Below are 57,671 nucleotides of genomic sequence, written 5' to 3'. Positions count from 1 at the left end.
GTGTCAAAAGCTGTATTGATCAGTGCGGTTACCCCCACAATGGCTAAGAGTGCAACAAACCCCGATGGCGTACCTATGGAGGTCTTTGACGAAATAAGATTGAATACTGCAACACGTAGACAACAGTATTTTCAGGATTTTACCCTCGCTTTTTATGGTTATAACCGCGATGGAGCAAATGTACAACAAGGCGTGATGGATAATTGGTGGCGGCAAGGAATGATGGGCGGTATTAAGGCTCACTATGATTGTATCAAAGCTTTCTCTGAAACTGATTTTACGGAAGAACTTAAAAAAGTCGAGATTCCTGTCTTAGTATTGCATGGTGAAGATGATCAGATCGTACCGATTGATATAACGGGTAGAAGAGCTGCTGAGTTGGTCCAAAATGGCACTTTAATTACCTATCCTGGCTTTCCGCATGGAATGCCTACTACAGAAGCGGATACCATCAATAAGGATATTTTGGATTTTATCGAGAAATAAGATTTCTGTTGATCTAAAAATAGTTTTTAAATAGTTGTATAAGCCATTTCCATAAACGGGAATGGCTTTTTTCATTTTATTCCTTGGAGTAAGAAAACTTTTTGCCAATGCCCAGCTTTTTCATTTTGGATTGAAGCGTTGTGGCTGGAATACCGAGTATGGTCGCCGCCCCATTTGGGCCAGAAATACGCGCTTTACAGTTGTGCAATACCCAAAGAATATATTCTTTTTCAAAGTTTGCCAGGGTTTGTAGACGGAAATCCGGAACCTTGCTTTCTCCTACAAAATCAGCGTCAGGCAATAGCGCAATTTTTTTTATAGTTGAATCTTCAGTCAATAGAATCGAACGTGCAATAACATGTTCAAGTTCACGAATATTGCCAGGCCAAGAATGTAGATGGAGGCGTTGCAATACCTTTTTACTCATTTGCTTAGGTGGTTTTTCTCCGGCATGTTTTAAGAGGAAGTGTTGGATTAAATGAGGGATATCTTCCCGTCGTTCACGAAGGGATGGAAGGGTAATTGGAAATGCACTGATCCGGTAATATAGATCGGATCGAAAGTTGCCGGCCTTCACTTCAGCTTGTAAGTCCTTGTGTGTGGCACAGATTATACGGACATCGATAGGAATATTTTTATTTCCTCCCACGCGCTCAATTTCTTTTTCCTGCAACACACGGAGAAGTTTTGTCTGGAGTGTTAAAGGGAGATCCCCAATCTCGTCCAAAAAAAGTGTTCCGCCGTGGGCTTGTTCGAACTTGCCGATTTTACGCTTTACAGCACCGCTGAAACTACCTTTTTCATGTCCAAAAAGCTCACTTTCGATCAACGTGGGCGCAATAGCCGCGCAGTTGACTTTTATTAGGGGACGAGCCGATCTGAGTGAAAAATGATGTATAATTTGGGTTGCTACTTCTTTGCCAGTTCCGCTTTCACCTTGAATAAGCAGGTTCATTTCTGATAGTGCTACCATTTTGAGCTGCGATTTTATGGCCTGTATCAGGTCACTCTCGCCGATCATCTGCGGCTCTAAGGCCTCTGATTTCTTACCGTAACCCTCGTTCTGCAGGAAACCCTGAGGCTGCGCTGGGCTGCTGGGCATGTTTGTTAAGGCTGCATGTGCCGAACGTTCGTGCATCAGAATATTGCCGATGCTGATACCAAGCTGTGGGATAAAGTTTTTTATCCGATACTCAAGCCGAGGATCGATATGTTCCAGCCTTTTGTAGCCTAGACTTAAGATCGCCCAGTAGTGGTCATGTACACGAAAAGCTTTGGATACAATTGCTTTATTTCCCTCTTGAATGGCGTGGACAAAGCTTGCCGGAAAGGATTTATCTGCTTTTAAAATCTCGCTGGCTCGGAACAGGATGGGTTCAGCGGAAAGGATACATTCTTTAAAGAATGTGTCTTTACAGCTACGTGATTCGTTCTTGCTTGTTTTTGCCTTACTGTTGGATTGAAAAAGAAGGCTATAATTAACTTCGCGATTATCCGCAATAAATAGCGAAAGCCAATTTTGTCCCAAAAAGATTTGGATTTCGTTTTGAAGCAAATCCAATGCGGCTAGGGTATGAATAGGAGCCATTTTCTGCTGAATAGCAATTTGAGCAAGCTGCTCTATTTCGCGTTGCTGAATGCGATTATAAATCGCTTGCGGATCTGATCCTACGGCTGTATGCTGCATGATGGTCATTTGCTATCTTGTTATCAATAAAAGTCGGATTTAATTCCGAATTTTTTCATTTTGCTATATAGACTGGATGAACTGATCTGTAAGATTTCTGTTGCTCCACCTGGGCCTGAAATTTTGCCCTTACATGATTCAAGTACACGCAAAATATGCTCTCGTTCAATTTCTTCAAGGGATGCTAATTTTTGAGATGAAAAATCTGAGATTTTACTTTCCAGGTGTTCAGTAAATACCATGTCGTTGATGATAGGGTCTTTTGCGAGCAGAACCGTCCTTTCAATAAGATGCTGCATCTCCCGAATATTGCCCGGCCATGGATAAGCTTGCATATTGGCAAGTACTTGAGCAGAAAAGGCTGTGACGTTTTTCTTGAGTTTCGTGGCGTAAAAGGCTAGAAAATAATTGGCCAGCACCTCAATATCTCCAGTTCGCTCTCGAAGTGGCGGAATAGCAATTGGGAAGATGTTGAGCCGATAATAGAGGTCCAGTCTAAAGTTGCCTAAGGCGACCTCCTGTTCCAGGTTGCGGTTAGTCGCCGCGATAATACGGACATTGATCTTGACGGGCAGCTCTCCACCTACACGGTCAATTTCTTGTTCCTGAAGCACACGGAGTAATTTGGTCTGCGCTTCTAACGGTAGTTCACCTATTTCGTCCAAAAAGATGGTTCCCCCGTCGGCAAGTTCAAATTTACCAATTCTTCTATTTTGTGCCCCTGTAAAGGCTCCTTTTTCATGACCAAATAATTCAGACTCCATAAGGGATAATGGTATGGCCGCACAATTGACTACAACCAAAGGCTGCTGCTTGCGCAACGATAGCTGATGTAATGACTGCGCAATCTTTTCTTTACCTGTGCCACTTTCGCCGAGGAGCAAGACGGAGGTGTCTGTAGGAGCAACCAATTCGACCTGTGAAAGTACCTCATTAAGGGCTGGGCTTGTACCGATGAGCTGATTTTTTAAGCTTCTGTTTTCAATGGACTTAATTTTCGGTTCCTCGGCCTTGTTTTCCGAATTGAGCCTTTCATTGGCAATATCGAGCATAATGAAAAGATCCTTTTCGCGAAATGGTTTTGTCAAAAAACCATAGGGCCTTGTCTCTTTCACCGCTTCTAAAATACCTTGGTTTGTATTGGCCGAGATAAATAGGAATGGTAGCTCCAGCTTGTTCAGTTCAATAGCGAGGTCGATACCTGTTTCACTTCCCTTTAATAGGATATCGAGTAGGACCCAATTCGGTTTTGTTGTCGCGATAATTGTCTTGGCCTGCGACACAGAAGACGCTATACCAACGACCTCATAACCGTTTTTTTTGAGGATCATCCTGAGATCATTAGCGACGATAAATTCGTCTTCTACAATTAAGATCTTGTTTCCTTTTTGCATAAAATTCGTCTTAAATTTCACCTTCTTTCTGTGAAAATTGAATGGTAATGAAAACACCTTGGTCAGATGTGAGTTTAAATTCTCCGTCAAGCTGGGAAGTTAGCCCTTGCATGAGATTCATGCCAAAAGAGTCACTATCACTACTGCTAAGATCTTTCTGTATCCCGATACCATTGTCGGCAATGCTAAGCAAGAGATCGTAAGGAGTAGCTTTGATTCGCCTGAAGCTGATAAAAACAGTTCCCTCCCTTTGAGCAAAAGCATGTTTGATTGCATTATTGATTGCTTCATTGAGAATAAGCCCAACTGGGACCGCCTGTGCAACATCCAGTGTAATCGGATCTACCTGAATCTCAAATTTAACTGATTTTTCGGATTGAAAGCTATCTTTGAGATATTCGGTCAGTTCCTGGATATACCATTTCATGTCAATGCGAGAAAGGTTGTCTGTTTGATATAGTTTTTGATGGATCAGAGACATCGCATGCATGCGATTTTGACTATTTTGAATTGCGCTGATGGCGTCTTCGTTTTCAAGATAAGCCGATTGTGTATTGAGCAGACTGATAATAATCTGCATGTTGTTTTTGACGCGATGGTGAATTTCTTTTAGTAGCCATTCTTTTTCAGCGATTAGCTGTTTTAGCTTTTCATTCTGGGCATTGATTTCTTCCTGTTTGAGCGTTAGTTTTGCATTACTTCTTTTTTTTATGGCATTTTGGATATACAAAAAGCCTGCGAAGATCAACAGGACGACGAAGCTGCCTATGAATACGTTTCGTATAATAGCCTCCCGTTCAAGCAGTGATTTTTGCAGCTGACCTTTTTGTTTGAGGAGGACGATATCATGGTCTTTTTTTTCGGTATCATAATCTAATTGTAAGGCGGTAAGCTCCTTGGCCCGCTCTACACTGTTAATGGAATCGCTGATAGTTTTGAAAGCCGCCAAGTTTTTGAATGCGGATTTAAAATCACCGCGGGCGGAGTCGGCCAGATAATAGAGTTTCCGCAATTCGGAAGCACGGAGCAGACTGCTTTCTCTGGTCATTGATCGCTCTATTTCTTCGAGGTAAGGATACATCTGTTTGATCTGTCCATCTGCAAAAAGATAGCTAGCGATTCCAATCATCATGATATGCCTTTCCTGCCCAGTGATATTCCCGGTCTTGTAATAGGTTAAGAGTTCCTGATAATAGGGATAAGCTTTTTTTGTGTTTTTATTTCTTGTGTATAGCATGGTATACAGATAGGCATAGCGTATGGAATAGATGTCAGACGCGTAATCTTTGGTGACATTATCAAGTAGATTCAGTGCATCTGAAACGCGATTGAGACGCGATAGAATGGTCGCTAAATTGAGTGTGATCGTATGGATGCCATATCTGTCACCTTGACTTTTGGCGATTTCAAATGCCTTTTGATAATTTTCTAGGGCTTCTTTATTGGATTTGAGATCGTAATAGATCAATCCCACAATATTGTACACGGCAGCTAAATCATCTTTGGTTGTCGTTGTGTTTTCGTTTTCGACTACCCGACGGGCTTCGAGTGCATATTTTAAAGCTTCTTTGAGGCGCAGGAGCATCCGGAGATTGCCGGCAACGGACACAAGCTCCTGGCTGATATTTTTATCGCCGGTCTGTTTTTTTAATACAGCGGCTCGATGAGCAGTTGCTATGGCACCTTTATAATCCCCATAATTGGAAAGGAAGCTGGATTGTTCCATCAGGATTTTGGGCTCAAGTGATTTGTCACTTGTTTTTTTGGCTTGTTCTAACGCTTGCTGGAATAAGCTGGTCTTTTGATGAAAGTCCACATCTTTGATGTCGTTAGTCATAGACAGGTAAATCATGGCCGAGGCTTTAGCAAGCTGATGGGCGTTTGCAAAAAGTAAACTAGCCTTTTTCTGGCTTTTTGCAAGGTCAGGTTTACCCATTTCCTCTTGTATTCGGGCATCCAGAAGCATATTTAGCGCGGCTTCGGTTTTAAGGTTGACTGAGAGGTGCAGTTTTTGGGATGTTCCATTAAGCCATAAGGCACTGTCTAGGTCTTTTTTTGATTCACCTGGTTTTTCCAGATAACATTTAGCGGCTTCATAAAGCATACGAGCTTTTTGTCCGGGATCCTTTTCATGCGATATGCTGTCTAGCAGACGATGAATAGTCGTGTTGTCCTGACCGAATGTGTTAAAGATCGAAAGGATAAAAATGCTAAGTATTAGATAAATTCTCATTAAGGTGACATACGTTATAAGATAGAGCAAGCTATCTTTCTACTGGTAGCTTGCTCTATTTGCTTGATGCTTTTATCCTAATTATTGATCCTTGTCTTTCGAGAGGAAATAACAGACGAGCATCGCTATACCTGCAAATATAATAGAAGTTAATCCAAGTTGTTTACCAAAATAGGCTCCCGCCAAACATCCGATGAAAAAACCTGATAAGGTGATCAGCTGCTTCCCAAAGCTGACGTTGGTGTCTGGATTTTTGAATTTATTAGCGATAAGTACACAGAGGTCTAGAGACGCTTGGGTCACATTTCCGGTCATCATGGTTGTTGGCCCGTGAGTTGCTTTGGCAAATAGTTTTCCGAATGCATTTTGCATGCCCAAAGCGAATACGACGAGCATAACCAGGCTATACATCACGGTTTTGGAAGCCTCTACTGGAAGAACAATTGCCAGCAAACCTGCAATAACAAGTAATAGGGCTTCGACAAAGAGGACGGTATTTTTCTTATGGGAGCGTGAGGTAAGCCATCCGCCTGCCATCACTGCGGTGACGAATACAGGGAAGGTTGCTAATTTGATCCAGGCCGTGATATCTCCGCCATTGATAAGCTGATAGGCGAAGACGATAAAGTTCCCTGTCACATGGGCCGAGAATATTTTGTCAGCTGCGACAAAGGTAACAGTGTCACAATACCCCCCAACAAGTGTGAGAACAAGTGTCGTTATATGTGCTTTGTTTTGATTTTCCATGGTTTTATGATAAATGCGCACGTAGCATCCAAGCCATTTTTTCGTGAGTTTCCAGAAGTCCTGTTGCGTAGTCGCTTGTTCCAATGTCCTTTAGTGCTACGGCAAAATGGTCGATGTTTTCGCGCAATGAAACAATAATGCTTTCGTGGTCCATTAATAATTCTTTGATATAAGCAGTACTGTCATTGCCTGACCTTTTCTGTTCGGTTAACTGTGTCAGCGCCAGAAACTGATTTAGGCTGGCAGGTGCATAATGCCCTAGGCTGCGGATGCGCTCAGCAAGACTGTCAATCAGCTCATCGAGTTCGTTGTACTGCGCTTCAAAAAAGAGATGTTTGTTGTAAAAATCGGCTCCCTCAATGTTCCAATGTGCATTTCTCGTTTTCGTATAGAGCAGGTATTCATCGGCTAACAGTTTAGAAAGAATGTGTGCCGATTCAGCTAGATGATTTTCGTGTATTCCGATATGGGGTTTCATATGTTTATTTTGTGAGCAGTTGATAAATGTAATGATCGATTGAATAAGTTCCTGGGCCGGTGAGCAAGAGGAGCAAAAGGCATAGTGTGTACATAAATGGAATATCGCGCACTTCGCGTGAATCGTGGCGGTGTACGACGAAATAGCCAACTGCGGTGACCCCTATTGTCGGTAATAGCGCTAACCTTCCAAGTAAGCCAAGTGCAATAAAAAAAGGAACAATGGTGTCTGCAAACTGGGCTACCGCGGCGTTTAGTTTTTCGGGCAGCTGCAAAGGATTTGGGATATGTTCAGGTTCAGCCTGTGGGCCTTTCTGAATTTTTTTGAGACCATGCACGGTCAATAATTCCCAGGCAAATAGAACCCGAAAGATCAGTATGGCAATGTTATTGGCCGTATTGCCCAAATCGGTGTAAAAAAGTTTTTGAAGTATTTCCATCTTTCCAGTGTCTTAAAATGCAAAACATGAACAGCCTAGGGCTCCCCAGAATGCGGTGTAATTGTTTATAGCGATGTTGCTCATTCGGGCTTGATTGTGATCGTGTGCATGTACCTGACAGCTGCCGCTACAAAGATGGATGGAATTTACAATGCTACTTTGAGCTGTTGATGCAGTTGTACTGCTTTTTTGAGCTGTTTTCGAAACACTATAATAACCACCGTAGCTTTTTGTAGGTGACCAATCGGGTAGAATGGGGATCGGTGGGGGAGAGAAGGAACTGAAATCACCTTCCGCATAGACAATTTTGCCTGCTACGACAGTAAGTTCGGATTCGATCTCCTTAATAGCTTCATCTTCTACCGTAAAATAGTCATTGTTAAGTACCGTTAAATCAGCTAGCATTCCCACAGCAATATCTCCCTTTTTTTGTTGTTCTTGTGAAAACCAAGCACTGCCTTTGGTATAGAGCTGTAGCGCTGTCATGCGGTCAAGCTTGCTATCTTGGTATATCTGGAGTCCACCAACAGTTTTTCCTGCGGTAAGCCAGTACATGGACACCCAGGGATTGTAGCTGCTCACGCGGGTTGCATCGGATCCACCTCCTACAGGAACTTCCATGGCCAGCATTTTTTTGACAGGGGGTGTTTGTTCGGCCGCAGTAGCGCCATATCGATCTGCAAAATATTCACCTTGATAGGCCATGCGGCTTTGGATGGCAATACCACCACCTAGCGCTTTGGTTCGTTCAATATTACGTTCGTCTATTGTTTCGGCGTGGTCGAAAATCCAGGCCAATCCGTCAAATGGAATGTCGCGGTTGACTTTCTCAAATACATCCAAAAAGCGGCTGATACTTTCGTTGTATGTGGCATGTAATCTGAATGGCCATCGGTTACTCACGAGTAAGCGAACAACTTTTTCGAGTTCAGCTTCCATATTTTCACTGAGATCAGGTCTAGGCTGCAGAAAATCCTCAAAATCTGCTGCAGAAAAAACAAGCATTTCACCAGCGCCGTTGTGGCGGTACATGTCGTCGCCTTGGTGGAGAGGAACGCTGTCTATCCATTGCTGGAAATCTTCGTATTCGTGCTTGGGCTTTTGTGTAAAAAGGTTGTAGGCGATACGAACCGTAAGCTGGTCTTCGCTATGTAAGTCGCGGATGACTTTGTAGTCGTCGGGATAGTTCTGAAAACCGCCACCAGCATCGATAACGCTGGTAATTCCAAAGCGATTGAGTTCCTTCATGAAATGTCGGGTGGAATTAACCTGCTCTTCGTAGGGAAGTGTAGGTCCTTTTGCCAAGGTTGAATATAGAATCATGGCATTGGGCGATGCAATCAGCAATCCAGTGGGATTACCATGGCTGTCCCGTTCAATGGTTCCGCCTGGAGGAGCAGGTGTGTCTTTGGTGTAACCTACGGCACGCAGTGCAGCAGCATTTAGCAGTGCGCGGTCATAGAGATGAAGAATAAAAACTGGGGTATCGGGCGCAATGGCATTGATCTCAGCCAAAGTTGGCATACGACGTTCGGCAAATTGAAACTCGGACCAGCCGCCCACCACCCGAACCCATTGGGGATGTGGCGTACGGTCAACTTGCTCTTTGAGCATACGTAGTGCATCGGCCAATGATGGAACACCATCCCAGCGCAATTCAAGATTATAATTGAGTCCACCACGGATCAGGTGGATATGCGAATCGTTGATGCCCGGTACAGCACGTCTACCGCCTAGATCAATCAATTTTGTCTGTGTGCTGGCAAGCTTAAGGACATCGCTGTCCGAACCGATTGCAACAAATTTACCATCTTGGATCGCTACAGCGGTGACTGCTTCCTGGTTGTGGCCGAAATGGGTTATTTTTCCGTTATATAGAATAAGGTCTGCTTTCATCATCTGGTTTTTTTAATTGTTTAAGGAAGAAATCGCGTTTTTGATGCCTTCGCCAGCAGTTTCAAAAAATGCCGGTCCAGCTAGTAACGTGATCTTGTTTAATACCGGTTGTTGATCCATATTTTTTTCGCCCAACCATTTTTGGGTTCTGAAGGCATCGATACAACCGAGAACAACATTCTCTGCAACCAGAGCAGTCGGCGAATCCACACCTGCATCTTTGAGATCACTCGCAAAACTAAAATCTTTGACACCTAATCTAAGCGCTTCGCGCATGGCAACATGGGCTACATCCTTCATCAGTTCAGCATGGAAGTCCTCCCGTTTGCCAAGCCCAATCAACAACAGTTTTTTACTTGCGAGTGTACCCTTTTGGCTTGGAGCTAAGAGAATGGTTTCGAGTGCATGCCCCTTAAATTTTCCTGTTTTACGTATTTCAGTTAACGTACCATGTAAAGCTTCATCTAAATGTACAAGACCATTCAATGGGGCAGGTAATGCCGGCGGTGAGATAAAGATATCGCCCTCGGTATATTCAAATACACAGGCTACCTGTAGATCACTTGCGGCTGCCGAAGGACCTTGAACGAGGCCTTCAATAGCAAGTCCATCTACATTTCCCCAGATGGTACTTGTGCCTATTGCTGTGGTTTTAATAGGAGCTGCCGCCGTTACTTGTGCATAGGATTGTATCGGAGTGACCGCCAGGGTGCCAAGCAAGGCGATCAGTGTCCATTGACATGTTTTCTTTTGAAAGAGTCTCTTTATTGTTTTCATGATTTTAGAATTTAAAGGCGATCCTACTATTGAAGAAAATTCCATTTTTTGGTGTGCTAATGATGTCTTCAATAAAAGCGCCGGTTTTGAAATATTGAATACCTGTTACCAGCGACAATTGCTTACTGGCGGCATAGGTAAAGTTGGCTAGATAAGCCGTGCCGATATAGCGTTTACGCGAAGTAGATCCAGGCTGGTTAAAAGATCCGCTTGGCCTGTATAAACCGTCTTGTAAGGTATGCCGCCAGTTGAAAACCACGTCAACCTGCATCTTGAGTTTGGAAAGAAGGTCTAGCGTGGCATAAGGATGAATGTCAATCAAGTTGACGGGACCGATCTGTGGACTAAAACCGAAGTATCCGCCTTTGGGGTAAATGGGGTTGAAAGTTTGCAGATTGCCATCTCCAGCCTTTTTGTCCCCTGAAATATAGTCGTTACGTAGATTGATGGATGGTTTGAGTACCGTATTTTCAAAGAGGTAGCCGATATCGACGGAAGCAGTCCATGCTGATATCTTACCTTGGCCAAAAGATCCAAATTGATAAGCCCCTTCAAGGTTGTAAATAAATCCACCGCCATATTTCCAGATCCGGGTTCCTATAGTATGGCGGGTTTCCTGTGCTATACCCTCCTCAAAAGCCGAACGGTCGCGATAGATGCCGATGTAATATAAGTCGAGATTGGCCTGTTGAGGAACAATAAATTTACCGTATGCTCCCCACAGATTGACCTGTTTGGATGGCTTGTTGTCAAATATGCCCGGTCTAATGGTATCTGCCATCATGGCAAATGCTTCAATATTCACTTTACTGCTGTTGTAAGCTAGTTTTGCTCCAGTGAAATATCTTCTGGCATTTGGGCCTTCACCTACGGAGATTAAGCGGCCGGAGCCATAGTCAAGCTCCTGCCTGCCAAGGCGAATCAATACTGATTTATCATTTTGTTTGAACAGCGTTCCATCTATAAATAGGTTCTGTACATTCAATTGGTCTTCATCGATCTGGCGTGATCCATTTTTGCGGCCATGCTGCAGGGCTGAGCGAAGTTGAGTGAAAAGACGGAGACGCGTCCCGAAATGTAAATCGGCGTGCAGGCTATAACGTTGCAGTAGAAAGTTGTTATGCCCAAGTTTTACACGTCCCCAGTCCTCATTGTTAAAATCGACATATTCCAACCGTGCCTCGCCACCCATCGAAAGCCATAATTTACCGTCAGCAGTTAAATGGCTATATTTGAGCTTTTGATAACCATGACGTGTACTGTCTGCGAGGGCGCTGTAATCTTCCTCAAAACGCATTAATTTGTAGGTTTGAGCCTTGGAAAAATGCGGAAATAGGCTGAGTATTGACAATACGACCACCGCTTGACGGATGTAATTGAATATGGTCTGTTGCTGTTGCACGAGGTACGATTTTGAATGAGTATTTTTTTACAATTGAATTAACCGTGTTTTAGCATATTGTGGGCGTAATGAATCCCTAAGCCATAGCTGCCACCATGCTTTTTCATGAGGTCTGTTACAGCCACATAGGTTTCCTGACGGGCCCAGTCGCGTTGTAATTCCAGAAGGTATTGTACCGCAGTGATCGGTTTTACACCCATATGAATCATGCGTTGCATCGCACGCTCATGTGCCTCTTGACTTACATCACCACAGGCATCGGCAATGACATAAACTTCGTATCCTTCCGCTAGTGCAGATAAGGCTGGTCCAACGATACATACACCTGTCCATAGGCCTGCCAGTACCAGTTTTTTCTTACCTGTGCCTGTTATGGCTCGGTAAGCGGCCTCATCTTCCCAGGTATTCATACTGGTTCTGTCGATATAATCTGTACTTGCTTGTGGATAATATGTCTCAATTTCCGGAAAAACAGGACCTGAAAAGCTTTCTTCCGCGACTGTGGTTACGATGGTCGGCACATTGAAAATCTTGGAAGCACCGCAGATTACGGCGACATTATTGCGGAGTTCTTCCATAGTAATGCTTTTTGTGGCAAATGCCATTTGGCCTTCGAAGTCGATCAATACCAATGCATGGTTGCTTGGCGACAATAGTTCTAGTGATGGTTTCATAAATATGAATTTTTTGTTGTTTGATAATTGTTGAGATTCAAATCTTTTACCTTTTTCCTTATTGTTTTGATTTTTAGTTTTCTATGGTGTTTTGTTGGTTTTTAAAACTGACGATATATCGTCAATTTGTTTTTCGTATTAAAATAATCTGATAAGTCAATGATCTATTCACCGCTTTGGAGTTGCTGTTATCCTTTAGAGATACCCAAAGCATTTGTTGTATACCCAAATTTAGGCGGGCTAATTTTGCTGTTCATTGAACTAGTTCAAGAAAGACAGGGAAAGAAAAAATGTACTAAACAATGGATCTTGCGGAATCCCTTCTCGGTCAATTAGTGTATTTCTGGATTATGAAAAATGGGACTTTAGGTTTTTGAATTGAATGGATTAACTTTTAGGTGTGTCAATACTTGTTTTTATGATTTATGTTATCTAAAAGATAAATCTTGATTATTTAATGGTATGCTAAACCTGTTTAGGTAGTAATGTTGTTGATATTAATTAAATATTTGTTAACATTACGGTAAATTATAAACCAAGTCAAAGCATCAACTTTGATGCAAAATTCTAAACCAGACTAAAAATGCAAAAAACATTACTAATCAGTATGGCATTGGGTCTCTCATACCCCACTTGGGCTAATGTAGAGCGCGATTATGTCAAATTGAATCAAGAGGTGCACAGTATTGCAGTTCAATCTACCGTGAAAGGGGTGGTAAAAGACAAAAACGGAACAACCTTGTCAGGAATTACCATTACCAATTTAACCAGCCAAAAAACAACCTCAACGAATGTAGCGGGTCAGTTCACGATTGAAGCCACTATAGGGCAAAGACTCAAATTGACAGGGATAGGCTACAGTGAAAAGATCGTCAGCGTGACAGGAGGGCAGATCGATATCATCATGGAATCCAAAGATACCGAACTGGAGGAAGTTGTGGTGGTCGGTTATGGTACGCAGAAAAAAGTGAATCTTACCGGTGCAGTAGACCAAGTGGGATCAGAAGCTTTTGAGGGACGCGTACTGGGTAATGCAAGCCAGATGCTCCAAGGTGTAATTCCTAACTTGAATGTAACTCCTGCAGATGGTAAGCCCAATCGGGCACCAAGTTTCAATATCCGTGGGACAACTTCCATTGGTCAGGGTGGAAGTGCACTTGTGCTTATTGATGGTGTCGAGGGTGACCTTTCGGCGATCAATCCCAATGATATTGAAAGTGTAACTACACTCAAAGATGCGGCTTCATCTGCGATTTACGGCTCCCGCGGTACCTTTGGGGTAGTTTTGGTTACAACGAAACGTGCCAAGTCCGGAAAAACTTCGATCAACTATTCAGGAAGTGGCTCCTTCCAAAAGCCTGTAACGTTGCCCAAATTCGTGACAGATGGTTACGAATATGCTTCGCATTTCTTTACAGCCTATAATGCCTGGAACAATTATTCTTCGATTCCGAGCAAGCTCAACAAGACACAGATCTTTACAACAGATTGGCTGGAAGAATTTAAGAGAAGAAAAGAACAGGGCATTACCGAACAGGTCACTGTCGACGATCAGGGTAATTATGTATACTACGGTAATGAAGATTATTACGGTACGTTGATCAAGGACAATACGTTTGTCCAGGATCACAACCTGTCCATCAGTGGCAATTCAGAAAAAATGGATTACTATATTTCTGGACGTGCTTACGACTACAATGGCCTGTACCGCTACAACAGTGATAAATATAAGACCTATAATACCCGTGCAAAAGCAGGACTTCAGGTCACCGACTGGTTACGGATAAGCAATAATATCGATTTTAATTATGCCAAATACAGAGACCCATCGACTGCTGGTGAAGGTGGAAATATCTGGCGCAATATTGCCGATGAGGGACACCCTTCTTCGCCGATCTTTAACCCTGATGGATCTATGAGCTTCTCTGCAGCCTATACAGTAGGGGATTTTATCTATGGTAAAAATGGTACGAATACGGCTAATCAGGATCTCCGCAATACAACTTCTTTCGAGACTAAGTTTTTCAACAATACGTTCCGCATTAAAGGGGATCTGACTTTTAGAAATCGCGATTTTAATTCGGTAAGAGTCCGTGTGCCTGTTCCGTATAGCACACAGGAGGGAAAAATGTTGCGGTTGGAAACAAGTATGAACGACAATATTTATCAAGTAGACCAACGCTACCGTTACTTGTTTGGAAATCTCTACAGTGAATATGAACGCACAATAGGCGATCATTATTTTAAAGGTTTGCTCGGATACAATTATGAGCAGCGTACGTATAATTCAACCTATATTACCAAAACAGGTCTACTCAATGATGATGTTGAAAATATCAACCTGGCAGTAGGGCAGAATACCACAGCGACAGCGGGATATAACAAGTACCGTAATGTCGGGGTATTTATGCGTGCCAATTATATTTTCAAGGACCGTTACCTTTTTGAATTCAATGGCCGCTACGATGGTTCGTCCAAATTTCCGACAAACCAACGATGGGGATTATTCCCTTCCGCATCCCTGGGCTGGCGTATTTCTGAAGAGCCATTCTTCCAGGTGGACAAAAGAGCACTTTCTGATCTGAAGTTAAGAGCGTCCTATGGTTCATTGGGTAATGGTAATGTCGATCCGTATTCCTATTTGGATATTTACGAGATCAAGATTATGGATCGGGTATTGAACGGACAGAAGCCGGCATATACCTCGGTGCCTAAGGTGATCCCGGATAACTTAACTTGGGAAACAGCGCGTACGGCAAACTTAGGTCTTGATCTATCGTCTTTAAATGGAAAACTGACTTTTACGGGCGATATCTATCAACGCAAGACCTTAAATATGTATACCTTAGGTGTAGCTTTGCCTGACATCTTTGGTGCGGAGTCGCCGAAAGGAAACTATGCTGACATGACCACAAAAGGTTTTGAAGTGAGCTTGACTTATAAGGATAGATTCGATCTGAACGGTAGTCCTTTCAATTGGTCCGTAAGGGGTACTTTGGCTGATTATAGATCCAATATAGACCGTTACGAAAATAAAGAGGGTTTAATCAAAGACGGATCCTATTATGAAGGTCAGCGAATCGGTGAAATATGGGGCTATGTAACGCAGGGTTTATTTCAGAATCAGGCGGAAATTGATGGTGCTGCAAAACAAAAATTGATCAAATCGTCAAACAATGGTACAATATATCCAGGTGACGTACGTTTTGCGGATCTAAATGGTGATGGTGTAATTGATTATGGAAATAATACGATTTATAGCCATGGTGACAGAACTGTAATCGGTAATGCCGATCCACGATATATCTATAGTTTTAACCTTAATCTGGATTGGCAAGGTATTTATTTCTCGTCTTTCTTCCAGGGTGTGGGTAAGCAGAATTGGTACCCGAGCAATGAATCTATTTTTTGGGGACAATACAATCGACCTTACAACAACTTGCCGGAATGGCACCTCAACAATTATTGGACTGAAGACAATCCAAACGGTTATTTTCCTCGTTATGCTGGGTACAATGAATCTATCAAAACAACGCCACAGACAAGATATCTGCAGAACGTTGCCTATATACGGATGAAAAATATACAGATCGGATACAGTTTTCCTAAATCTGTAACCAACAGGTTAAAAATCAGTAGTCTTCGGGCTGGACTTTCGGGCGAAAACTTATGGACCTGGTCGCCTCTTTACAAAAAAACGAAGGATCTCGATGTCGGTAATCTGGGCAAATCTGATCCCGAGATCGGAACGGGTTCTGGCGACGGATTTAACTATCCGATTATGAAGAGTGTTAGTTTTAATTTATCTATTGGCTTATAGTTTTTTATTATCATGAAAAAATTATTTTATATACCTATTGTTGCGCTTTTGTTCTCCTCCTGTGAACTAAACGAGCTGCCGAAGGCAGGTGCCACCGAGGAGGATATCTTCGGGAGCGAAAGTGGATTAAAAAATTACAGCAACTCATTCTATCGGAATATTACCTCTGGTAGTGACGCTTATAAAGGTGACGCTATGGCTGACTATTCGGCCGTAAATAGCCTCAATGATTTTATGGTCGGCGGCGCTTACAGTGCTGAGATCAGTTCGGGGTGGTCCTGGACTACCTTGCGTAATATCAACCAATTGATAGCTAAATGTAATAGTCCCAAATTGAGCGATGCCATCAAAAATAATTATATCGGCTTAGCCCGCTTTTTCAGAGCTTGGTTCTATTATGAGAAAGTAGTTCGTTTTGGCGATGTGCCTTGGGTAGATCACCCTTTGGCGGTTGATGAGACGGATATTCTTAAAGCACCACGGGATTCGCGCGAAGTGGTCATGAAACACATCATGGAAGATCTGGACTTTGCCTACGCCAATATCACAAATACGGCGGGCGACGGTAGTACGGTTAATAAATGGACAGCACTGGGTTTGAAGACCCGAATCGCGCTGTTCGAAGGAACATTTCGTAAATACCAAAAGCTCAATTTGGCTACACAGCCGGAAGTATTTTTCCAGATGGCGGTAGACGCTGGCAAGATTTTAATGGAAAATGGTCCTTATGGGCTTAATATCTCCGCAGACCCTAAAACATCACAGCGACAGTTGTTTACCAGTAATACTCCAGTGACAAAAGAGGTTATGTTGGCCGTAACTTTCAGTAAAGATCTTGCGCTTTTGAACGACGCCAACTGGTGGTGGACATCTGCAACCTATGGTCCACGTTTAAGTTTGGTAAGGCCTTTTATCAATAGTTTTTTGAATGTTGACGGTACTCCTTATACGGATAGACCGAACTTTCAGACTGAGGAATTCTATGAGGAGTGTCAAAATCGCGACTTGCGCTTGGCGCAGTTGATCCGGACGCCAGGATATTCCCGTAATGGACAGCCTGCTCCCCCAAATTTTGCAAGTTTTACTTATACGGGGTATCAACCGATCAAGTATACTTTAGACGATCCCTATTACGACAATGGCGGTTACAATACCAATGCAGTTCCTTTAATGCGTTACGCTGAAATATTATTAAACTATGCTGAAGCGAAACAGGAACTAGGTACTTTCAATGATGCGGATTGGTCGAAAACTATTGGAGCATTACGTTCAAGGGCTGGAATAACAAGTGGAACGAATACACTGCCAACCAAAGTGGATACCTACTTGAAAAATACATTCTTCCCGGAAGTCAATAGCCCCGTGCTTTTAGAAATACGTCGTGAAAGACAGGTGGAATTAGCCCTGGAGGGTTTCCGTTTCAATGATTTGAAGCGATGGAAACTTGGACCGCTTATGGCAAATTTGCCTTGGACGGGAATTTATATCCCTGCTTTAGATAAGCTGATTGATATCGACCACAATGGAACTCCAGATGTTGTGTTCTATGATGGAAGTAAATCAGCTCCTTCGATAACTGTTCCTGCAGGAGTAGCCAAGGTGGCTATAGGGGGTAAAAGTACCAATTTCCAGACAATGACTTCGGACAATCACCTGGAATGGTTTAAAGCTGTGAAGCGTACTTGGGATGACAACAACAAGCAATACCTTTACCCAATTCCGTCTGCAGCGATTGTGCTGAACGGAAATCTGACACAAAACCCAGGTTGGAGTAAATAGGAATTTAACTTATTAGTCCCAATAAAAGAAGGCTCCTTGCATTGCAAGGAGCCTCTTTTTATTACTAAGGGTGTATTGTTCAGTTTGATGAAAGTTTTTTGGCTTGTTAGCGTCTTTCTTGGTAAACGCCGATTTCGTTTACGACCGCATGACCTTTTTCAGGTTTGATGCTGAAGCGTAATTTTTGTCCCAGTACTTCATCAAAGCGGAAGATCTTGATGCGGCCCTGTTGTACCGCTGTAACCGCGATAGGATGCCATTTTCCATCTTTCAGATAGGATAAGTTATACTGTGAAGGATTGTCTTTTCCTTCGGTAATAACAACACTATTGAAAGCTTTACTACGTTCAAAATCCAATTCATACCATACTTCATCTTTGACTGTCGGATTGGAGACCCAGGCACTACCAAAGTTATCGTCGTTGGCAAAATCCATAATGTTCATATCTTCGCTCCAGCTACTGTATGAAGGTACTTGTTTGGCCATATTGTGGTCGACTATTGGTGCCTGGTAACTTGGTAATGAGTTGTAGCTGGGTTTATTTTTGTATAATGTACCGATTGTCTTCAGTGCATCAAGCGCATTTTGATCCATCAGACCATCACTATTTGGTGCTACATTGAGCATAAAGTTGCAATACGCGTTGTTGTACGGAATTACAAATTTCTCGACCAATTCATTGACATTTTTAACTGGGGTGTTCGGAAACGATGTTTTCCAGAACCAATTTTGCTGTAAGGGAAGACAGGCCATTGCCGGCAATTTGTTATGCTCCTTGGAGATAAATTGACCCGCGCCTTGTTCGTACGATTTGATATCGGTGTAAAACAACGCATCACCGGGGTATTTTGCCGAATTTAGATCCATCAACAAACATTTTGGTTGGAGTGATTTGACAAGATAATAGATGTCATCGAAAGGAACATCATCGTACGAAATACGCGACCAAGGGGCGTCCCATCCATCAATGACCAAGGCGTCGATTTCTCCGTATTGGGTCAACAATTCCGTCAGCTGATCTTTGATCAATTGGATATGTGCTTTGGTAATGGTATGTGGACGTATGCCCTGATGCATATCCAAAATGGAATAATAAAGCATAACACGCAAACCATTTTTGCGGAAAGCATCCGTAAATTCTTTAACAACATCACGATGTAAAGGCGTGTTCATTACATTATAATCTGTTGTTTTGGTATTCCAGATCGAGAAGCCACTATGGTGCTTGGTGGTTAGGCAACCATAGCTCATATTCGCCGATTTGGCAGCTTTAGCCCATTGATCTGCGTTGAGCTTCGGAGATTTGAACAGTTCAAGTGCGGCGTTGGGATCGGACCAGTCTTGTTCCATAAAAGTTGGCATGCCATAATGGATGAACATACCGAATCCAAGATTGACAAAGTCGAGCTGACTCTGCTCAAGGACCTTCTTTGAAAAACCGGATTGTGCCAATAACGTGTTGCCCAGTAAAAGAAAAGATAGGCAGTAAAGTAGGGGCTGTAAAATTTTGGACATAATTTGCTAAGTTGTTATGTTGTAAAGATAGGTCAAGGTTGTGTTATTTAAGCCTAATGGAAACCTAACGAAAGCCTAATAAAAGCCTAATAGCTATCTTGATTCGACAAATTGATGTTATTTTTAAACCATGAAGAGTACCGGCAAAAATATATATCCTTGGGCATTTGGAACAAGCTTCTTGATCTTGACGGGGTTGATCGGTTTTCTGATCTTCAATACGTATAAGCTTGAAGACAAGAATTATCAGATTGGACAGCTCAACCGGATCCAGAATGCTTATGGAGCTGTTATTATGGATGATAAGATATTCCCGGGGGGAGATGCCATATTCCAGACAACATTGGTACCCTGTTTGCCGAAATGGTATGAAAAAAAAATAAATAAGTCCGCAGACGCAGACCAGTACGGTAACCATTGTATGAATGGCTTTCTCGATCAGATGCGGAGGCAACAGTCGTTAGACCGTATTTTTCGTCGGATCGTACATCAGCAAGGGCTCGATACGACACTTGTTTACCTATTCCATTTTGATAAATTGGAAATATATAATGCAAGAGACCGTGCCTGGACGACTTTCTATGCGTTAGCAGCCGATGATCGTGCTGGTCTAATTAGTGGCAAACTCAAGCGCGGAACAAATAATAATAGGGTATTCCAACTGTCTGTTAGTGACAAGAATCCTATTCCTTATCGTTTTACCTATAGCCTGTATGTTGATTATGAAAATAGGGACTGGCGTCTTGTCCAACGTATGGTGCCCGTGTTTTTACTCTCCTTAGCTTGTATTGTTGTGATCGTATTATTGAGTTATCGAACCTATCGTAATTGGATCAATCAACGTAAATTGGCGGACCTGAAAACGAGTTTTCTAAATCATATGCGCCATGAATTTAATACGCCACTGACGACAATTTTGATCAGTGCACATAGTTTGATCGATCGTGAAACAGGAAAAGACGATAAGGAGGTGGCACAACTTGGGCGCATCGTAGAAAGGCAAGCCAAACGACTTAAAGCTTATTTTGAACAGGTCATGGGATCTGTGGCATTACAGGAACAAGAGGCTAAAATTGTATCCGTTTCTATTGATCGGCTGACACAGCAAATACTGAAAGAACTTCATTTGCGCTACCGAGGTGAAATTGAAATTCAATATGAACCTTTAGCTGCCGATGTGGAGATGAGTCTTGATGAAGATTATTATTTTTCAATCTTAGATAACCTGGTATCCAATGCGATAAAATTTAACGATAATAGTAAGAAGACGATTCAGTTTAGCTGGGAGCAGCAAGGTCATCATTATAACCTCAAAATAGCGGATAATGGGGTTGGGATCGCCGCTGCAGATCAGGAAGCGATATTTACAGCATTTTATAGAGGGAAACTATCCGCTAATAAACCTGGACTAGGACTGGGGCTTTACTATGTCAAATCTTATTTGGACAGGCTGGGTTGGACGATCCGTGTAGCAGGCGGTAAGTCTGGTTCCGGTACAATTTTTTATATTTACATGAGTAATGTGGCATTCAATGGCAAAAGATAAGATTGACATCCTTTTGATTGAAGACGAACCTGATTTGGGCGAAGTTTTTTCACGTTATTTGCGATACAAAGGCTTTACGGTGCGCTGGGAAAGCACGGCGCGAGATGGCTGGGCGGCTTTTCAGTCCTGTGCCGTTAAATTACTAATTATTGATGTGCAGTTGCCCGATGGTAATGGTTTTGACCTAGCGCAACAAATGATACAATTGAATCCTGGGCAACCTATTTTCTTTTTGACCGCACTTCATGAACGCACATCGCGACTCAGAGGACTTAGTCTGGGCGCTGTTGATTACATTGCGAAACCTTTTGACATGGACGAAATATTGCTCAAGATTCGCAATTTATTGACCGTGGCAAATGCGCCCGAAGTGCCGACAAATCCGGAAATCGAACTCGCTATCGGTTGTCTGTTGCTCAACATGGAACGCTATAGTTTGCGTGATGGGATGGGAAGCATACAAAAGCTCACAGTCCGTGAAGCTGAGTTGCTGCGACATCTGGTCCTTCATAAAAATCTATTGGTCAATAAAAAAGACCTCCTGCTGCAGTTTTGGGGTAATACGGATTTTTTTAACGGTAAAAGCCTGGAGGTTTTTATCTCCCGACTTCGTAAATTGCTGCAGATGGATCGCAAACTTCATATCGAAAGTATCTATGGAGCGGGTTATATTTTACACGAAAATGAAGGTGTTTAACGACCGGATCTAATTAAAGAAATACTATGCTATACGAAAATATTCTTAAAAATGTGTCCAAGTGCATTACTTTGACAGCCGAAGAAACCGAACAGTTTACTGGTTTACTGACAGCAAAGAAGGTTCCCAAAAAAACGATGCTATTAGAGGAAGGGGAAATTTGTCAGTTTGAAGGATATCTTCAAAAAGGGTGTGTCCGGATTTATTATCTGGATGAAAATGGTTTTGAAGTAACGCTGGCATTTGCTGTCGAAGATTGGTGGATTAGTGATATTGCTTCATTTCATTATCATACACCATCTAGTTTATACATGGAAACATTAGAAGACAGTGAGTTTTTAATGTTAACACCAGAAACGAAAGAGAGATTATTAGAGACTGTTCCAAAATTTGAGCGGGTTTTTCGTATGTTGGTGCAACGTCGGCTCGCTGTTCTGCAAAATAGGCTGATCCATACAATGGCCAAACCAGCCGCCGATCGCTATCTGGAATTTATTGAACTATACCCGACTATTTCCCAAAGGGTACCGCAATACTATATTGCATCCTACTTGGGGGTTTCACCCGAATTTGTCAGTATTATACGTAAGCGGCTTGCTGCAAAGAAATAACAAGCAGTTCGAATGGCTCCATGTTGAAACACGTAGGTGATGACATGGGCCATTCGATTTAGAAAAAAGAAGGATGCTTTCCAAAAAGTGAATGTATTTATGCGTTGAGTTTTTCGGTAGCTTGATTTGAGCTGTGTACCAACTATATTTTGAGCTTTCGGACAACTAGACTTTGCAAAAGGTATGAGATATTTGCTACCTTTAGGCTGGGACTGATTTTAGCTATCGGTACCCATAATCGCAGAGCCGTTTAAAATAAATCGTATTGAGCATGGAAGAGAAAGATTTTGGGAATGCCTTTTTGTATTCCTGTTATGTCGAGAAAGCATTTGGGCACGAACAGTTCATTCCCGAACATGTCGTTTTTTTTCAGTTATCTGGTGAAACACATCTGGACCATCAGAAAGGAAAATTGGTGGCGACAGAAGGGCAGATTGTGGTTGCCCGTAGAAACCAACTGGCCAAAGCTTTTAAATATCCCGCGAAAAATAATATTTACAAATCTGTTTCAGTATTGCTGGGGGCTGATCGGCTGAAGCAATACGCGATGGACCATCACCTCAGTTCGGACAAAAAGTATCAGGGTGAGTCCAATGTTGTACTGGAAAGTAACCTGTTTATAAAAAGTTATTTTGAGTCATTGACCCCCTATGCGGAAGCCATCGACCGAGTGAGCCCGCAGATGGAAAATATCAAGATCTATGAATTGATCACCTTGTTGTTGGAAAGCTATCCACAGTTAAAAGACCTGCTTTTTGACTTTTCGGAGCCGCATAAGATTGATCTCGAGCAGTTTATGGTTAAAAACTATCGGTACAATGTGCCTTTAGAAAACTTTGCGAAACTAACAGGGCGGAGTTTAGCAAGCTTTAAACGTGATTTTGAGAAAATATTCCAGACCTCTCCCCGAAAATGGCTGCAAGAAAGACGTCTTTCTGAGGCTTATTATCTAATTGAAAATAAGCGTCAAAAACCTGCTGATTTTTATCTTGATCTGGGTTTTGAAAACCTTTCTCATTTTTATGCTTCTTTCAAGGAGAAGTTTGGCATAACACCAGCGACTATCAATTCCGTTGCTTAAAATTATTTCCGCCACCAATAACTAGGTGTTAAAGGGGGCTGATCGAGGTCAATGACCTGGCCGATCATGGGGGTAAGCATAGGCTGTTGTTGTCGTATTGCTTCCTTGGAAATACGTTCTAGAGGTTCATTCCAGGCATGATTGGCCAACACAAACTTGGACGAATGAACCGGAAACAGTAAGGAAGCTTTGAGATCATGTGCCGCTTGGACAACCTCCTCCGGCATCATGTGTATGTGTTTCCAACTGAGGTCGTATTGGCCATTCTCCAATATAGCCAGGTCAAAAGGACCCAATTGATTACCTATCTCTTTGAAGTGGTTATCGTAGCCGCTGTCCCCGCCTAAATAGAGCCGCATGGAAGGTGTCTGGAGCGCATAGGATGCCCATAATGTGTTGGCAGTAAATATACTGCGGCCTGAAAAATGTCTGGCCGGCGCAACTGTTACACTGAAACCATCATCCAAGTTGATTTCGTCCCACCAATCTTTTTCGATGATCTGCTCAGGACGATATCCCCAATATTCAAGATGGGAGCCAACACCAAGGCCAACAATGACTTTTCCAACCCGGGGTTGTAGTGCCTTTAACGTCTTATAATCCATGTGATCATAATGGTCATGTGATATAAATAGATAGTCAATCGGCGGTAGAGCAGATACGGTAGAGACATCGGCTCCTTTAAACGCTTTTACACTTCCTGGAATAGGGGAAGCACTGCCACTAAGGACAGGATCGACGAGTATGTTCTTACCATCGAGACGAAGGAAATAAGAGGAGTGACCAAACCAAACAAGCCCATGAGGCTGACTTAACAACTTTTCCCAGTCGATATCCACTGTTGGTATAGTGTATTTGGGACTTGTTTCGTTCGAGCGCTTAAAAAAATAATCGTATAGGGCTACGGTCCAGGGCTGCGTGAGCTGTGGTGTAGGGCTGCTATTCTGGAATTTTCCGTCTTTAAACTGTTTCGATAGCTGTATGCGTTGAAGTCTTTCACCCGAGGGTCTTTTGCCGAATTGTGGATGCATCATATATAGTCCGATAAGAGCGATGAGAACTGCCAGTCCTAAGATTGTTCTTTTCAAAAATAGAAGCCACTTCTTCCTGTTGTTTCTTGTTGCCATCTGCATATTGTATAGCAACAAATATAAGACTGCTGAGACAGATCTATTTTTGCTGATAGCTCAAATTTATGTGCTGTATGGCTCATTTCGGCGGATTCATCCGATCCACAATATAAAGAAAGTCTTAAAGCCCATAAAAATTCTTCTTTTACGCTCGGGAGTTGGTTGGATTATAGTTGGCTGGATATTAAAAAAAAGGGGGCTGTCCGATCTTTTTGGACGCCCCCTTTTTTTACCCTTTGTAAGGTTTTTTAGCGGCTTCGATGAGCTCTTTCATTTCTAATTTAATGTAATCTACATTTGGGGTAGATCCCGTAAGAAAATAACGTATATTTCCTTCCTTATCAATAATAAATTTTGCTGGAATTCCTTTGACTCCGAATTTCGCGGCCATAACTTCTCCGGTTTGTGGATCTTTTTGATCGTCATAGAGAACTTCAAAAGGATAATTATTCTTGGTGATAAAGGATATCACATTTTCCTTATAGTTCTTATCACGCTCCCAGGTATTCATGAATAAGAATTGTACATCCTTATCATCTGCATAAGAGTCCTGTGCTGCCTTCATTCCTGGAAATGAACGGATACATGGCTGACACCAAGTTGCCCAAAAATCCAATACCACAACTTTTCCCTTTAAACTGGCTAGGGATACTTTTTCACCTTTAAGATTGAGTAATTCAAAATTAGGTGCAGGTTTAAAAGTTGCCATTTCTTTGATATGGTTGCGAATGTTTTGCGTTAACTCTATTTTTAAGGATGCATTAAAATTCTCGTAGCCTTGAACAGATCCGTTCAATTCAGTATATAATTTTTTAAGATCATTTTCGACCGCAAATTGTCCTTTAGCATATAGCTTGGTGAGAATATTATATGCCTCAAGCTTTCTTCCTGTGCCCATTAAAGATTTGTAGTATACCATCGCTAGACCATCCGCTTGCTCTGGTGCTGCATTTAATGCATTTTCTATATAACCTAGCGCTTCAGTAAATTTTTTCTGTGAAACGAGTATATTGACATAAGCTGACATGGAGCTTGCATATCCCATGGCTGCAAAGCGAGCCTTATTGTCTTTTTGATCCTCTGGAAGGGTTAAATAGTAATAACTATCATCCATAGCTGTTTTTAAGAGTGGTGCTGCAGTAGTCGTATCACCTGTTCTCAGGAGGATTTGACCAACAGGGATATATCCATTTCCGCGCCAGAATCGTTCTTTCATTTCTCCTAGATAGTATATTGCTTTTTGTGCATTTCCATCGTTGGCAAAACTTTGTGCTAAATTAGCCAATACATAATCATAAGTCAGTGGTTCTTCCTTGAAGTTTTTAACTGGCCATTTTTTGATAAGGTCGTTATACGCTTTTTCTTTTTGTACTGGCGTACTTGCATTGTAAAAAATATCTGTGATAAAGGCATCACGGGTTAGTGATCCTTTTGGATATTTTTTCTTAGCCAGTACTTCTGCAGATGCCTGCAGATCTTCTTTCCCTAAAGAACGCAAAATGTTGATTGTAGTACGGTAGTCTTCTTCCGATTTATACGTCTTTAATTCGCTCATTAATACGTTAGCAAGCGAATCCTTTTGTACCAACGTACCTTTTTCTATAATGGGGAGATACTGTTGGTATTTGTTTTTTGCTGGTTGTTGTGCAAAAGATGCTGTTAGCGAAAACACCAACGCAGCCGTTAAGATTTTTGTTTTCATTTTTTGTCTGTATGATTTTTTAAATTCATTAATCTTCGTATCCTGGATTCTGTGTCAGTTTATTGTTGATCAAAATCTGGGCTTGTGGAATAGGATACAAGACATCCGTGGCCTGCCAGTTTGATTTGATTGGAGACAATACAGCGGTAGCACGATCGGTCCGCTTGAGGTCGAGCCAACGATGGCCGAACTCACCGAAAAATTCGTGCAGGCGTTCCATTTCTATTGCAGATAGTAATTGTGTTTGGTTTAAGCTTGAATTAAGTCCTGCAAGTCCAGCGCGAGAACGGACAGCATCCACATCTGTTCGGGCTTCGGCAAGTTTTCCCAGTTTAGCCCTCGCTTCCGCGCGAATAAGATACTGCTCGGCTAAGCGAAGCATAATATGGTATTCGGAACCTGTTCCCGAGGATACTTTATATTTGGTTATGGCATAATAGATTTTGTTGGAGACCGTTTTTGAACTTGTCCAATTTGTTTTTCTTAAGTCAACCGTCGGAGATGTCTCAAAGCTATTATACACAGCGTCCGGTAGGGTGTAGCCGGGTGTAGCTGTAGCCGCGGTAATATAATTGGAGCCAAATGTCGTTACTCCCGTTTGATTGCCAAGTTGAAGGATAACCTCATTACTTGAGTTTACAAAATTTTTATCTGGTGTCGGCATGCCATAATCAGATGACTGTAATACTTTGGTCGCATAAGATTCGGCATTTTGATAATCCTTTTGGTAAAGATAAACTCTTGCCAATAATGCACTTGCAGCAGTTTTGTTAGCTCTTCCTCTCGGGCTTGCTGTTGCATCATAGGCCGTCGCCATCTTACTTTCCGCATCTTTTAGATCAGCAATAATCTGATCATATACTTGCTGTGTAGAAGTTCGCGGAAGAATTGCATCTTCAAAAGCGTGGAGGTCATCACGTAATTGCAACGGCACATCACCATACAGGTTGACGAGATAGAAATAGGTATAGGCCCTAAAAAATTTCGCTTCGCCCAGGAGCTGATCTTTTACACTTGGGGTAAGGCTGGTGGATGCTTCGAGACCCGATATCGCATTGTTTGCATTCTTGATAAGTTGGTAGCAATTTGACCAGAAATTAGCGACATTCCCATTTGTGTTCAGCAGGTTATTGCTGGCGAATTCCGAGGTATTTGCATCAGCCGCATTGTATTGAAGGTCGTCTGCAGCGATTCCTGTATAAAAGGTTGAAGTCCCGGCGAGATTGATGCTTAATGTTGTGGTATACAATCCGCGTATGACACTATTTGCAGAAGCATCTGTAGAGAATGCTTCGCCAGCTACAACTTGTGTCGGTGGAGCGCCCAATTCCACAAATTTTTCGCAGGAGCTGGTCAAAAGAGTTCCACTGGTAATTGCTAATAATAGTATATTTTTATTGATGTTTAATTTCATGATCTCTAGTTTTAAAATTGACAGTTAAATCCAAATACAATCGTCCGCAATGGAGGCAATACCTGGGCAATCGTTCCAGTTCCTAAACCAGATGGACCGCCTTGCACGGTCGTTTCGGTATCCAGGACATATTTGTTCTTGGCCCAAGTAAAGAGATTTTGCCCTTGCATAAATACATTACAATTAGACATTTTTAATCTCGAAGTCCAGCTTTTGGGCAGGTTGTAAGATAAATTGACAGACCTCAATTTAATATAGGAAGCATCCCCATAGACAGCATCAGAGCTGGTATATTGATTATAAGAGTTGCTTAATGCAACTCCATCAGCTGAAGATGCCGGTATTGTCGGGATAATTGCTCCCGGGATATTGGTATTGCTGTTATTTGGTGTCCATCTGTCCAACCAGTAATCATTTTGGTTGAGCATAGCACCCGGTCTCGTGTTGAGGATTTTAGTTACTCCAAAGCGGTGGTTAAATTGAAAAAATACGCCGAGCTCGAAGCCTTTGTAGGAAAAAGTATTGTTAAATCCACCATAGAAAGGTGTACCTAAGTTAGCAACGTATCGGTCATCGCCCGTTATAGCCCCATCGCCATTGCGATCTTCGTATAACGCTCTTCCTGTTGCGGGGTCTACACCTTGATAGTGATACAAACGGACCATATTGAGCGGCTCGCCAACTAGAAAGCTACTTGAATAAAATGTGTTTTCAATTCCAGGAAATTCGACAAGTTTGTTTTTATAAAACGTGAAATTAGCAGATGTTTTCCATGTAAAATTTTCATTTGTAATATTGGTGGTGTTCAACTCCAATTCCAAGCCTGTATTTTGGATCAATGCCGGTAGGTTTTCTTTGTAACTGTTGTAGCCCGTTTGAGTACTTAAAACTAAATCAGTTATCTGGTCAGAAGAACGATTTCTGAAAAAGTTTCCAGTAAACAAAATTCGATCTTTCAAGAAACCTAGATCTAAAGCAAACTCCAGTTTTTTGGTTGTTTCCCACTTGATATATTCATTTGGAAGTGTTCCAATATTCATGGAAGGATTATTCAGATATGCGGTTGTTGAAGAGTAGAGTGGAAGATAAAGGTAATTTGAAATTTGATCATTACCTGTAGTTCCATAGCTCGCTCTCAATTTACCAAAACTTAAAAACGTTAGATTATCTTGTATAAAATCCTCTTTTCCAAAGACCCATCCTAGCCCTATTGCTCCAAAATTTCCGAATCGGTTTTTAGGTCCAAAACGAGATGAGCCATCTCTTCTAAAAGTTCCATTAAACAAATATTTCTCTTTCCAGTCGTAATTTACTTTTCCGAATAGTGCATTGTATTTGTAATATACGAGGTTATTGCTGGCAGTGAATAATCCTGCGGCACTGAGCGAACCTAAAAGTGCATCGTTTGAATAATTAGAACCATTGGTTGTCTGTGAACGGGATGAATTTTGCTGAAAACTTGTTCCAATTAATGCCGTAAATTTACCTTCGCCGATACTTTTTACATAATCCAATGTCGGTTCAATAATCCAATTTTCGGCCTTTGTATTAGAGAAACTGGAAGATCCAAGCGGGTTGGAGACGGTGTTGTTTAAGGAAGTAATTGGACGTTGATTATTTTGGTTCAACTGTGTGATTGTATAGCCAAAATTTGCTTTTGCAGTCAGTCCAGGTATAATTTTGTAACTCAGATTGGCATTTGAGATCAGATTATTGGTATTACCAAAGTATTTCCGTTCGAGCAAGGCGATTGGGTTGTCAATAAAAGCTGATGACGGTAACCAATAGTATTTTCCATTGTCACCATAGATTGGATAATTGGGGGGCAAATTGTAGAGAGATGTGACATCAGAGGAAGGCATATCGGAATTGTCGTTGGCATAGCTAACTGATAAAGCGGCATTGAATTTTTTGTCAGAGGAGGTGTGATCCAAGTTTAACCGTGAGGTAAAGCGACTGTTTTTGCTATCCCCATAAAAAACAGTACTCTCGCGTCTATATCCCGAATTAAAGAAAAAACGGGTAGATTCGTTTCCACCAGACATATTCGCTTGAACGTCGGTAATATGTCCTTTGTTTCCAATCAGCATTTTCTGCCAATCTGTCGATTTGTTCTGATCCCATAACATAAGATCTGGAGCGTTATCGGCTGTAGGTGTAACTCCAGCATTAGCAAAAGCCTCTTTTCTTAGCGTGAGATATTGTTCTAGATTCAACATAGGTATAAAGCGGTTGACCTCGGTAAATCCGGTGTTAAAGTTTACACCAATGCGAGTACGACCTGCAGATCCTTTTTTTGTGGTGATCAATACGACACCATTTGCGCCCCGGCTACCATAGATCGCTGTAGCGTCGGCATCTTTCAAGACATCGATACGTTCAATATCCGCTGGATTAATCATGCTGAAGGGACTTAAGCCGCCTGAAGAAGCTGAGATACCAAATGAATTGAGGTTATCTGTTGCAGGTTGTCCGCCGTTAAAATTGGTAAATGGAACTCCATCAACCACGTATAGCGGTATTGAACCAGAGGTTGTTCCACTTAATGACGCTTGATTCCTAATCTGAATCTGAACAGCACTTCCGGGCACACCATTGTTTTGGGCGATCAATACACCGGACATTCTTCCCGATAGTGCGGCAAGGGGATTACTTACAGGTTGAGAGGTAATGTCCTTCGCTGTGATCGAAGCAACTGATCCCGTATTCAGTCTACGTGTTGTCGTACCGTAGCCAATAACAACCACTTCTTCTAAGCTTCCTTCTTCCGGTTTCAGTTTAATAGGAGTAGAATTGGCAATAAGCTGCTTTGCAGTGATATCAACCTTCTGATAACCAATAAAAGAAAAAGTAATAATGACATCGTCATTTGGAATACGCAGTCCCCATTGTCCATTGACATCCGTTGCGGTACTCGTTTGCATATTGCGGTATTCTGCTTTTTGCCAGTTCTTTATGATAACAGATACTCCTGCCAAAGGCGTTCCATTTTCATTGACTACTTGGCCCGCAATGTGTTGCTGATTCTCTTTTTTTTCTTTTATAGCGATAATGTCATTGTCCAATACTTCCCATGTTAGGTTGCTCCCGGCCAGAGACTGGGAAAGAAGATCTTTTACACTGATTTTCTTTCCAACAATATTGATTGTCGAGTTTGGGAGAGTCGATTTGCTAAAGAACATTTTGTATTTGCTCTTGTCATTGATTGTTTGAAATACATCTTCGAGTTTTCCTCCCTGGACGGAGACATCAATTTTTTCAGTTTGAGAATAGGCGAAGCTCTGTATATGCATGGCGCTAAGACAAATGAGCAGTAAAGCCAATCTCGACTCTTTTCTAAATTTGGGTTTTGTTTTGTTCATGTGAGTTATATAGGTTGATTGTTTTTAGAGTAGTTGTATTTGATTTTTCCCCGTTTTTTTAATTTGAAAGTAATTGACAGTTTGTAATGCTTTTAGGATATTTTCTAGTTGTTCGTTTTCGAATGTTGCTGAATAGCGTTGGTTAGCAACTGCTTTGTTTGTAATTTTAATTTCCACGCCATACATGCGTTCTAGTTTTAAGGCGATATCCAGTAATCTATCATCTTGAATGGTAATCCGATTTAATAACCATTCGGTTTCTAAAGCGGATCCGTCTTTTTCAGAGATGGAAAATGGCTGAATAGCTATTGCCATAGGAGCCGATGCGGTTTTAGTAGTTGTAGATGGGAATTCCTTTTCAACTCCATATACCTTTCTGATCACAAACTTTTCTTTGGGCTTTAATATAAATTTCTGATTGTCAGTTCCTTTTTTCCAGATGGATACTTTGCCACGTACCAAAGCTGTTTGGGCATTATTTTCTTCGGCATAATCGCGCACATTGAAAGCGGTTCCCAGTACGCTAATTTCCATTCTTGGTGTATGAATAAGGAAGGGCTTGGATGGATTTTTGGCGACATCGAAAAATGCTTCCCCAATCAAAGTAACTTCACGTGTGCTGGAATCTTTGAATGAGGCGGGATAGATTATTTTGCTCGAAGCATTAAGTGTAACTTTTGTACCATCTTCTAGAACAATTCGCTGCTGTTGTCCGTTTGTTAGCGTAATTTCTCGATTGTTTGGTTGCGCAATTTTGTAAAGATAAAGAGCTGTAAAAGCGATACAGAGGATAGCTGCAGCTGCTGCAATTCTAGGGAAATTGAATGTTTTCTGATTCCTCCGAGTCAGTTTCTTTATAATTCTGCCATGAATGCGTGCTTTGAGTGCTTTCTGTACATGATCGGGTAGTGTTTTGATTAAATTCGGTCGGGATGAAAATGAATCGAAAAAACGTTCCACGACGTCCATTTCTTCCGAATTGGCTTCGCCTTTTAAGTATTTGTCAATTAGCTTTTCGAGCTCTTGGTTAGGATATTGCATATGATTAGTACAATGTTCACTTAAATAGTGTCCCTAAAAGGAAAAAATGTACTAGTCTAAATTGGTGTTTATTTGTAATTTACTTATTTACAGTTGTATAAAATTATGAGTAGCGTCAAAAAATGTTGGATAACAAGTTTTTTTAATTTTTGAATTGATACTCCGAGGTGATTTTGAACTGTATTTTGGGAAGTTTCTGTCAAATCACTAATTTCTTTTGTGGTAAGTCCATCTAAGTATCTCATTTTAAAGATTTCTTTTCTTTTTTGTGGGAGATGGGCTACCCATTGTTCAATTAAAGATTTTAAATCCTTTTCGGCATACTGATCTCCTTCCAGAATTTCATAACTTCGATAAAGGTGATGATTTTCTTCGATAAGGATATTTCTGCGTTTGTTTTTCTTATAGGTTTCAAAGACTTTGTATTTCATGCATGCAATGAGGTAGGATTTCAGGTTGTGAATCTCTCTACTGGGACAGTGTTCCCAAAGTTCAATAAATACATCCTGAACAATCTCTTCACAGGAAGCTAAATCTTCGAGTCTTTTGTAAGATTCATCTAAAAGTAAAGACCAATATTTATCATACAAAATATTGAAAGCCTCTAAATCGCCTTCTCGGAGCCTAGCTAACAAGCTTGCATCATTATGAGCTGGATCTTTATCGTTTTTCATGATATGATAGTGTGAAGTTGAATTCCTTAGATTGGTAGGGTTGAGGAATGTAACTTTTTTTCAATATTACAGATTTTATTAAATAAGGTCAAGATCTGTACGTATTTTTTATTTTTTGTGTTTAATCTTTTGAAATTCATTAAACATTTGACATCATCATTTGGGCTTATATTCATAAGAAATTGGTTTTTGAGCCGTAATTAACTCAAAATTAGGTTGAATAAAATTAAAATAGAATTCACTTTTAATTTTTCGAATAAATAGTCAAAAGTACATTTGTTTTTGGATGAGTACTGAAATTTATCTTGTTTTATGCTTGCAGAGCCATAAAAAATTCGGTTTTTATTGTCAAGGTTTAATAATATTTTAAATTAATAAAAGACCCCTAATGTTCATTAAATTAGAAATGCGTGAACTGATTGAATCTGCAAAAAAAGAAAAAAAAGAATAGTTGTCAGGATAGCAACAGATTTTGCTAAATCGTATCTTCGAAGGAGAGGATAAACCAGCGAAGCCCCGATATGTACTTTCGGGGCTTCGTTGTATCGGGGCTTCGCTGTATAAGTCATCCAAGCAGGCCCCTTAATCCATCGGCTTAATTTGATCAGGATAGGGGATCTGCTGTCCCGTAGCTTTGTAGGTCGGCAACTGAGCCTTCCAAGTCCGGAGCTGATCAGAAAGTAATTTGCTGAGCTCGCTGGTTTTTCCTTTCATTTTTGGGGCAAGATTGTTGAGTTCACCGATATCTTGCTGCAGGTTGTAAAGTTCAAGCTTCCCATTTTTCATGTCGTAAAGCAACTTATAATCTCCTTGTCTTATTGCCGAGAAAAAGTTGATTCCAGGGCCATCTGGCACTGTCCACTTGTTGGGGATATTCCATACCAATGGCCGGCTGTTCCAATTGTCGGACCTATTGCCTTCCATTAAGGGCAAAAGATTTTTTCCATCTGGTTTTTCCTGTACGAGCTGATAGTGATCTATTTTGGCTAAACTGAGAATCGTTGGAAAGAGATCTTCGACCATAACAGGGGTAGCATCTGTGCTTGCAGGGTGCTGCTTGGCCTGTTTGATCAACAGAGGAATCCGGATTCCACCTTCGTAAACCGACCCTTTCCCAGCTTTTAATGGTAGGTTCTGTGTATGGCTTGGTCCGGTGCGCATTGGGCTGAGGCTTAGTCCGCCATTGTCGCTAAGGAAAATAATGACGGTGTTATCGTATAGGTTTTTGTCTTTAAGAAATTGAACGATATCACCCATACTTTTGTCATAACCTTCGACCAGTGAAGCATAAGCTGCTTCAGTGGAATCTAAGCCGCGGTCGAGGTATTTTTGTACAAAACGTGGATCGGGTTGGATCGGGACATGCACCGCATAGTTGGAAAAATTAAGGAAAAAAGGCTCCTTACGGCGTATCGGCTCCTCCAGTGCCTTCAGCGCCTCCCGGGTTAAGGCTTCCGTTAGAAATGTGGATGTGCCATGGTATTCCATAAGATCGGGAACCGCCTGATAACCTGCTTTGCCAGGAAGGTTACCGTAATTCTGCTCGCCATAGTAGTTTTGTGGGTGCCCGGCGGAGTGTCCTGCAATATTGACCATAAAGCCCAAATTTAAAGGACTGGCACCAGGTGTTCCGGCAGATCCCCAATGTGCTTTACCTACATGAATGGTATAGTAACCATTCGCTTTAAGGATGCTTGGAAATGGAGTAGCATATATCGTATGTGGTATATTGGGCACAGGGCTTAGTCCGTTGATATTCCAATCCGGTGGATTCAACAATTCATCTTTGCTATCGGTCGGGGTGTCAGCCTTGGGATGGGTCCAATTGGTGACACGATGATGAGCAGCATTTAAACCGGTCAGAAAGCTCACCCGGGAAGGTGTGCACACCGGTGTTGCATACGCATTGGTAAATTTAATGGCTTCTTTGGCCAATGTTTCCAGATAGGGGGTATGAAACTTTTCGTTGATCGGCGTTTTGACCTTGTAAAATGGTTCGGACATGTCCTGCCAACCGAGGTCATCCACAAAAAACACGACAATATTGGGGCGTTCTGTTGTGGGACCAAGTTGTGCCTTGCTTTGGCTCTGCGCCTGCAGCAATAACCCCATATTTGTAAATAGGGTCGCTAATAGGATAAATTTGCTATTTTTCTTAGAAAGTATCATAAGCATTAAAAGTATGAATAATAGGTTGGCCAATGGCCTTATCTATTGTTAATTTAATTTGTGTACAGCGAATGGAGCCTTTCAATTGAATGATACATTTGTTACCAACGGACGAACCCGTAAATAGTGTTTGCCATCCCTGCTTTGTTTTCGCAGTAATGTGGAAAGCACGTATACGTTGTCCTTGATCAAGGCTTTCTTCAATCATTAACTGGGTAACAGCTTTCGCCTTTTTAAAGCGAATAAGCTCTTGTTTTGGGTCTAGATCCTTTATCGGACTACCATATTGACGTTTGATCTCACTTCCTAGTTCTTCTAATCGCCGCCGATCTATTTGCGGCACAAGCCCCAGGGTGTCGGGTGTAACTCCTAAGATCAAAGTTGCATTTCTGCCGACAGACTTTTGATACATATCCACAAGGTGGTTAAGAGAAAATACCGAATTTTCGTCATTTGGTTCCCAAAACCATTCGTGTCGACCGTTTGCTCCGCGGAGCGGGGCATCAGCCATTGCAGGCATAAAATAGGTTCCATCCGGATCACCGGTTTTTAAGAGTAAGAAATCGTTTGTGGAAATTGCCCTTGGACAACTCTCTCCTGCGCCGGTATAAGGAAAAGGAAACATAGACCAGCATGGATAATGTACTGTTCCAGACTCGGAACCGCCCCATCTTGCTTCTGCCAGTTCGTCGTTATGATAGAAAAGGCAATTAGGTTGATATTTTTTTACAATTGGGAGCACATTTGGAGCACCTTTCTCAGGGCTGCTGGCTCCACCATCAAACCAAATCTCAAACAGTGGACCGTACCATGTGCATAGCTCCTGTACCATTCCCTCGACCATTTTATTATAGTATTTTTGCCGTTCTATTTGCTGCTGTCCAGTACCGATTGCTTTAAAATCGTGAATACCAAGGTAAGCGTTCCAACGAATCCCTACATAAATACCTGGTTTTATCCCGTGTTTGATACAGGCTTTTATAAAATCACCAACAAGATCTTCTTTCCCGTTTTTCCACCCTAAAGCACTCGTGTTATAGGGATTGACTTTTGAGGGATAAAGGGCAAATCCAGTTTCATGAGTCGCGGTAATGAGTGCGAATTTAGCCCCTGCTAATTTTGCGCTCAGCACCCATTGCTCGACATCCAGTTGTTGCGGCTGGAAAATGTGTATATCAGGAACCGGAACAATACGATTGGATTGCTGTTGATATGCCTTCCGGTCAAAGACATGCAGATCATAGTGAAAGATGATACCAAATTCGGCTCTCTGCCAAGCAAGCTGCTGTTTATTTGGGAGGGCGACAACTTGAGCATATATGCTTGGGCAGGAAAGCCCAAGCATGATAATAAACAGCAATAAATCGTGGTATGGTTTAGTAACCCTCATTTTGCGTTAAATTTGGGTTTGCATCAATTTGTTGGAGCGGGATAGGATAAACGACCTGGTATTCTTTGGCTGCATAACCTCGCTCTTTGGCTGACTGGATAAATTTTCCATGTCGAATCAAGTCTTCGCGACGCAATCCTTCAGAAAAGAACTCTCGCCCACGTTCCGCCAGTAGAAAATCACGCAACAATAATTTGTTATTATAGTCTGCTAATTTGAGTAAAGTTGTATTGGCACGTTGACGAACCTGATTGATGAGGTCGATACTCTCTTGATTAGGACCATTTAGCTCATTAAGTGCTTCAGCACGACTTAAAAGAACATCGGCATAACGTATGTAGACAATATCGTTACCCATATTTTCGCCCACACCGTTTGGATCTGGCCAGTATTTGAAGCTTCGTACATCATTGAGGGCTTTACCATTGTTATCCTCGAGCAATTCCACATTTTTACCAGAGATATCGGTATAGTTTCGTATGAGCAGTTCACGTCTTTTATCGTTCGATTCAAAGGTTTTGTAAAATGCACTATAGGTACGGAATTGTGCACCGAAATTGACCCAGTTGGTGAGAATAGGGTAGTTTGGCGGGAAAGCATGTGCCATGTAGTTATTTTGATAGCCTGCCTGCGCGATACAAGGTGCCCTAAAGATGTATTCTTTATTGCTTTCACCTTCAATGGCAAAAAGCCGTGGATAATTACTATACAGTTCATATTGATGAAGGTCTATAATTTCCTGAGTGACATCGGTCAGCTTTTTCCAATTTTTTTCTTTGAGATAAATCTTCATTAAATACCCAAGAGCGGCACCTTTTGTTGCCCTGCCTATGGGACTTTCTGTTGTCGGTAAATATTGTTTGGCAAATTCAAGGTCACTGATGATATAGTTGACAAAGACATCTCGGTCGGCTCTTTTGGCATTTTTTCCAATTTCTTCGATCTCTTGGGGACTGGCGCCGACGGGGATATCAATCAAGGGGGTAGGGCCGAATAAATTATAGAGGAAATAATAAGATGACGAGCGGATAAACTTGGCTTCGGCTTGTATTTTGTTGAGTTTGGCCGGGTCTAAGCCGTTGAGCTGATTGGATAGAATGATAACCGAATTTGCACTGGCAATGGCTTTATACATTTTCTCCCAGAATGAATTTAAAAAACTATTATTGACAGACCAATTAAACTGGATAAATGGAGCGGCATCTTTTTCAAGGCCACCACCCGTTTCAAAGGCAATATCTGTGTTGAACTCATTCATCATATAGGTATAGTTACGATGATCATAAGCAATAATACGGGATTGCGCATAAGCTCCTGTAAGCAGTGCATCTATGCCAGTCTCATCGGCTAAGAATTTGTTGGGGTCGTATTCTGTATATACTTCTTCTTTCAAAAATGAATTGCAGCCTATCGTCGATAGGGACAGCAATAATATGGTGAGATATTTGAGTTTTAATGTTGTCATGTTAGTCGAATTTAGAGTGTAAGATTTAATCCCAATCGAATCGTGCGTGCTAAGGGGTAGCTATTGTAGCTCACTTTGGAAACGGCATTAGTTCCTGTCGCACTTGCGTCAGGATCATAACCTTTATATTTGGTCCAAGTTGCCAAATTCTCTAGTGCCAGAAATATATTGACGCGATTGACTGATTTTCCATTTTTCAATACCTCGTAGTTTAAATTGATATTTTTGAGTCTTAAAAACGATGCATCTCTTACAGTCATTGAATTGATAATATAGTCGCCACCATAGGCTGTAGGGTTTACGCCGCTCGGATATTGATTGGTTGGGTTTTCTGGTGTCCACCTATTCAGGTAGTATTCGGATAACCTGTTGCGATATTCGTTGGTAGGATAGAGGGTTTCGGTGATATTGGCGTCTAACATACTAATTCCGCCTACGTATTGAAGTAGGAAGTCCAGTGAAACATTTTTATACTTGAACGTATTGGAAAGGCTCAGATTGATGGAAGGAAAAGGTTTTCCTAAAATAGTTCGATCTTTTAAGTCTATTTTCCCATCTTGGTTCTGATCTTTAAAGCGAATATGCCCCGGCTTTGCTTCAGGTTGTGCTGAATTTTTTATCTCCGCATCGTTCTGAAATATTCCCTCCGTCTCATATCCATAGAAAGATAACATGGGTTGACCACGTTCTACAAGTTGATAGTTGGAGATAAAACTGGCAATAGATCCCGTAATAAGTTGTGGAATAAAATCTGGTAGCTCTTTGACTTCATTTTTTAGTAAGGCCAAATTAAATAGACTATTCCATTGCCATTGATCACGAATAATATTTTTACTGTTTAACTGAAAATCAATACCACGGTTTTCAACATTTCCAAAATTGACCATGTAATTGCTAAAGCCCACCACTGAAGAAATGGGTTTACTGAATAGTTGATCCTTAGTGTTACGTTTGTAAGCGTCGACAGACCCCGTAATTCGCCCACGCAGAAGCTCAAAATCTAACCCTAGATTTATTTCTTCCGTAGATTCCCACCGTAGATTTTTATTAGGTAGTCTCGCAGGGACAACACCCTGATAAATCTTATCACCAAAGACAGCATTTCCCGACGCGACCAAGGTGTTGATTGTTTGGTAATTGTCTATTCCTTGGTTTCCTAATCGTCCATATCCAAATCTCAGTTTAAGCGTGGTACCATTTTCTTTCAAATGGGAAAGAAAATCTTCATCCGTTAATTTCCAGGCAAAAGCTCCGGACGGAAAAAATGCAAACTTGTTTTCTTCCGAAAAGCGCGATGTACCATCTGAACGCAAAGAGGCTGTAATAAAATAACGATCGTTAAAATTATAATTGATACGGCCCAATACACCATTGAGTCTGTTTCGGCTTTTACTAGAACTTACATTGTCGCCTTTATCACCATCTCCACTCTGTAAAAGGTTGTAGGAAGTGACGTCAGATAAAAATTTCATTGAACTGGCTCCCACGCCTTCACTTTGAAACTCTTCAAATGTTGTTCCCAATAAGAAAGCCAATTGATGTTTTCCAATTTTTTTATTGTAGTTGAGTAAAAACTCGCCCAACCATTGGTGGCCACTTGACGCATTTTTTGAACCCAATCCGCTATTGGCAAGACCGTTTATGGTCGATCGGTCCGTATAACTGGAGTTCATCATGTTGGCGGTACTTCCGCCAACACGTAATGTTGCTGTAAAATCGGTAAAAGGTTTAATTTCTGCGGTAATCAATCCATAAAATGTATTGGAGATATTTCTATTCTCCTTACCATTGATTAGGGCCAGTGGATTGTCTAAAGCGATAAAATTATTAAGGTAGTATCGACCATGTTCATTGACGTATGCCGGTAGCGTAGGGTCAAATTGCAATGCGCTATTGAGCGGGCCCGCGGCTTCATTCACTCCATTGGATGTATAGATTGCTTGCTGGTTACCACGGGTATAATTTCCGTTTATATTGAATTTTATATAATCCTTTGGTCGAAATTCCAGATTTGTTCTGAAATTAATTTTAGCGTAGCCCGAGTTTTTTACTAGACCATCCTGGTTGAAATAATTTAGAGCGGTATAGAAATTACTCTTATCCCCACCGCCGGAAAAGCTAAGTTGATGATTCTGTACGACCGCATTTTTTCTAAATATTTCATTCTGCCAATTGGTTCCTTCTCCCATGTTGTTGATCTGGTCTTCCGTAAAAATGGCGTCTTTGTTTGCATCTTTTCGGATAGCATTCAGAACTTGCATGTACTGCTTTCCGTTAAGGACATCCAATTTTTTTGATACATTTTGAAACCCGATATAACTATCATATTTCGCTATAGCTGTGCCAGATTTTCCTTTTTTTGTTGTAATAAGCACTACACCGCTAGCCGCACGAGTACCATAAATAGCAGCTGCTGAGGCATCTTTTAAGATGTCTATTGATTCGATGTCATCCGGACTTAAACTACTAGGGTCGATACCAGGTAGCCCATCTACCACAATCAGAGCATCATTACTACTGTTAATGGAACCTGCACCCCTGACCTGTATTTTGGTTCCTGCCCCAGGTGCCGAATTGGTTTGACTGATGGTTACACCTGGTGCCTTACCATTGATCAACTGAAGGGCGTTGATATTGGATCCTTGTGTGAAATCCTTAGCTTGAACGGCAGAAATTGAACCTGTGAGGTCTGATTTTTTTTGAACACCATAGCCCACAACAACGACTTCCTCCATTTCATTGATTTGAGGCTCTAAAGTGATGACGAGCTGTTGGGACCGTTGGAAAGATATTGTTTTCTCTTTAAATCCAATAAAATTAATGCGAAGCTCACCACTGGGCGGAGTCTTGGCAAATTGAAAATCACCATGTTCGTCTGTTGCCACAGATTGTTCGGTACCGACGAGCAGAATAGTGGCTCCGGCAATAGGCTTTCCAGTATTGTCTTTTAATTTGCCCCGAAGATCCTGTTGAAATGTGTTGTCTTTTCCAGCTGTGGTTGAAGCAGAAGCATTGGGATGGATCAAAATTGCATTATTACGCACGCTATAGGTCAATTGCTGATCGGCGAGTAATATGCGTAGTGCTTCGGCTAAAGGCTTGTTGGTAATGCTGAGATTCATTTTTTTGTCTTCATCAATTTGTTGAGAATTGTAAAGAAAGTCTGTGCCACTCTGTTTTCTAATCTTTGTTAAAATAGATTTGAAGCTTTCCCCTTTCACATGTAGCGAAATGTTTTGTCCATAACTATTTGCACTGACATGGAACGTGGCTATTACTAGAAACAGGATAATCAGTTTCATAAAAATCATAGTTTTTACGATAATCCTGGTCGTAGGATATCGAAATGAATAAGAAGTTTTATACATTTGAACTGGATAAATTGATTAATAATTTTCGTTTTGTTGGTCGTTATCTAACTGCGGGAGTGTTGGAGCACTTCCGTTTTTTTATTTAAAGTTTATTTATTGGTTACATAAATGCCTCCTTCTTTTATGTTGAATCTCAGGTTGGAAACTTCCTCTAGATTTTTGAGTAGATCACTTAGATCATTGGTGCGTCGATAGGTTCCTGAAAATCTATCCTCGCTTTGTGAGTTGATCTTAATAAATTTAACATCATACCAGTCTCTAATTTGTTCGGTTAATTGATAAATATCCACATTCTCGAATTTAAAATAACCTTGCTGCCATGCCAGGATATCCGTTGTATCTATTTCGGTTTTTTTAGGTGTTGCAGTTTCTCCGTATGCTTGCTGCCCAGGAGAAAGGTGGATCACAGTCTTTGGACTACTAACCTTTACTTTCCCTTCCAGTAATGAAATCCTTTCTATACTGTTAGGGTAACTTTGGATATTAAAATGTGTTCCCAGCACCTCGGTAGTATAATGTAAACCTTGTACAGAGAAGGGCTGTCGATCGAGATGAGTGACCTCAAAATACCCTTCGCCGACTAATTGTACCTGACGTTCCTTTTCATTGAAGCTTCTCGGAAACGTAATCTGTGAATTGCTATTGATCCATACTTTTGAACCGTCAGGTAGAACAAGTGCTTGTGTTTGCCCTTTTTGGGTTTGAATAGTCAATTTCGTGTTGTTGGCTAAAACATGTTTGTCGTCTTGTCGAAAAACAAGAGTGCCCGCTGAATCCTTGACAATCCCATAGGTTTTGAACTCGGATTGCTTCAATGGGATGTTGTTGCCGTTAGTATTGTTGCTGGCGTAAATAAGACCGCTATGTTTTTTCAGAAAGATTTGATTTACTGTAGTGTCGTGTTGAGGGGTTTCATCCTTATTTTTGTCGGTAAGCGTAAATAAAAGTGTCGCAAGAGAAATTATACCAATGAAAATGGCTGCATAAGGGAGGAAGGTTTTCCAACGGCTATTTTTTATGGCACCGGTCTGATACGTGGTATCTTGAACTAAATGCGTGTGGATATTGGACCAAATCTTGTCTTTTTTATTTTTTTTTAGCGCGACTTCCTTGGAATATTTGAGGTAAAATTTGTCAAATTTAGCCAAAAGATCGGCACTAGGATTAGTGGTCAGTAGAACTATTAATTGTCGCTCCTGTTCTGGACTAAGCTTATTTTCTAGATAGTCTTTGACTAAGTTTTCAAACTCAGAATTGGTCATCATGATATTGGTCTTTATTATAAGAACAATATTGAGTTGGGCTAAGGACTAGTCGATGAAAAAAAAAGTAAAAAATAATAGGGGATAGATGATCGAAGAATCTCCAGGGGTACGCTTGAGTTCTTCTTTGATAAATTTTAAAGAAGACACCAGATGATTTTTTACGGTATTTGTAGAAATGGATAACTGTTGCGCTATTTCCTGATGTGACAGTCCCTCGAATCGACTCATACGGAATACGAGCTGTTGTTTTTTGGGTAGCTTTTGAACCAATTGTTCCAGTGCTTCGTTCACTTCTTTTTCCGCCAAAGGGTCTTGTTCAAAAATGCAATCATGAGATCCTTCGGAGCATAGGGGTTCGAAGAGGCTATGGTATCTTTTAAGCTGTTTGAGCCTATTGAAGCATTTATTTCGACTGATTACATAGATAAATGTTCGAATATTGCTGTCTATATCTATTTTTTCTCTTGAGTCCCAGAGCTGGAGAAAAGTATCCTGTACAATTTCTTCCGCAATGTGCTCATCCTTTAAAATATGAAGAGCAAATTGGTAAACCATTTGCGCATATTTATCATAAAGCACCCTTAGGGCAATTTGATTACCCCGGGATAATTTGTGCAATATGGCAATGTTGTCTTTCAAATGCTGTTATAAATGTTGTGTATAGCGTGTCTAGATAACCCGACTATTACACCTGGTTAGATGTTTGCTTTATTGAACGTAAGCTATTCTTCACGAAATTCGGCTGTTACGAACTTCGCGAAGAATATACTAAGATAGTAAAATCTCTATTGATCCAAGGTTTGTAAATCACTTTGTTTGCCATTTACCGTATTGTTTGAAATACTGCTATTTGCGACACGTTCAAAAAATAAGGGCTTTTTATTCCAATGAAAAGCAGGGTATTCCTTATTGGTCTTGATTTGGTTGTTGCGAAAGACCAATCCATTGACTGATTTGGCATAAAGAATAGGCTTATCGAAGGTTTCAAAGCGGTTGTCTTCGATGACGATATGGCTATGGAAGTATTTCTGCTGATTTTTTAAATCCGGAATTTCTGGATAGATCGATATAATCGCATTGGTAAATTGGAACATATTGGTCAAGGCATTGATGAAAGTATTGTTCCGGATGCGAATATCGTGACAGCTGCCAGTTTCATACCAACCATTGGCATCGCCACACAGGAGAATAGCTGTACCTGAAGTATGATCAAAGAGGTTGTTTTCTATCAGGGTCTTTTTGGGTGTACTGAATAAAGCACCTCGTGCTCTATTGTGGCGTACGGTATTGCCACTAAATAGTACACGTGGGGTCCACGTAAGGTTTTCGATGCCAATATCCATTTTTGTTGGGTCAATAGCAGGGTCCAAAGCATTACTTAAAGTAATCTTGAATTCGCGGATTGGATCTGAGGCTTTCTCGCGTAAAACGCTAATGGATTGGATCTTATTTTTTTTGTCCCAGAGTTCCATTGTACTGGATCGGATAAATTGGACCGTATCCCCCTGGTAGCCCCAGTCAAATCCGTAGGATTGATCGTGCATATAACGACCGATCAATGTTTTGTCATCTAGTCGTTTGGTGATCTTCAGGTAGGTGCCATGGATATTGATGGCATCATCCATCATATTTTCATAAAGTCCATTCTTCGATACAATAACACCCTTGCAACCCGAAAAATGTGTTGCGTCGGCCTGAGCCGTAAAATAACGCGGATCCTGATCGCTGCGAAGTGCAATTCGGAAACCTTCCAATGTGATGTTGTCCGTTAATTGAGCTAACAAACCCATGCCTTCGGCGTAATGGACGGCGATATTTTCAAGCCGTATATTTTTTCCTTTATGGACAAATATGCCCGGATTGGGACGAAATCCAGCGCGCATGGCAACGACGGTACCCGGTATAAGCTTGCTGTTCTTCCATTGCTGCGCTTGAATGATACCCGGAGAGAGCTCCTTCACTTTGGTTGTGCCCACGCGAATATCGCTTGTATTATAGACAATGCGTTTGGTCTTTTCTTCAAAGGCAATCCCCGATGTCGGTCTCAGTTGCCAGCCTTCACCGGTATTGTAAAATATACTGTCTTTGATCGTATAGGTTACCCAAGGTGCAGTTTGATAAGTAATTGTACCGTTGATTGTATCGTTTTGTAAAATCTTGACCTGGCAGATCTGGGGATGCTCAAAATCGATGTGGATATTTTTCAACGTGAGGTTTTTATTCTCGATCAATGCAATTGGTAACATGCGGCCATGATAGATAAAGTCTGATCCTTGTCCATCAATTGTGATATTGTCGCAATTTTCAAATGCCATACCTACGGTCTTGGGGTTGTCCTGATCGTGATTGGAGATGTAATATTCGCGGATTAGTGCCCCTTCTGGATGAAAGTCATAACGTCCCTTTTTGAATTTTAAAATAATAGGTTCTTTCTTGCCAATCTTGCTGAAGATGGATTGAATAGCTTTATTGACCAATGCAGTACTATTGTTGCCCATGTTGGGAACAACACCATAGGTGGAAAGATCGATAATCTTCGTTGCGGACTGCGCAAGGCAGTTAAAATACATGAATGGTAGGAGAAGGATAAGCAAATAAGGTTTTAGGATGTTCATGATGTCCTGCTATTGATAAATTGGTTTATATCGCACAATTTCCCTATGGGATTTGGCTTGTCGAATATAGGGATAATCGTTCAACATCCAAATTAAGTCGTGAAGCGTAGCGTTTTTTTTACGCATGTGAAAACATGGTTTTACTCATAAATGGAGGCAAAATACACGATGAAGAAGAAATTTGGTGTTAGGCAAAAGATCGCTACACCCCCTGAGGTAATAGTTGCAGAAATTTTAGATTTCTATTTAAAATTTTATATTTTTGAGATCAGGCTTAATCTAAATTGTGAAGAAAAAATCAAGACATCTTTTTCTGGTTTTATGGTTTGTACTGATCTGTCAGATTGGATCGGCGCAATATGGGTTAGAATTTGCCAGCCACAACATGGAAGCCGATAAGCGGACTAGCCTGCAGATCGGTACCAAGGAATCGATTTCTTTTCAACATAAACTGTCTGTTTCGTTCGATCTTTCCTTTTTGCCACTCCAACAGGATTATTTTGGTTATATCTTTCGACTGATTACGGATGATGGTGTCAATATCGATTTGATATACGATCGGCGGCTTGATCAGGACAAACATTTTAAATTGGTAGTGGGGGAGGACTTTACCCCGGTATCTTTCAATATCACAACCTTACAGTTGTATTATAACTGGACACCAATGCGCCTCGAGCTCGATATGGATAAAAAGGAGCTTTATTTTCAGGTTGGAACGGCCCGGTATTCCTATCGGCTCAATAAACAGTTTGCGCCTCAGTTTAAGCTCGTTTTTGGTGCAAATATGATGAAAAACTTCCAAACAATGGATGTTCCCCCCATGCGCTTAAAGGATATTCGAATTGCTGATAATGGTAAACTTAAATACTATTGGCCATTGGATGAGTCTTCAGGCACCAAGAGTTTAGATGAACAAAAAAAGAGCACAGCGGAAATCGGTAATCCGATCTGGATCAAACGGCAACGTAGTGAATGGAAAACACAGTCTTCTTTTACACTGGAAGGACAAGCTAGTGTGGCCTTTGACAAAAATGAAGAAACACTGTTTTTTGTTGGAAATAAGCGTTTAATGATCAGTAAAATTGGTGGTAGTGACTTACGTTCGCAGGAATATGCGGATGGCAAGCTTTTGCTTGTCAATGGTAGCCAATCGCTTTTTGATCCGATCAAAAAGAACGTCCTGAATATCTCCATCGACCAAAAAATTGTTGCTGCTTATGATTCCACCAGTCGAACATGGAATAAACAATTTGATTTTCCTGCTGTAGGCACAAACTATTGGCTGTTCAACAAATATTTTAATTCGTCCGACACGAGTATCTATATGATTGGGGGCTATGGACATTTTAAATACAAAGCGGGCGTATTGCGTTATCATCTGCCTACACAATCTTGGGATAGCATTCCTTTTACAGGTGATGAAATTTTTCCGCATTATCTTGCGGGAATGGGGCAGGGAAAGGATGGGGTATACCTGGCCGGTGGTTATGGCAGTTCCACAGGAGACCAAATGTTGAATCCCCGCATTTCAAATGATTTTCTTAAGCTTGATTTTAAAAACCGCAAGTCTCTAAAAGTTTACGAATTTTCATCTGCATTCGCCGATATGGTATGGGCCAATAGTCTGGTCGTTGAAGATAGTAGTGGACTGTTTTATGGATTGATTTTCCCGAACAATAAATTCAAAACACATTTACAACTGGTGGCAGGTAGCCTCAAAGGGACACAATACCAGTTTCTGGGGAGCAGTATACCCTTCGATTTTCATGACATCCGTTCTTTTGCCGATCTCTATTATGCACCGAAATCTAAGTCTTTCGTTGCAGTCACCTTGTTTTATGATGACAAGACCGATCTGACTAAAGCAACGATTTATACCTTGTTGGCTCCCCCTTTACAGTCTGAACAGGGTATAATGCCTTTGGCTAAGCCTGCGCTGCTTAAATACAGCCTTTATGCCCTCGCTGTAATGGGATTATCGCTCTTGATCTGGTGGTATCGAAAAAGAGGCAAGCAAAAAAAACAGGCTATTTCTGTCATGGAAACCGATAAAATAGGAGAGCCGCACCTACATGCAGCTCCCTTGAAGGAGACTGAACAAGATAAGAGCGCGCAATTGGTTGATCTTCCGCAAACCAAGAAAGTGGCCGAGGGATTTGAAACCCGACATGGCGCCGGAATCTACCTTTTCGGTGGCGACTTACAGATTGTGGATCTTGCTGGAAAAGAAATCACAAAGAAGTTTTCGCCATTGCTTAAAGAAATGCTGCTGATTTTTATTCTCTATACCGTACGATGGGAGCGGGGAATTAGCTCAGAGAAGCTGAATGAGCTATTTTGGTCCGATAAGAGCCAGTCCAGTGCACGCAATAATCGATCAGTGAACATCGCTAAGCTCAATAGCTTACTCGAGCAATTGGGTGATTTTAGGGTGACCAAAAAAAGCGGTTATTGGTGCATTGAGCCAATGGATACAGTATATATCGATTACCTCCGCTTCAGCAGGATGGTATCCAATAAAAAACATTTTACAGAAACTGAAATTAGAGAATTACTCGATATAATTGACAAAGGAGGCTTCCTTTTCGAAGTGGACTATGAGTGGCTCGATAATTTTAAAAGTGAAATGTCTATTCTGGTGCTCACCACGTTGGGCAATTTTATTGAAAATCTGAATGTGCAGGATAATGCTGAACTGATTATTGAGATCTGCAATAAGATATTCTATTTTGATGAAATCAATGAGGAGGCGATGGTTCATAAATGTCGTTCCTTGTTACAGCTTGGCTATCACAGCTTGGCTTTACAGTGCTATGAGAATTTCTGTCAGATCTACGCTCGTTTATATGGTGAAGCTTACCCCAAAAGTTTTAAAGACTGTCTAGATTAAGAAAAAATATTTAAAATTTTAATGTATTGATATACAGTTGTTAATGGTGTTTTTGGATACCTGTTAATCTTCTGTTAATCTTCTATTATACCCCTCGCCAATATATTCGTTTTCATACTTAATAACCAATCAAATGAAAGCGAAAAATTATCTTCAACTCTTCCCTAGGGAATAGTGGTAATGGACTGTTTGTAGCAAACAGGTCCTCCCTAAATACATAAACCTAATATATAATTCAATAACCAATTTAAAACAATACATGAAAACAAACTTCATTTTTAATGAAAGGCCACTGCCGTGGAACAAGCTCCGTAGTTACCCTTGGCAGTGGGCATTGTCCTCGCTGCTGCTATTGTCTCCAATGGCAACCATCGCGCAGCAACAGCAGATCGAAGGTAAAGTGCAGACTTCAAAGGATAAGCCTATCGCTGGGGCTTCCATTACAGACCTCCGTACCGGGCAGACAACATCGTCTGATGGTCAGGGACGCTTCAAGATTAGCGCATCGCCGGGAGACAAACTCGTGATCACTTTTGTCGGTTACCGCAAGACTGAAATGATCGTTGGGCAACAACGGCTCATGGATGTATTGCTCAACGAAGATAATACAAGCTTGGAAGAGGTCGTGGTTGTGGGGTATGGCACGCAGAAAAAGGCTTCGTTAACAGGGGCGATATCATCGGTGAACAATAAAGAAATCACAGTAACAAAAAATGAAAATGTGGTCAATATGTTAGCCGGTAAGATGCCCGGTGTGCGTATCAGCCAACAGTCGAGCCAACCGGGATCATTTGAATCAAATATCGACATCCGCGGAATGGGTGAGCCCCTGATTGTGGTTGACGGAATTCCCCGTGATAAAGATTATCTGTCACGCATGGATGCCAATGAAATCGAAAGTGTATCCGTATTAAAGGATGCTTCAGCAGCTGTTTACGGTGTGCGCTCGGCGAATGGTGTTCTTTTGGTGACCACACGCCGGGGAAGTAACGAAGATGGAAACTTTGAAATAAACTATTCCTATAATCGTGCCTGGCAAAAGTTTCTTTATGTTCCCAATACGGTGGATGCCCTTGCCTATATGCAGCTTAAAAATGAACAGATAGCTCGCGATTTTAATAGCAATTATCCGGCGAAGATGCCTAATATTTTTGGGCCGGCAGATTTTGAAGCGTATCAGAACGGCACAAAAAAGACATCCAATTATGTCGATGCGGCATTTGACAAGGTATCACCACAATACCAGCACAATCTTTCCATCAACGGTGGCGGCAAGAAAGTTAATTATTTCTTCAACCTGGGCCATATGGATCAGATGGGCGCTTACAAAAGCAAGAGTCTCAACTATAATCGCTGGAATTTCCGCTCCAACATCGATGCGCAGATCACTGATCGTCTGAAAGCGTCTTTGGATGGGGGCGGGTATGCCGATGAGACTAACCAACCACGTACGGATATCTGGGCCGTCTACAAACAGGCCTGGAGACAAAGACCTATTGTGCCGATCTATGTCAACGACAATCCCCTTTATCCGAATTTTGAGATGATCGATAACGAAAATCCTGTCGTGGTAACGGACTCCAAACAGACTGGCTATCGTAAATTTTTGCGTAAGCAATTCAACGGTATTATCGCTTTAGACTATAAAGTACCCTTTGTGGAAGGCTTAAATGCGAAGGCAACCTATAATTATGACTTCAAGTACAGTGACAATACGGATTTCAAGAAGTCCTATTTTTTATATAGCTATACACCACCGGTGTATGATGGTAACGGCCAGATTATAACCCCTGAAAAGTATAATGCACATGAGAAAAATGCTCCTACGACCGTGAGGCGGAGTTCCTATCCGGATACACATTCCCTGATGCAATTCTCGTTGAATTATAACCGTCGTTTTGCCGAAAAACATCAGGTCTCCGGTTTGTTGCTTTTCGTCGAAGAATATAACAAATGGGACAGCTTCTATGCACAGCGGGAGATCATGGTCAATTCGGAATATCTATTTGCTGGTGAGGACAAGAACCAATTGGCAAATATGGAAGGTATTGGCGAACGTACAGCACGAGGTTTGGTCGGTAAGTTCAATTACGATTACTTAGGTAAATACATTGCCGAATTTAGTTTTCGCTATGATGGCTCCTCTAAATTTCCAAAAGAATCGCGCTGGGGATTTTTCCCGGCAGCCTCGGTGGGTTGGCGTATCAGCGAAGAAGGGTTTATTAAAAACAACTACAATTTTATCAATAACTTAAAAATAAGGGCATCCTATGGTAAGCTCGGGGATGACCGTTCGGCAGGTAATTACCCTTCAACCATCGTTGGTTATGCACTGGAACCCAATGAAACGGGGTGGATCTTTGGTGGAAACCTCGTGAATGGGGCCTTGCCTACTGCAATTCCCAACCCTAATCTCACCTGGTATACTTCCAAAACTGCCGACGTGGGTTTGGACATGGATCTATGGAACGGCAAGCTGGGCTTGACTTTTGATTATTTTAACCGTAATCGCTCAGGCCTTCTAGCGACAAGCCTTGACTTGATCCCTGGTACTGTTGGTGCCAACCTACCGCAGGAAAATCTGGAAAGCGATCGCACGTTCGGCTATGAGCTCTCTTTGACACATCGCAATAAGATCAATGATTTCAATTATTTTATTAATGCGCAGGTCTCTTCTACCAAGAGTCAATTTGTAAACCGCGTAGAATCAAAAGCCGGTAATTCGTACGACAACTGGCGTAACCGCTATTCTAATCGTAATAAGGATATCTGGTGGGGCAAGGAGTACGCCGGACAGTTTGGATCGTATGAACAGATTTATAACCACCCAACATTGGTAAGCAGCGGCACATTGCCTGGTGATTATTACTATCAGGACTGGAACGGCGATGGAGTGATCAACGATGCCGACAATCATCCTATTGCAACGTATAATATGCCTTTGATCAACTATGGTTTTACGTTAGGAGGATCGTGGCGTGGTCTGGATCTAACGATGAATTTTCAGGGTGCAGCAAAAGTGTATGTACAGTATAGTGAGGTACTGGCAGGACCACTGCAGTTTGACGGCGGTGCTTTGACGCAGTTTTTGGATCGTTGGAGACCAGCTGATGCCGGTGCCGATCTATTTAACCCAAGCACACAATGGCTTGCTGGATATTATCCTTCTACTGGCTCTGCCATGGCCGAAGGAACCCGAGCAGTTCAAAATGCCTCCTATCTGCGTCTGAAAACCTTAGAACTGGGTTATTCTCTCCCGCAACAATGGTTGAAGACACTAAAAATAAAGAATCTAAGGATCTATGCGAGTGCTTATAACCTGTTGACATGGACGGGTCTCAAATATACCGATCCCGAGCACCCAGGATCTGCCGGAGGTTCTTCATCGGGTGATATTGATGTGTACAAATATCCCATCAATAAAACCTACAACATTGGAGCATCCATTAAATTTTAATCTCAAAACGAACAAAACATGAAAAAATCAATCGCTATAGCAATCATTGGCCTTTTTCTGTGCTCGGGCATACAATCCTGTAAAAAAATGGATCTGGATCCACTAGGGGTATTGGGTGAAGATGCGCTTTTTGGAAATGAGGCTGGAGCACGTAAATATGTCGCTGGAATGTACAGCTATCTACCCATAGAAGACTTTGTATATCATCCTGAAAGAGGATTTAGATGGGACAATTATTGGCAAAATTCGGAAACGCTTGCGGCCATGAGCGGCGAGATGACCGGACAATTTTGGGGCGTAGCTGGGGCACAGGGCTTTGGTTACTGGCCATATGATCGCATCCGGAATGTCAATACCCTGATTGCAGGCCTGCCTAAATACAAAGCTAATTATACAGAGCAGGGGTACAACCAGATCTTTGGGGAAGCCCATTTCTTACGGGCTTTCTATTATTTTGCTTTGGTTAAGCGCTACGGTGGGGTACCTATTATAAAAGACGTGCAGGATCCAACAGCTGATAAAGAACAGCTCTTGGTTAGCAGAAATAAAGAATCTGAGGTTTATCATTTTATCAATGAAGACTTGCAGGTGGCTATTTCAATGATGTCTGGAAGCAGCGAACGTGGCCGCGCCAACCAATATGTGGCAGCAGCTCTACTTTCCCGCGCCATGTTGTATGCCGGTAGTATTGCTAAATATAGTTCGTATAGCAATCTCTCTGGCGATGCCACAGACAAGCAGTTGGTAGGTATTAAAAAGGAAGAAGCGGAATGGTTCTTCAAACAGGCTTATGATGCTGCAACAACCGTGCTGGCGGGACCGTACAGTCTGTACAATAAAAATGCACAGGATAAGGAACTCAACTACGTAAATTTGTTTTTGGACTTAGACAGCCCTGAAGATATTCTGATCAAGGAGTATAGTCTGACCGCACCGCACAACAACCGTCTCAAACATAGCTATGACGCCACACACTTACCCAATCCGACCTTTTCGAGTGACAATGAGTCTGCGGCATACCCCGTATTGAATGTCGTGGAGTTATTCGGTGAACTTCCAATCACTGATGCAGGTGGAAAACCAGTACGCTATACGGACCGTAAACAGCTGTATGCCGATTTGGAACCTCGTCAGCGGGCTACATTTTATTTCTCGGGAATGGAATTACGCGAAGGCGCCGAAAGACGGAGTTTTGATATTCAGCGTGGACTCTATAAGACCTTTCCCGGTAAGGCTGCTGATGCACAGATGGGCGCGGGTACTGCGGCGATAAATAGCGAGTCAAATCGAATCTTGGCTGGCCCCAAAAATAGCCTGTTTGATTACAATGGTACGAAGATCAACATAACAGGCGAGCACGGCATGTGGAAAGATGGACATGCCAACAACACCCGAACTGGATTTTACATCCGTAAATACATTAACTATAAAATGTCTACCAAGGATGTGAAGTTGTATAACAGTACACAACCCTGGAAGGTCTTTAGGCTCGCTGAGATACTTTTGAATAAGGCAGAAGCTGCTTATGAACTTGGCCTGATCAAAAATGATGAAGCACTTAAACAGGAAGCATTTCAATACATCGCGCAAATCCGTAATCGTGCTGGTGCCAAGCCTTATCTCTATACAGCTGCTTCGGCAAACCTCTCCGGTAAATATGGTTATCCCTTGGATGGAAATCTGCAATTTATACGTGAGGAGCGCGAACGTGAACTTTGCTTTGAAAATCACCATTGGTGGGATATGCGGAGATGGCGCATTGCAGATGTGGAACTCAACAACTTTGTACCCAATTCGCTGATGCCTTACCTTGTATTGGATGAACTGAAATATGCTCCGGGCGGCGAACGGATCAACTCCTTTATTTTTATTCGCGAAAAGGAACCTTGGAACAAGACGTTCAACTTTGAAAAGAAATGGTATTATGAACCTATTCCGGGTGGAGAACTGAACAAAAACCCTAATCTATATCCACAGAACCCTATTTACTAACTGAGCGGAAATGAGAACGATATATTTATTTACAGCATTGACAGGCTTGTTATTTTTAAATGCCTGTTCGAAAACAGATAATTACGATGGCCCGAATGCGAGTATGAAAGGGCAGGTCATTGATAAGGTAACGAATAAACCCTTCCTGACCGGACAGGGCGAATTTAGCATCCGTTTGCTAGAAACCAGTTGGAGTGACAATCCCGCACCGCAGGATATTGCCGTCAAGCAGGACGGATCGTATAGTCATACAAAGCTCTTTCAGGCAACGTATACCCTCCAGCCCTATGGCGGTGCATTTTGGCCAGCACAGAAGATCGAAGGTTACCAACTGGGTGCTAATGCAGAGCAAAACTTTGAGGTGACGCCCTACCTACAGATCAAAAATGTGAAGTGGACCTTAAAAGCGGAAAATAAACTGGAAATCTCCTGTACGCTTGCCGCACCTATTACGGGTGGATTGCCGCAAGTGATTGAGGTTCGCCCATTCCTGAGTCTGACACCATACTGTGGGGCTGGCAACCGTATTGATGCGTATTATAAGGATGAATATCGCGCATTGATCAATCAAAACTGGGAAAATATCGGCAATATGCAGACCGGAGAAGGAAAGGAAACTTACACGATCAAGGATATTCCATTGAAATCAGGGTACACCTATTATGTACGGATGGGTGCAAAGGTGCGCGACACTTACGAAAAATTCAATTATTCGGAAGTGGAGGTTATTAAAGTACCTTAAGTAAAGAATCTAAACAATGAGCGGGACTTGGTGCCCGCTACTACTACTCAATACTAAATAATTATTCGGATGAAACAATTTATCAAAGCAGGTTCCAGATGCCTATTGGGCATGACATTATTTTTTGCCGCACACTTGCAGGCGCAAGATAATCCATTTATCAAACATATGTATACCGCAGATCCTTCGGCACGGGTATGGGCCGATGGCCGCCTGTATGTGTACGCTTCACATGATATTGCTCCGCCTCAAGGTTGCGATCTGATGGATCAGTACCATGTGTTTTCTACTGCGGATATGAAAACATGGACCGATCATGGTGAAATATTACGCGCCTCACAAGTCCCTTGGGGTAGAAAAGAAGGTGGATTTATGTGGGCTCCGGATTGTGTCTATAAAAATGGTACTTATTATTTTTATTTTCCACACCCAAGTGGTACCGAGTGGAATAAGACCTGGAAAATTGGTGTAGCTACGAGTAAATCACCAGCAAAAGATTTTGTGGTACAGGGCTATGTAAAGGGGGCCGAAGCACTTATTGATCCGCACATCTTTATCGATGATAATGGACAGGCCTATTTTTATCAGGGGGGCGGTGGTGTCTGTAAAGCGGGTAAGCTCAAAGACAATATGATGGAGATTGATGGTGAATTGCAAAAGATGGAAGGTTTGGAAGATTTTCACGAAGCTTCATGGGTACACAAGTATAATGGGAAATATTATCTGTCCTACTCTGACAATCACGATGAGAACTGGAAAGATGGAGTAAAAGGGGATAACCGTATGCGCTATGCGGTAAGTGATAGCCCAATGGGACCATGGAAATCAATGGGCATCTATATGGATCCGACGAATAGCTATACAAACCATGGCTCCATTGTCAAGTTTAAAGGTAAATGGTACGCTTTTTACCATAACAGTGAATTGTCACAAAAAAATGGCGAATTCAACGATTGGCTTCGTTCCATCTGCGTAGACCGCTTGGAGTACAATAAGGACGGCAGTATCAAGAAGGTAAAGCAGACTGGCTTATTGACAGGTCCCAAATAATCGATGGACACGAAGACGAGATGTTGCCAAAAAAAATTAACTTTAGGGGCGGAACAACTGTTTCGCCCTTAAACCATCGAACACTTAATTGTTTAAAATGCTAACGAAGAATATCAAACGTAAAACCAATACATTGTTACGCACAATATGTTGCTGTTCTCTTCTTTCAGTCAGTATGCTAAAAGGTTTTTCCCAAGCTAAAATGACGAAAGATTATGTTGACTATGTCAATCCTTATATGGGAAACATCAGCCATTTATTGGTGCCAACCTACCCAACGGTTCACTTGCCAAACAGCCTTTTGCGCGTTTATCCTGAGCGGGGAGACTATACGTCGGACCGTCTGTTTGGTCTGCCGCTTATCGTTACCAGCCATCGTGGAAAATCGGCTTTCAATCTTAGTCCCATGGTGAAATTGCCGGGCAGTTTGAAACCGGTACAACTGTATAGTTACGATCAGGAGGAAATACATCCGTATGCCTATTCGGTGCTATTGGATCAAGAGAATATTCAAGTAGACTATGCGCTGTCGCATCAGTCGGGGATGTATACCTTTACGTTTCCGACAACTTCGACAAAATACCTTCAGTTCAACTCACAGGAAGGGAAACTTCAATGGGACGGGCAGGGACTTTCGGGTACACAGGATATTGGTAATGGCACGCACGTGTATATTTATGCTATTCCCGAATCCAAGCCTGTTGCGGTAAAGCGACTGCAGGGTCAACAACTGGAAAATGCAACAGAAACTGCAGGTAAGAATTCGTGTATGGTATTGGAGTTTAATCAGGCAGGGACTAGCTTGCGCATGAAATATGGTGTTTCATTTATCGATGTCGCACAAGCAAAAGCCAATTTGAAACGTGAAATCAGCGATTTTGACCAAAAGAAGCTGGCTGAAAAAGGGCGTAAAATATGGAACGATGCTTTAGGTAAAATTGCGGTGGAAGGCGACAGTGAGTCCAATAAGCATGTGTTTTATACCTCCTTATACCGCACCTACGAACGGCCAGTCAATATTTCTGAGGATGGACGTTATTATAGTGCGTTCGACGGTAAGGTACATCAGGACGAGGGCAAACCTTTTTTTACCGATGACTGGATCTGGGACTCCTACCGTGCACATCATCCATTGCGGGTACTGTTAGAGCCAGGCACAGAATCTTTGATCCTCAATTCTTTTGTCCGGATGTCTGAACAAATGGAGCAGCCTTGGTTACCTACTTTTCCTGAGATTACCGGCGATAGTAGACGGATGAATTCCAATCATGGTGTAGCAACTTTGTTGGATGCTTACCGCAAAGGCGTGCGTAATTTTGATATCAAGAAAGCCTATCTGGCAGCAAAAGGTGCGATTACAGAAAAGACGCTGGCTCCTTGGTCGGGTAAAGCCGCAGGGAAATTAGACGAATTTTTTAAGGAGAAAGGCTATATTCCAGCATTGTACCCAGGTGAAAAAGAAACGATACCAGAAATAAACGGTTTTGAACGGAGACAACCTGTCGCTGTAACCTTGGGTACCTCTTACGACTTATGGTGCTTGGCACAGCTTGCTCAAGAATTGGGTATTCAGGCTGATTATGATCTCTTTATGAAGCAATCTTTCAATTATAGAAATCTTTTCAACGAACAGACCAAATTTTTCCATCCCAAAGATGACAAGGGAAATTTTATCATGCCTTTTGATTATGTGTTTTCTGGCGGACAGGGAGCACGGGAGTATTATGGTGAAAACAATGCCTGGATCTATCGCTGGGATGTACAGCACAATATTCCGGATCTGATCAAATTGATGGGGGGAAATGAATTGTTTGTCAAGTACCTCGATGAGATGTTTCAGCAGCCTTTGGGTCGGTCGAAATTTGATTTTTATGCACAGCTTCCCGATCATACAGGTAATGTTGGACAATTTTCTATGGCGAACGAGCCGGCTTTGCATATTCCTTATCTCTATAATTATGCCGGACAACCTTGGATGACGCAGAAACGAATACATAAACTGATCGGTGAGTGGTTTAGAAACGATCTAATGGGGATACCGGGTGATGAAGATGGTGGCGGGATGTCAGCTTTTGTGGTCTTTTCCCAAATGGGCTTCTATCCTGTAACACCAGGTCTGACTTCCTACAGCATCGGATCTCCATTTTTTCAGAAAGTGAGCATACAGCTTCCTAATGGCAAGTCTTTTGTAATTATCGGCAAGAATGCATCTGCAAAAAACAAATACATTCAATCGGCGAAATTAAATGGGCAGCCGCTGAACGTTCCACAGCTGACCCATGCCGATGTGCTGAAAGGTGGTACATTGGAATTTGTGATGGGGGATAGAGCAAATCGAAATTGGGGAAACTAACAAAGCTTGCTTACCAGCATGTGTATGCCAGAAGGTAAAAAAAGTAAAAAGCGCTGTTGATCATCGATCAACAGCGCTTTTGTTTATGGATAGCTGTGTACTATTGTCTATACGCGGTAGGATATTCGCCTTGCTTTAAATCGAATAACCAAAACTTTGATAAGCAGCTCAAATATGGATGAACACTCCCTTATTGAAACATATCGGGGGTAATCAAGACTGCTGTACCTTTTGTTCCATTCCGTTCGATCTGTTTACCTGCATAGCTGATACAGACCGGACCACTACTGCTGGGTAGGATTTCGGCTTTCTTAAGCTTACCGTTT

General features: G+C 41.7%; 38 protein-coding genes (2 of these 38 running past the window's edge). 13 read left to right on the top strand and 25 right to left on the bottom strand.

Features of this window, described 5'->3' with window-relative positions; genetic code table 11:
- Positions 1-486: the 3' portion of an alpha/beta fold hydrolase gene (locus GVK91_RS13620; protein WP_153845099.1), read on the top strand. Its footprint begins 336 nt before the window's first position; 486 of the gene's 822 nt are visible here — the last part of the coding sequence; the start codon falls outside the window, past its left edge; the stop codon is at positions 484-486.
- A 76-nt stretch (positions 487-562) separates the two neighbouring features.
- Here the strand turns inward: GVK91_RS13620 and GVK91_RS13615 are convergent, their stop codons facing one another.
- From GVK91_RS13615 to GVK91_RS13570, 10 genes are all read right to left on the bottom strand, one after another.
- Positions 563-2,173, bottom strand: a complete 1,611-nt coding sequence (locus tag GVK91_RS13615; protein WP_159729361.1) for a sigma-54-dependent Fis family transcriptional regulator — start codon at positions 2,171-2,173, stop codon at positions 563-565.
- Positions 2,174-2,196: 23 nt separating this feature from the next.
- Entirely contained in the window at positions 2,197-3,567 is a 1,371-nt protein-coding gene (locus GVK91_RS13610; protein ID WP_159729359.1) for a sigma-54 dependent transcriptional regulator, read from the bottom strand.
- 10 nt (positions 3,568-3,577) lie between these two features.
- Entirely contained in the window at positions 3,578-5,800 is a 2,223-nt protein-coding gene (locus GVK91_RS13605; protein WP_153845096.1) for a histidine kinase dimerization/phosphoacceptor domain -containing protein, read from the bottom strand.
- Between the two features lie 81 nt (positions 5,801-5,881).
- Positions 5,882-6,547 (bottom strand): YoaK family protein, encoded by a 666-nt coding sequence (locus tag GVK91_RS13600; RefSeq protein WP_153845095.1) that lies wholly within the window; start codon positions 6,545-6,547, stop codon positions 5,882-5,884.
- 4 nt (positions 6,548-6,551) lie between these two features.
- Entirely contained in the window at positions 6,552-7,025 is a 474-nt protein-coding gene (locus GVK91_RS13595; RefSeq protein WP_153845094.1) for a Dps family protein, read from the bottom strand.
- A gap of 4 nt (positions 7,026-7,029) precedes the next feature.
- Positions 7,030-7,464 carry a DoxX family protein gene (locus GVK91_RS13590; protein WP_159729357.1) on the bottom strand — a complete coding sequence of 145 codons (435 nt, stop codon included), beginning with the start codon at positions 7,462-7,464 and terminating at the stop codon, positions 7,030-7,032.
- A 12-nt stretch (positions 7,465-7,476) separates the two neighbouring features.
- On the bottom strand, positions 7,477-9,363 hold the full coding sequence (locus GVK91_RS13585; protein ID WP_227550114.1) for an amidohydrolase: 1,887 nt from the start codon (positions 9,361-9,363) through the stop codon (positions 7,477-7,479).
- A 9-nt stretch (positions 9,364-9,372) separates the two neighbouring features.
- Entirely contained in the window at positions 9,373-10,137 is a 765-nt protein-coding gene (locus GVK91_RS13580) for a M17 family peptidase N-terminal domain-containing protein (RefSeq protein WP_159729355.1), read from the bottom strand.
- A gap of 4 nt (positions 10,138-10,141) precedes the next feature.
- The gene (locus GVK91_RS13575; protein ID WP_235032926.1) at positions 10,142-11,539 is read right to left on the bottom strand and encodes an alginate export family protein; all 1,398 of its coding nucleotides are present in this window, start codon (positions 11,537-11,539) and stop codon (positions 10,142-10,144) included.
- A 38-nt stretch (positions 11,540-11,577) separates the two neighbouring features.
- Positions 11,578-12,213 carry a hydrolase gene (locus tag GVK91_RS13570; RefSeq protein ID WP_153845091.1) on the bottom strand — a complete coding sequence of 212 codons (636 nt, stop codon included), beginning with the start codon at positions 12,211-12,213 and terminating at the stop codon, positions 11,578-11,580.
- Between the two features lie 583 nt (positions 12,214-12,796).
- Here GVK91_RS13570 and GVK91_RS13565 point away from each other — a divergent pair.
- A complete protein-coding gene (locus tag GVK91_RS13565) occupies positions 12,797-16,033 on the top strand; it encodes a TonB-dependent receptor (RefSeq protein WP_159729353.1) in 3,237 nt (1,078 codons plus the stop codon).
- Positions 16,034-16,045: 12 nt separating this feature from the next.
- On the top strand, positions 16,046-17,812 hold the full coding sequence (locus GVK91_RS13560; protein ID WP_070567448.1) for a RagB/SusD family nutrient uptake outer membrane protein: 1,767 nt from the start codon (positions 16,046-16,048) through the stop codon (positions 17,810-17,812).
- Positions 17,813-17,918: 106 nt separating this feature from the next.
- On the opposite strand, the gene GVK91_RS13555 is transcribed toward GVK91_RS13560, so the two are convergent.
- Positions 17,919-19,328: an alpha-L-fucosidase gene (locus GVK91_RS13555; RefSeq protein WP_159729351.1), complete on the bottom strand. Its 1,410-nt coding sequence runs from the start codon at positions 19,326-19,328 to the stop codon at positions 17,919-17,921.
- Positions 19,329-19,458: 130 nt separating this feature from the next.
- Between GVK91_RS13555 and GVK91_RS13550 the strand changes: the two genes are divergently transcribed.
- The 4 genes from GVK91_RS13550 to GVK91_RS13535 all read left to right on the top strand — a co-directional run bounded on the left by GVK91_RS13550 (position 19,459) and on the right by GVK91_RS13535 (position 23,263).
- Positions 19,459-20,874 carry a sensor histidine kinase KdpD gene (locus GVK91_RS13550; protein ID WP_153845088.1) on the top strand — a complete coding sequence of 472 codons (1,416 nt, stop codon included), beginning with the start codon at positions 19,459-19,461 and terminating at the stop codon, positions 20,872-20,874.
- Positions 20,861-21,571, top strand: a complete 711-nt coding sequence (locus GVK91_RS13545) for a response regulator transcription factor (protein WP_159729349.1) — start codon at positions 20,861-20,863, stop codon at positions 21,569-21,571. The genes GVK91_RS13550 and GVK91_RS13545 overlap by 14 nt, the downstream gene beginning before the upstream one ends.
- Before the next feature lie 26 nt (positions 21,572-21,597).
- A complete protein-coding gene (locus GVK91_RS13540) occupies positions 21,598-22,182 on the top strand; it encodes a Crp/Fnr family transcriptional regulator (RefSeq protein WP_070567442.1) in 585 nt (194 codons plus the stop codon).
- A gap of 271 nt (positions 22,183-22,453) precedes the next feature.
- Complete coding sequence (locus GVK91_RS13535) at positions 22,454-23,263, top strand: AraC family transcriptional regulator (RefSeq protein WP_070567440.1); 810 nt, start codon at positions 22,454-22,456, stop codon at positions 23,261-23,263.
- Positions 23,264-23,265: 2 nt separating this feature from the next.
- Here GVK91_RS13535 and GVK91_RS13530 read toward each other — a convergent pair whose 3' ends face one another.
- The 13 genes from GVK91_RS13530 to GVK91_RS13470 all read right to left on the bottom strand — a co-directional run bounded on the left by GVK91_RS13530 (position 23,266) and on the right by GVK91_RS13470 (position 44,861).
- On the bottom strand, positions 23,266-24,390 hold the full coding sequence (locus GVK91_RS13530; protein WP_075994680.1) for an MBL fold metallo-hydrolase: 1,125 nt from the start codon (positions 24,388-24,390) through the stop codon (positions 23,266-23,268).
- Positions 24,391-24,622: 232 nt separating this feature from the next.
- On the bottom strand, positions 24,623-26,095 hold the full coding sequence (locus tag GVK91_RS13525) for a TlpA disulfide reductase family protein (RefSeq protein ID WP_153845086.1): 1,473 nt from the start codon (positions 26,093-26,095) through the stop codon (positions 24,623-24,625).
- A gap of 28 nt (positions 26,096-26,123) precedes the next feature.
- The gene (locus GVK91_RS13520) at positions 26,124-27,509 is read right to left on the bottom strand and encodes a RagB/SusD family nutrient uptake outer membrane protein (RefSeq protein ID WP_153845085.1); all 1,386 of its coding nucleotides are present in this window, start codon (positions 27,507-27,509) and stop codon (positions 26,124-26,126) included.
- 11 nt (positions 27,510-27,520) lie between these two features.
- Complete coding sequence (locus tag GVK91_RS13515) at positions 27,521-30,871, bottom strand: TonB-dependent receptor (RefSeq protein ID WP_153845084.1); 3,351 nt, start codon at positions 30,869-30,871, stop codon at positions 27,521-27,523.
- 24 nt (positions 30,872-30,895) lie between these two features.
- A complete protein-coding gene (locus GVK91_RS13510) occupies positions 30,896-31,912 on the bottom strand; it encodes a FecR family protein (protein WP_075991592.1) in 1,017 nt (338 codons plus the stop codon).
- Between the two features lie 83 nt (positions 31,913-31,995).
- On the bottom strand, positions 31,996-32,586 hold the full coding sequence (locus GVK91_RS13505; RefSeq protein WP_075991593.1) for an RNA polymerase sigma factor: 591 nt from the start codon (positions 32,584-32,586) through the stop codon (positions 31,996-31,998).
- A gap of 582 nt (positions 32,587-33,168) precedes the next feature.
- Entirely contained in the window at positions 33,169-34,755 is a 1,587-nt protein-coding gene (locus GVK91_RS13500; RefSeq protein WP_159729347.1) for a sulfatase, read from the bottom strand.
- Positions 34,742-36,145: an alpha-L-fucosidase gene (locus tag GVK91_RS13495; protein ID WP_159729345.1), complete on the bottom strand. Its 1,404-nt coding sequence runs from the start codon at positions 36,143-36,145 to the stop codon at positions 34,742-34,744. The genes GVK91_RS13500 and GVK91_RS13495 overlap by 14 nt, the downstream gene beginning before the upstream one ends.
- A complete protein-coding gene (locus GVK91_RS13490) occupies positions 36,132-37,610 on the bottom strand; it encodes a RagB/SusD family nutrient uptake outer membrane protein (RefSeq protein WP_159729343.1) in 1,479 nt (492 codons plus the stop codon). Before GVK91_RS13490 ends, GVK91_RS13495 begins: the two co-directional genes overlap by 14 nt.
- A gap of 11 nt (positions 37,611-37,621) precedes the next feature.
- Complete coding sequence (locus tag GVK91_RS13485) at positions 37,622-40,912, bottom strand: TonB-dependent receptor (protein WP_159729341.1); 3,291 nt, start codon at positions 40,910-40,912, stop codon at positions 37,622-37,624.
- A 158-nt stretch (positions 40,913-41,070) separates the two neighbouring features.
- Positions 41,071-42,246, bottom strand: a complete 1,176-nt coding sequence (locus GVK91_RS13480; RefSeq protein WP_159729339.1) for a FecR family protein — start codon at positions 42,244-42,246, stop codon at positions 41,071-41,073.
- Positions 42,247-42,291: 45 nt separating this feature from the next.
- Positions 42,292-42,885: an RNA polymerase sigma factor gene (locus GVK91_RS13475; RefSeq protein ID WP_159729336.1), complete on the bottom strand. Its 594-nt coding sequence runs from the start codon at positions 42,883-42,885 to the stop codon at positions 42,292-42,294.
- Between the two features lie 146 nt (positions 42,886-43,031).
- Complete coding sequence (locus tag GVK91_RS13470) at positions 43,032-44,861, bottom strand: right-handed parallel beta-helix repeat-containing protein (protein ID WP_200845615.1); 1,830 nt, start codon at positions 44,859-44,861, stop codon at positions 43,032-43,034.
- 286 nt (positions 44,862-45,147) lie between these two features.
- On the opposite strand from GVK91_RS13470, the gene GVK91_RS13465 reads away from it, so the two are divergent.
- From GVK91_RS13465 to GVK91_RS13440, 6 genes are all read left to right on the top strand, one after another.
- Entirely contained in the window at positions 45,148-47,751 is a 2,604-nt protein-coding gene (locus GVK91_RS13465; protein ID WP_159729334.1) for a hypothetical protein, read from the top strand.
- A 259-nt stretch (positions 47,752-48,010) separates the two neighbouring features.
- Positions 48,011-51,208: a TonB-dependent receptor gene (locus GVK91_RS13460; protein WP_159729332.1), complete on the top strand. Its 3,198-nt coding sequence runs from the start codon at positions 48,011-48,013 to the stop codon at positions 51,206-51,208.
- Positions 51,209-51,226: 18 nt separating this feature from the next.
- On the top strand, positions 51,227-53,200 hold the full coding sequence (locus GVK91_RS13455; RefSeq protein WP_159729329.1) for a RagB/SusD family nutrient uptake outer membrane protein: 1,974 nt from the start codon (positions 51,227-51,229) through the stop codon (positions 53,198-53,200).
- Positions 53,201-53,210: 10 nt separating this feature from the next.
- A complete protein-coding gene (locus tag GVK91_RS13450; RefSeq protein ID WP_153845072.1) occupies positions 53,211-53,942 on the top strand; it encodes a DUF3823 domain-containing protein in 732 nt (243 codons plus the stop codon).
- 69 nt (positions 53,943-54,011) lie between these two features.
- Positions 54,012-54,992 carry a family 43 glycosylhydrolase gene (locus GVK91_RS13445; protein WP_159729327.1) on the top strand — a complete coding sequence of 327 codons (981 nt, stop codon included), beginning with the start codon at positions 54,012-54,014 and terminating at the stop codon, positions 54,990-54,992.
- Positions 54,993-55,089: 97 nt separating this feature from the next.
- Positions 55,090-57,345, top strand: coding sequence for a GH92 family glycosyl hydrolase (locus GVK91_RS13440; RefSeq protein WP_159729325.1), 2,256 nt, complete (start codon positions 55,090-55,092; stop codon positions 57,343-57,345).
- Between the two features lie 190 nt (positions 57,346-57,535).
- Here the strand turns inward: GVK91_RS13440 and GVK91_RS13435 are convergent, their stop codons facing one another.
- Positions 57,536-57,671 carry the 3' end of a glycoside hydrolase N-terminal domain-containing protein gene (locus tag GVK91_RS13435; protein ID WP_159729323.1) on the bottom strand. The gene runs 2,351 nt beyond the window's last position, so only the last 136 of its 2,487 coding nucleotides appear in the window; its start codon lies beyond the right edge, outside the window — the gene reads right to left on this strand; its stop codon occupies positions 57,536-57,538.

The organism is Sphingobacterium sp. 18053, from assembly GCF_902706145.1.
GTDB classification, from domain to species: Bacteria; Bacteroidota; Bacteroidia; order Sphingobacteriales; family Sphingobacteriaceae; genus Sphingobacterium; species Sphingobacterium paramultivorum.
This window is presented reverse-complemented; position numbering and strand designations above follow the sequence as displayed.

Coding starts and splice junctions, on each gene's coding strand:
- GVK91_RS13500 (WP_159729347.1), bottom strand. CDS start 34,755: ATGATACTTTCTAAGAAAAATAGCAAATTTATCCTATTAGCGACCCTA.
- GVK91_RS13510 (WP_075991592.1), bottom strand. CDS start 31,912: ATGCAATATCCTAACCAAGAGCTCGAAAAGCTAATTGACAAATACTTA.
- GVK91_RS13460 (WP_159729332.1), top strand. CDS start 48,011: ATGAAAACAAACTTCATTTTTAATGAAAGGCCACTGCCGTGGAACAAG.
- GVK91_RS13610 (WP_159729359.1), bottom strand. CDS start 3,567: ATGCAAAAAGGAAACAAGATCTTAATTGTAGAAGACGAATTTATCGTC.
- GVK91_RS13525 (WP_153845086.1), bottom strand. CDS start 26,095: ATGAAAACAAAAATCTTAACGGCTGCGTTGGTGTTTTCGCTAACAGCA.
- GVK91_RS13480 (WP_159729339.1), bottom strand. CDS start 42,246: ATGATGACCAATTCTGAGTTTGAAAACTTAGTCAAAGACTATCTAGAA.
- GVK91_RS13515 (WP_153845084.1), bottom strand. CDS start 30,871: ATGAACAAAACAAAACCCAAATTTAGAAAAGAGTCGAGATTGGCTTTA.
- GVK91_RS13495 (WP_159729345.1), bottom strand. CDS start 36,145: ATGAGGGTTACTAAACCATACCACGATTTATTGCTGTTTATTATCATG.
- GVK91_RS13585 (WP_227550114.1), bottom strand. CDS start 9,363: ATGATGAAAGCAGACCTTATTCTATATAACGGAAAAATAACCCATTTC.
- GVK91_RS13450 (WP_153845072.1), top strand. CDS start 53,211: ATGAGAACGATATATTTATTTACAGCATTGACAGGCTTGTTATTTTTA.
- GVK91_RS13560 (WP_070567448.1), top strand. CDS start 16,046: ATGAAAAAATTATTTTATATACCTATTGTTGCGCTTTTGTTCTCCTCC.
- GVK91_RS13565 (WP_159729353.1), top strand. CDS start 12,797: ATGCAAAAAACATTACTAATCAGTATGGCATTGGGTCTCTCATACCCC.
- GVK91_RS13545 (WP_159729349.1), top strand. CDS start 20,861: ATGGCAAAAGATAAGATTGACATCCTTTTGATTGAAGACGAACCTGAT.
- GVK91_RS13535 (WP_070567440.1), top strand. CDS start 22,454: ATGGAAGAGAAAGATTTTGGGAATGCCTTTTTGTATTCCTGTTATGTC.
- GVK91_RS13590 (WP_159729357.1), bottom strand. CDS start 7,464: ATGGAAATACTTCAAAAACTTTTTTACACCGATTTGGGCAATACGGCC.
- GVK91_RS13540 (WP_070567442.1), top strand. CDS start 21,598: ATGCTATACGAAAATATTCTTAAAAATGTGTCCAAGTGCATTACTTTG.
- GVK91_RS13605 (WP_153845096.1), bottom strand. CDS start 5,800: ATGAGAATTTATCTAATACTTAGCATTTTTATCCTTTCGATCTTTAAC.
- GVK91_RS13470 (WP_200845615.1), bottom strand. CDS start 44,861: ATGAACATCCTAAAACCTTATTTGCTTATCCTTCTCCTACCATTCATG.
- GVK91_RS13570 (WP_153845091.1), bottom strand. CDS start 12,213: ATGAAACCATCACTAGAACTATTGTCGCCAAGCAACCATGCATTGGTA.
- GVK91_RS13490 (WP_159729343.1), bottom strand. CDS start 37,610: ATGACAACATTAAAACTCAAATATCTCACCATATTATTGCTGTCCCTA.
- GVK91_RS13595 (WP_153845094.1), bottom strand. CDS start 7,025: ATGAAACCCCATATCGGAATACACGAAAATCATCTAGCTGAATCGGCA.
- GVK91_RS13445 (WP_159729327.1), top strand. CDS start 54,012: ATGAAACAATTTATCAAAGCAGGTTCCAGATGCCTATTGGGCATGACA.
- GVK91_RS13455 (WP_159729329.1), top strand. CDS start 51,227: ATGAAAAAATCAATCGCTATAGCAATCATTGGCCTTTTTCTGTGCTCG.
- GVK91_RS13615 (WP_159729361.1), bottom strand. CDS start 2,173: ATGCAGCATACAGCCGTAGGATCAGATCCGCAAGCGATTTATAATCGC.
- GVK91_RS13520 (WP_153845085.1), bottom strand. CDS start 27,509: ATGAAATTAAACATCAATAAAAATATACTATTATTAGCAATTACCAGT.
- GVK91_RS13600 (WP_153845095.1), bottom strand. CDS start 6,547: ATGGAAAATCAAAACAAAGCACATATAACGACACTTGTTCTCACACTT.
- GVK91_RS13530 (WP_075994680.1), bottom strand. CDS start 24,390: ATGGCAACAAGAAACAACAGGAAGAAGTGGCTTCTATTTTTGAAAAGA.
- GVK91_RS13505 (WP_075991593.1), bottom strand. CDS start 32,586: ATGAAAAACGATAAAGATCCAGCTCATAATGATGCAAGCTTGTTAGCT.
- GVK91_RS13550 (WP_153845088.1), top strand. CDS start 19,459: ATGAAGAGTACCGGCAAAAATATATATCCTTGGGCATTTGGAACAAGC.
- GVK91_RS13440 (WP_159729325.1), top strand. CDS start 55,090: ATGCTAACGAAGAATATCAAACGTAAAACCAATACATTGTTACGCACA.
- GVK91_RS13580 (WP_159729355.1), bottom strand. CDS start 10,137: ATGAAAACAATAAAGAGACTCTTTCAAAAGAAAACATGTCAATGGACA.
- GVK91_RS13485 (WP_159729341.1), bottom strand. CDS start 40,912: ATGAAACTGATTATCCTGTTTCTAGTAATAGCCACGTTCCATGTCAGT.
- GVK91_RS13555 (WP_159729351.1), bottom strand. CDS start 19,328: ATGTCCAAAATTTTACAGCCCCTACTTTACTGCCTATCTTTTCTTTTA.